General features: G+C 39.4%; 47 protein-coding genes, 1 tRNA gene, 1 other RNA gene and 1 pseudogene (1 of these 50 running past the window's edge). 23 read left to right on the top strand and 27 right to left on the bottom strand.

Features of this window, described 5'->3' with window-relative positions:
* Positions 1-1372: the 3' portion of a thiamine pyrophosphate-binding protein gene (locus JWQ54_RS05135; RefSeq protein ID WP_299581206.1), read on the top strand. 284 nt of this gene lie to the left of the window's left edge; only the last 1372 of its 1656 coding nucleotides appear in the window; its start codon lies off the left edge, out of view; it ends in the stop codon at positions 1370-1372.
* A 409-nt stretch (positions 1373-1781) separates the two neighbouring features.
* Here JWQ54_RS05135 and JWQ54_RS05140 read toward each other — a convergent pair whose 3' ends face one another.
* Positions 1782-3050, bottom strand: coding sequence for an Hsp70 family protein (locus JWQ54_RS05140; RefSeq protein ID WP_299581209.1), 1269 nt, complete (start codon positions 3048-3050; stop codon positions 1782-1784).
* A gap of 579 nt (positions 3051-3629) precedes the next feature.
* On the opposite strand from JWQ54_RS05140, the gene JWQ54_RS05145 reads away from it, so the two are divergent.
* From JWQ54_RS05145 to JWQ54_RS05155, 3 genes are all read left to right on the top strand, one after another.
* Complete coding sequence (locus JWQ54_RS05145; RefSeq protein ID WP_299581212.1) at positions 3630-3845, top strand: helix-turn-helix transcriptional regulator; 216 nt, start codon at positions 3630-3632, stop codon at positions 3843-3845.
* 317 nt (positions 3846-4162) lie between these two features.
* A complete protein-coding gene (locus JWQ54_RS05150) occupies positions 4163-5293 on the top strand; it encodes an alkene reductase (RefSeq protein ID WP_299581215.1) in 1131 nt (376 codons plus the stop codon).
* Positions 5294-5699: 406 nt separating this feature from the next.
* Positions 5700-5849, top strand: a complete 150-nt coding sequence (locus JWQ54_RS05155; RefSeq protein ID WP_299581218.1) for a nuclear transport factor 2 family protein — start codon at positions 5700-5702, stop codon at positions 5847-5849.
* Between the two features lie 343 nt (positions 5850-6192).
* Here the strand turns inward: JWQ54_RS05155 and JWQ54_RS05160 are convergent, their stop codons facing one another.
* The 4 genes from JWQ54_RS05160 to JWQ54_RS05175 all read right to left on the bottom strand — a co-directional run bounded on the left by JWQ54_RS05160 (position 6193) and on the right by JWQ54_RS05175 (position 10636).
* On the bottom strand, positions 6193-6978 hold the full coding sequence (locus JWQ54_RS05160) for an alpha/beta hydrolase (RefSeq protein ID WP_299581221.1): 786 nt from the start codon (positions 6976-6978) through the stop codon (positions 6193-6195).
* Positions 6979-7195: 217 nt separating this feature from the next.
* Positions 7196-8515, bottom strand: a complete 1320-nt coding sequence (locus tag JWQ54_RS05165) for a glycosyltransferase (protein ID WP_299581223.1) — start codon at positions 8513-8515, stop codon at positions 7196-7198.
* Between the two features lie 372 nt (positions 8516-8887).
* The gene (locus JWQ54_RS05170) at positions 8888-9421 is read right to left on the bottom strand and encodes a sigma-70 family RNA polymerase sigma factor (RefSeq protein ID WP_299581225.1); all 534 of its coding nucleotides are present in this window, start codon (positions 9419-9421) and stop codon (positions 8888-8890) included.
* A 765-nt stretch (positions 9422-10186) separates the two neighbouring features.
* A complete protein-coding gene (locus JWQ54_RS05175) occupies positions 10187-10636 on the bottom strand; it encodes a cupin domain-containing protein (RefSeq protein ID WP_299581227.1) in 450 nt (149 codons plus the stop codon).
* 618 nt (positions 10637-11254) lie between these two features.
* On the opposite strand from JWQ54_RS05175, the gene JWQ54_RS05180 reads away from it, so the two are divergent.
* The 3 genes from JWQ54_RS05180 (at position 11255) to JWQ54_RS05190 (ending at position 16184) form a co-directional block, all read left to right on the top strand.
* Complete coding sequence (locus JWQ54_RS05180) at positions 11255-12124, top strand: hypothetical protein (RefSeq protein ID WP_299581230.1); 870 nt, start codon at positions 11255-11257, stop codon at positions 12122-12124.
* 318 nt (positions 12125-12442) lie between these two features.
* A complete protein-coding gene (locus JWQ54_RS05185; RefSeq protein ID WP_299581232.1) occupies positions 12443-15475 on the top strand; it encodes a two-component regulator propeller domain-containing protein in 3033 nt (1010 codons plus the stop codon).
* A gap of 61 nt (positions 15476-15536) precedes the next feature.
* A complete protein-coding gene (locus tag JWQ54_RS05190) occupies positions 15537-16184 on the top strand; it encodes a response regulator transcription factor (protein ID WP_299581234.1) in 648 nt (215 codons plus the stop codon).
* A gap of 341 nt (positions 16185-16525) precedes the next feature.
* Here JWQ54_RS05190 and JWQ54_RS05195 read toward each other — a convergent pair whose 3' ends face one another.
* From JWQ54_RS05195 to JWQ54_RS05225, 7 genes are all read right to left on the bottom strand, one after another.
* Positions 16526-17047, bottom strand: a complete 522-nt coding sequence (locus JWQ54_RS05195; RefSeq protein WP_299581236.1) for a hypothetical protein — start codon at positions 17045-17047, stop codon at positions 16526-16528.
* Between the two features lie 18 nt (positions 17048-17065).
* Complete coding sequence (locus JWQ54_RS05200) at positions 17066-17344, bottom strand: Hint domain-containing protein (protein ID WP_299581238.1); 279 nt, start codon at positions 17342-17344, stop codon at positions 17066-17068.
* A 123-nt stretch (positions 17345-17467) separates the two neighbouring features.
* Positions 17468-17962 (bottom strand): type VI secretion system transmembrane protein TssO, encoded by a 495-nt coding sequence (locus JWQ54_RS05205; protein ID WP_299581240.1) that lies wholly within the window; start codon positions 17960-17962, stop codon positions 17468-17470.
* Positions 17963-18034: 72 nt separating this feature from the next.
* Positions 18035-18433, bottom strand: a complete 399-nt coding sequence (locus JWQ54_RS05210) for a hypothetical protein (RefSeq protein WP_299581242.1) — start codon at positions 18431-18433, stop codon at positions 18035-18037.
* A 1-nt stretch (position 18434) separates the two neighbouring features.
* Complete coding sequence (locus tag JWQ54_RS05215) at positions 18435-18953, bottom strand: hypothetical protein (protein ID WP_299581244.1); 519 nt, start codon at positions 18951-18953, stop codon at positions 18435-18437.
* Between the two features lie 898 nt (positions 18954-19851).
* Positions 19852-19938 (bottom strand) — tRNA-Ser (locus JWQ54_RS05220).
* Positions 19939-20036: 98 nt separating this feature from the next.
* Positions 20037-22103, bottom strand: a complete 2067-nt coding sequence (locus tag JWQ54_RS05225; RefSeq protein WP_299581246.1) for an HDIG domain-containing metalloprotein — start codon at positions 22101-22103, stop codon at positions 20037-20039.
* A gap of 113 nt (positions 22104-22216) precedes the next feature.
* Here JWQ54_RS05225 and JWQ54_RS05230 point away from each other — a divergent pair, with 113 nt between their 5' ends.
* The 5 genes from JWQ54_RS05230 (at position 22217) to JWQ54_RS05250 (ending at position 25978) form a co-directional block, all read left to right on the top strand.
* The gene (locus JWQ54_RS05230) at positions 22217-23074 is read left to right on the top strand and encodes an SPFH domain-containing protein (protein ID WP_299581249.1); all 858 of its coding nucleotides are present in this window, start codon (positions 22217-22219) and stop codon (positions 23072-23074) included.
* Positions 23075-23078: 4 nt separating this feature from the next.
* Positions 23079-23588, top strand: a complete 510-nt coding sequence (locus JWQ54_RS05235; protein ID WP_299581252.1) for a hypothetical protein — start codon at positions 23079-23081, stop codon at positions 23586-23588.
* 3 nt (positions 23589-23591) lie between these two features.
* A complete protein-coding gene (locus JWQ54_RS05240; RefSeq protein WP_299581255.1) occupies positions 23592-23762 on the top strand; it encodes an Arc family DNA binding domain-containing protein in 171 nt (56 codons plus the stop codon).
* A 113-nt stretch (positions 23763-23875) separates the two neighbouring features.
* Entirely contained in the window at positions 23876-25054 is a 1179-nt protein-coding gene (locus JWQ54_RS05245; RefSeq protein ID WP_299581258.1) for an acetyl-CoA C-acyltransferase, read from the top strand.
* 9 nt (positions 25055-25063) lie between these two features.
* On the top strand, positions 25064-25978 hold the full coding sequence (locus JWQ54_RS05250; protein ID WP_299581261.1) for a hypothetical protein: 915 nt from the start codon (positions 25064-25066) through the stop codon (positions 25976-25978).
* Between the two features lie 58 nt (positions 25979-26036).
* Here the strand turns inward: JWQ54_RS05250 and JWQ54_RS05255 are convergent, their stop codons facing one another.
* On the bottom strand, positions 26037-26510 hold the full coding sequence (locus JWQ54_RS05255; RefSeq protein ID WP_299581264.1) for a DUF1801 domain-containing protein: 474 nt from the start codon (positions 26508-26510) through the stop codon (positions 26037-26039).
* A gap of 363 nt (positions 26511-26873) precedes the next feature.
* Between JWQ54_RS05255 and JWQ54_RS05260 the strand changes: the two genes are divergently transcribed.
* Entirely contained in the window at positions 26874-27203 is a 330-nt protein-coding gene (locus tag JWQ54_RS05260) for a cupin domain-containing protein (protein ID WP_299581267.1), read from the top strand.
* Here JWQ54_RS05260 and JWQ54_RS05265 read toward each other — a convergent pair.
* The gene (locus JWQ54_RS05265) at positions 27193-27732 is read right to left on the bottom strand and encodes a DinB family protein (protein WP_299581269.1); all 540 of its coding nucleotides are present in this window, start codon (positions 27730-27732) and stop codon (positions 27193-27195) included. The genes JWQ54_RS05260 and JWQ54_RS05265 overlap by 11 nt on opposite strands.
* Before the next feature lie 4 nt (positions 27733-27736).
* Positions 27737-28750 (bottom strand): glycosyl hydrolase, encoded by a 1014-nt coding sequence (locus JWQ54_RS05270; protein ID WP_299581271.1) that lies wholly within the window; start codon positions 28748-28750, stop codon positions 27737-27739.
* Between the two features lie 123 nt (positions 28751-28873).
* On the opposite strand from JWQ54_RS05270, the gene JWQ54_RS05275 reads away from it, so the two are divergent.
* Positions 28874-30436 (top strand): L,D-transpeptidase family protein, encoded by a 1563-nt coding sequence (locus JWQ54_RS05275; protein ID WP_299581273.1) that lies wholly within the window; start codon positions 28874-28876, stop codon positions 30434-30436.
* A gap of 254 nt (positions 30437-30690) precedes the next feature.
* Here JWQ54_RS05275 and JWQ54_RS05280 read toward each other — a convergent pair whose 3' ends face one another.
* From JWQ54_RS05280 to JWQ54_RS05290, 3 genes are all read right to left on the bottom strand, one after another.
* Entirely contained in the window at positions 30691-31476 is a 786-nt protein-coding gene (locus tag JWQ54_RS05280; protein ID WP_299581275.1) for a murein L,D-transpeptidase catalytic domain family protein, read from the bottom strand.
* Between the two features lie 225 nt (positions 31477-31701).
* A complete protein-coding gene (locus JWQ54_RS05285) occupies positions 31702-32280 on the bottom strand; it encodes a nitroreductase (RefSeq protein WP_299581277.1) in 579 nt (192 codons plus the stop codon).
* Between the two features lie 147 nt (positions 32281-32427).
* Positions 32428-34860, bottom strand: coding sequence for a thiamine pyrophosphate-dependent enzyme (locus JWQ54_RS05290; protein ID WP_299581279.1), 2433 nt, complete (start codon positions 34858-34860; stop codon positions 32428-32430).
* A 136-nt stretch (positions 34861-34996) separates the two neighbouring features.
* Between JWQ54_RS05290 and JWQ54_RS05295 the strand changes: the two genes are divergently transcribed.
* The 3 genes from JWQ54_RS05295 (at position 34997) to ssrA (ending at position 37324) form a co-directional block, all read left to right on the top strand.
* The gene (locus tag JWQ54_RS05295; RefSeq protein ID WP_299581281.1) at positions 34997-35395 is read left to right on the top strand and encodes a DUF1573 domain-containing protein; all 399 of its coding nucleotides are present in this window, start codon (positions 34997-34999) and stop codon (positions 35393-35395) included.
* Between the two features lie 193 nt (positions 35396-35588).
* Positions 35589-36821, top strand: a complete 1233-nt coding sequence (locus JWQ54_RS05300; RefSeq protein WP_299581283.1) for a pyridoxal phosphate-dependent aminotransferase — start codon at positions 35589-35591, stop codon at positions 36819-36821.
* A gap of 134 nt (positions 36822-36955) precedes the next feature.
* Positions 36956-37324, top strand: a transfer-messenger RNA (tmRNA) gene (ssrA, locus tag JWQ54_RS05305).
* Between the two features lie 722 nt (positions 37325-38046).
* On the opposite strand, the pseudogene JWQ54_RS29145 reads toward ssrA, so the two are convergent.
* The 3 genes and pseudogenes from JWQ54_RS29145 to JWQ54_RS05315 all read right to left on the bottom strand — a co-directional run.
* A pseudogene (locus JWQ54_RS29145) lies at positions 38047-38835 on the bottom strand (recombinase family protein); the annotation flags it as partial.
* Complete coding sequence (locus JWQ54_RS05310) at positions 38819-38974, bottom strand: hypothetical protein (RefSeq protein ID WP_299581285.1); 156 nt, start codon at positions 38972-38974, stop codon at positions 38819-38821. The gene JWQ54_RS05310 and the pseudogene JWQ54_RS29145, both read right to left, overlap by 17 nt.
* Before the next feature lie 730 nt (positions 38975-39704).
* Entirely contained in the window at positions 39705-39875 is a 171-nt protein-coding gene (locus tag JWQ54_RS05315; RefSeq protein WP_299581287.1) for a hypothetical protein, read from the bottom strand.
* Positions 39876-39878: 3 nt separating this feature from the next.
* Here JWQ54_RS05315 and JWQ54_RS05320 point away from each other — a divergent pair, with 3 nt between their 5' ends.
* Complete coding sequence (locus JWQ54_RS05320; protein WP_299581289.1) at positions 39879-41576, top strand: hypothetical protein; 1698 nt, start codon at positions 39879-39881, stop codon at positions 41574-41576.
* Between the two features lie 240 nt (positions 41577-41816).
* Entirely contained in the window at positions 41817-41993 is a 177-nt protein-coding gene (locus JWQ54_RS05325; protein WP_299581291.1) for a hypothetical protein, read from the top strand.
* Positions 41994-42337: 344 nt separating this feature from the next.
* Here JWQ54_RS05325 and JWQ54_RS05330 read toward each other — a convergent pair whose 3' ends face one another.
* Positions 42338-42712, bottom strand: coding sequence for an RteC domain-containing protein (locus JWQ54_RS05330; protein WP_299581409.1), 375 nt, complete (start codon positions 42710-42712; stop codon positions 42338-42340).
* A gap of 176 nt (positions 42713-42888) precedes the next feature.
* Between JWQ54_RS05330 and JWQ54_RS05335 the strand changes: the two genes are divergently transcribed.
* Positions 42889-43308 carry an SLATT domain-containing protein gene (locus JWQ54_RS05335; protein WP_299581293.1) on the top strand — a complete coding sequence of 140 codons (420 nt, stop codon included), beginning with the start codon at positions 42889-42891 and terminating at the stop codon, positions 43306-43308.
* A 582-nt stretch (positions 43309-43890) separates the two neighbouring features.
* Here JWQ54_RS05335 and JWQ54_RS05340 read toward each other — a convergent pair.
* Together JWQ54_RS05340 and JWQ54_RS05345 are read right to left on the bottom strand one after the other, a co-directional pair.
* The gene (locus JWQ54_RS05340; protein ID WP_299581295.1) at positions 43891-44205 is read right to left on the bottom strand and encodes a transposase; all 315 of its coding nucleotides are present in this window, start codon (positions 44203-44205) and stop codon (positions 43891-43893) included.
* A 49-nt stretch (positions 44206-44254) separates the two neighbouring features.
* Positions 44255-44644, bottom strand: a complete 390-nt coding sequence (locus JWQ54_RS05345; protein ID WP_299581297.1) for a hypothetical protein — start codon at positions 44642-44644, stop codon at positions 44255-44257.
* Between the two features lie 783 nt (positions 44645-45427).
* Between JWQ54_RS05345 and JWQ54_RS05350 the strand changes: the two genes are divergently transcribed.
* Positions 45428-49153 (top strand): putative Ig domain-containing protein, encoded by a 3726-nt coding sequence (locus tag JWQ54_RS05350; RefSeq protein ID WP_299581299.1) that lies wholly within the window; start codon positions 45428-45430, stop codon positions 49151-49153.
* A 670-nt stretch (positions 49154-49823) separates the two neighbouring features.
* Here the strand turns inward: JWQ54_RS05350 and gmd are convergent.
* Complete coding sequence (gene gmd / locus JWQ54_RS05355; protein WP_299581301.1) at positions 49824-50936, bottom strand: GDP-mannose 4,6-dehydratase; 1113 nt, start codon at positions 50934-50936, stop codon at positions 49824-49826.
* Positions 50937-50957: 21 nt separating this feature from the next.
* Complete coding sequence (locus JWQ54_RS05360; protein ID WP_299581304.1) at positions 50958-51719, bottom strand: WecB/TagA/CpsF family glycosyltransferase; 762 nt, start codon at positions 51717-51719, stop codon at positions 50958-50960.
* Positions 51720-52188: 469 nt separating this feature from the next.
* Between JWQ54_RS05360 and JWQ54_RS05365 the strand changes: the two genes are divergently transcribed.
* Positions 52189-52419 (top strand): hypothetical protein, encoded by a 231-nt coding sequence (locus JWQ54_RS05365; RefSeq protein WP_299581306.1) that lies wholly within the window; start codon positions 52189-52191, stop codon positions 52417-52419.
* Between the two features lie 282 nt (positions 52420-52701).
* The gene (locus JWQ54_RS05370; RefSeq protein ID WP_299581308.1) at positions 52702-54087 is read left to right on the top strand and encodes an undecaprenyl-phosphate glucose phosphotransferase; all 1386 of its coding nucleotides are present in this window, start codon (positions 52702-52704) and stop codon (positions 54085-54087) included.
* A 776-nt stretch (positions 54088-54863) separates the two neighbouring features.
* Here the strand turns inward: JWQ54_RS05370 and JWQ54_RS05375 are convergent.
* Entirely contained in the window at positions 54864-57227 is a 2364-nt protein-coding gene (locus JWQ54_RS05375; protein WP_299581310.1) for a tyrosine-protein kinase, read from the bottom strand.
* Positions 57228-57671 lie beyond the last annotated feature (444 nt).

Here is a 57671-nt window from a genome sequence, read left to right on the forward strand (position 1 = left end):
AAACGGAGGACCCACAGCAAAGGAACAAAGGGACCAGGACAATTACGGCATCCTGTTTTCTCACTCAACCGGTAAAAGGCATGCCGACCTGGAAATTTATAAAAATGTAACTGTAGCCGCCGAGATACTGAGCGATATGTCCACGGCTCAATCGCTCATATCCGGCCTGTTTAAAAAAGCGGCCCAGACTCCCGGACCAGTTTACCTTGAAGTTGCTAACAACCTTTGGAACACCGAAATTACAGTTGAGGAGGAGGAAGATATCCATGAAGAAGTGCCAGTAAACCAAGCCCTTATTAACGAATTTTATAATAGGCTTTCAGCTGCCAAGGAACCGGTAATCCTGTTAGGATCAGAAATATGCAGAAGAGGTCTTGCTGACCTTGCGTTGTCTGTTGTTGAACAATTGAATATACCGTTTTGTACAACACTGCTGTCCAAATCGGTGATCGATGAGGCCCATGAACTGTTTATCGGCACTTACGACAGCGACCTGGTAGACAAACCCCCACGCAGATATGCGGAAGGTTCTGACTGTTTGATAGCTCTTGGTTGTATTTTTGGGATAGACCACGCTTCGTTGGTAAGTACCCAGTATAAAAACATGGTTGATGTATCTTATGGAAAAACCAGGATAGCGTCGGCTGAATTTGAAAATGTAGCGCTAAAAGAATTTTTAGAAGGGATATTATCGCACAAAAAAGTGGCGCTATTAAAAGCCAATAATTCCGCAGCCCTTGAAACCCAAAAACTACTGAGAAAGCCATCTGAAAGGCCGACCCATGACACTGTTTTTAAATCCATCAATAAATTTCTGAGCGATAAGGGAGACCAGATGCTGATGGTAGCCGATACCTGTTTAAGCAGTTATCCTGCCTCAGATTTGGAGATGCCCTCGACACATATGTTTTTGGCCAATCCTGTATGGCTCTCCATAGGCCAGGGAACACCGGCCAGCATCGGTGCGCACCTAGCGACCGGTAAAAGGCCGTTAATTGTAAGCGGTGATGGCGGCTTTCAAATGATAGCCCAAACGTTCTCTACTATGGTAAAATATAAAATACCATCCATCATAGCTGTTATCGACAACGGATTATATGGCATAGAGCAGTTTCTGCTGGATAAAAAGTTTTACACAGACCCTGCCGCACCATCTATCGGTTTTAATAGCTTGAACCGCTGGAAGTATGAGCTGTTTCCGGAAATTTTTGGAGGAGGAAAAGGTTTCAGGGTGGCAGATACCGAAAAGTTTTACCAAACACTTGAAGAAGCCTTCGCGTTTAAAGATGGCCCTGTGATCATTGCTATTGAGGTGAATCCAAAGGACATACCAATAGAATATGTAAAGAAGATAGAAAGCTTGAACCTGTAAGCAGCTGAACTTCCGCCCGGATTAACGAATGTTTAACAATAAAGCGCTATTACTGCTAAAAAAGGCAATAGGCAGGGCTGAAGAAATTCATTTTTAGCAAGCGCAGTGTTATAACTTTTGATTAAGGAATCAAAGAGAATTAATTAACCCGGCAAACGCTCCAAATCATCTATAAAATAAAAGAGTTCGGGATTCCCCCCCACTGGCTACGAAGCCGCTTTACGAAAGTAGAGCGGCTTTTTGCTTGATGGTAGGGGTACAGTCTTCCAACAAACTTCTCCCATGATTTCCAGAGACAGTTTGGTGTAAGTTCTTCAAGTTATTTAAATACCCTGCTGAAATGATTGAACCATTCAGCTATAAGTTTGATAGTTGAAATAGAAAAAGATTCTTGCTTGCTAAATTATTGTTAGTCCCCGAACAGGTAACCACTGTATGCTAAACCTTTGGCCACACTTTTGAAGTTATCTCCCGAATTTAGGTTAACATGAGGAAATCTGTTTTTAAAGAGTTTTTGAATACTACCCACCATCGAAGTACCGCCAGTTAAAAAAAGACTATCTATATTTTTTGGATCTATACCTTTTTGCAACATAAACTCATCCAGGTAATTTGCAATTCGATCCACGTCTTTTGCGATAATCTGTTCATAATCCGGCAAGCGTATTTCCTCATCAATATTGATATCCATTTTGTGATAGCTAAATATTGAAGTATCCGCATTTGTAAGCGTAATTTTTGTTTTTTCGATACATTGAAATACCGAATAGCCCAAATTATTTTCAATAAGCGTGATTAGATTTTTAAACTGCGGGTCTTTGCCCGAAAAATAATAGTAATCTTCTATGTCTTTTTGAATGCGCAGACCATTAAAGAAATTCATTTGCTCCCAGGAGCAAATGTTCGCAAAAAGCGATTTTGGCACGGTTAGTACCTTGCCTGGAGTAGCTTCATATTGGGTGTTCTTGCCAAAATAGGGCGTGCCTTTCTCCCACATAAAAGCGGAATCGAAGCTATCTCCACCTACATAAATCCCACCATTGGCCATCATGTCATTCTTCCGGTATTTACTCCCAACTCTTTCAGGATCAAGCACTAAATAAGTAAAATCTGTGGTGCCTCCGCCGAGGTCGGCCACCAATACATTTTCTTTTTTTACGAGAGTTTTTTCATAGGCGAAGGCCGCTCCGATAGGCTCAAATTGAAACCGGACGTCCATAAAGCCGGCGATTTCTGCCGCTTTATTCAGTCGGGTTTGGGCTAACGTATCTTTTTGCACATTGTCGTCATCGAAAAAAACAGGTCTGCCAATCACTGCTTTTCGGCACTCTTGCCCAATCAATTGATCTGCACGATCTTTCAGCTCCTTTAAAATGATAGCCACAAGATGGGAAGCATTATACTTCTTATTTTGGATGCGGGTTTCTGTGAAACTGCTCCTTGATAATATTTGTTTAACAGACTTGATAAAACGCCCTTTCATGTCATCATTAAGGTAGGCCGTGATCGCCTCTTCGCCCACAACATAATTTTGGGCACCTCCCGCACCCGGCTGATGATAGAAATATATGAGCGAAGGAATAATAATGGTGCTATGTATTTCTTTCGTTTCTTCGTCGTAAATAGCGAGGGCCGAGTTGGTCGTTCCAAAATCAATTCCGTATAAAAACTTCTTCATGCCAAGTGAAATAAAACAGTAAAAATTTAAAGGGCGGCGAAAGTATTAAAAAATCGCTTAGTAGCGAAATTGATATTAAATTTTTGATGGAGCGATTTTTTCCCGGGAATCGCCCCCCTTTTAGCCATTGAGACTTCCCGGGTAATAGTTACTGCACGGAAACCGTCCGGATGATTTTATCAATTACTGCTATTGATGATCCGGTTCACTCCTGTTAAATAATAAGATTTCTCAAACGCGCATACGGATTTGTGTGTGTTTTTGGCTTTGTATTTCGCTAGCTGTTTATTTATTTTTACTTACCGTTTTAAGCAGACAGATATGGGAAAGTTATTTTAGGTTTAACAATATCCCTGGACGGGTTTGCCGAGGATATTAATGGCAGCGTCGGCCGCTATACCCCGACCCGGATATATCGCTATGATATTGCCTTTTAACAAAAAATGAGATTAGACTTATATTCATATTCGAAATTTTGGCATAAAATCGATACTTTTGCATATATGAATACGAACTTAGATAGCAAAAAGGTAGAAAAAATATCCAAAACCCTGGGTGATCCTTACCGTATCAGGATCAATGCAGGCTGTTAAGGAGGAAAACGACTGGTTGCTATGTCAGGCGATCACGCAGATGTTCAATTTGGCCCAGTCAACCATTTCACACCATCTCAGTCAACTGGTTAATGCTGAACTGTTGCATGCGGAGAAGGATGGCCGCCATGCACGTTACAAAATTAGTCAGGAGGTCATCGGCAACTATGTTTCCTATTTAAGCGACTTTAAAGACAAATAATATCGCGCGGCCACACCGTGCGTTCAAATCTAACGCCAAGACGAATTTCTCCGCGCCTTTCTACGGCAGCTTTCGCCGTAGCCATGTGACCTTTCGGCTTCTAATGACTCAGTAGCCTGCCTGAAATACCCTATATGTTGTATTGTGGAATCAAGTGTGTTGATACACGATGTTATTTCGCCGCTGTTGTGTACAAAAAGTCACAGAAAAGTAAGTTATTGATTTACTTATCGAAATATTTAGTTATATAGATTTAATTATTTAAAATTGCTGGCGGTCATAAAAGCCAAATGCAACATATTATAAGAATTAAAAAAATGGAATCACAAATTGCAACAGATGAACAGATCAATGATCCGGGGTTATTTTCACCGATCTCTGTTGGCCCCTTAAACATATCGCACCGTGTTGTGCTCGCGCCGCTTACCCGCATGCGTACCGTATCCGGAAGTGTACCGAACGACCTGATGGTGAAATATTATGTCCAGCGGTCAACTCCCGGCGGCTTTTTGATTGCGGAGGCAACACAGGTCTCTTCTAGGGGAAATGGTTACTTCAACTCTCCCGGAATTTTTACTGACGAACAGGAAACCGGCTGGAAAACGCTCGTTGAAGCAGTACATGCCAAGGGAAGCCTGATATTTTTACAACTCTATCATGCGGGACGGGTTTCACATTCAAGCCTCCAGCCTGATGATGGTTTACCACTTGGGCCATCGGTGGTACCGCACCAAAACGTTGCCGGGACGCCTAACGGCTGGGAAGCGACCACGCTGAACCGCATGTTAGAGGTCGATGAGATCAAAGAGACCGTAAAAGAGTTCGGCAAGGCAACCGCAAGAGCAAGGGCGGCAGGATTTGACGGGGTGGAGTTACACGGTGCGAACGGCTATCTTGTTGACCAGTTTTTACAGAACGGATCGAATAAGCGTACTGATAGCTATGGCGGCAGTATTGAAAATCGTTCGCGGTTCCTTTTGGAGGTAGTTGAGGAAATGGTGAATAACTGGAGCGGGAACAGAGTAGCAGTAAGATTGAGCCCAAGCGGGAGGTTTAATGATATGAGTGATTCCGATCCGTTAGCGTTGTTCTCTTATGTGACTGAACAGCTTAATAAATTCGGATTAGCCTACCTGCATGTCATTGAACCGCGTGTTGTAGGTAGCTACATGGAAAAAGAAGGTATTGAACCTGTAGCGTCAATACATTTGCGGAAGATCTTTAAAGGCAGGATCATCGCAGCCGGTGGTTTTGACCGTGACGGTGCTGCTGCGATCATTAAGAAGGGTCATGCCGACCTGGTCGCTTTCGGCCGTCACTTTATCGCAAATCCCGATCTGCCTTATCGTTACAGGCACGGGCTTCCGCTTAACCCTTATGACCGTGAAACATTCTATGGCGGTAACGAAATTGGCTATCTCGACTATCCTTTTTTTCAGGAGGATTAACCGGTAACCGGGAAATACTATGAGACCTGCCCGCCTTTAAGGGGTTGGCAGGCTTTTTTGCAAGCAACGACGCATCGCTACCCTGGTATCTTAATACGTTTTATCACTTTAATGTCAAAGGAAGGCAAAGGCATAAATAAGATATCGATTAATTTCGATATATAGAAGCAGTAGCTAACTTTGTCATGGAAGTAAGAACGATTAAAAAAGACAAGCAAGGTCGACACACTCATGATAAAAATTTTCCAGGATTAGAAAAAGACTACTATCGCGGCCATTCGTATTGATCGTCTCTTTTTTTAATCAACATATCGAAATATCTAAATAATTAATATATGTCTATAACAAATAAACTTACATTCAAATCGAAAATGACAGCCTGTATTCAGTATCCTGAGGGTTAAATATGATGGAAAAGACTATTGAAGCGAAGAACAAAGCATTGGTGCTTGAAGCGTTCAACGCCGCATTCAATGCGCGCGATGACAGCGCCTACGAGCGTTACTGGTCACCGGATTACATTCATGAGTTCCGATCTTCATGCTATGGTCAGTAAATTAACTGAGGAAATGGCGAAGGCGGTTGCCGATAATAATGGCGTATATATTATTCCAGCATTTAGCAGCTTGGATACGTCACATTGGGCGGGCGTCAATACACGGATTATCTTTCATTAGCAGGTCAACCTCAAACATATGATCAAATTTACAAAAGCTTTTCCAATTAATTTCAGAGAGAGACGAACATCCTAATTAAAATTAAATTTTACTGTTGATCAAAAGATCAACGGTCCTATCCCAGCCGCAGAAATATAATAAAAAATATTCGAATCATTTTATTTGAGATGCAGTATGGGTAATGCCAATCTTTTCATTTTGTTAATATTTATGATTGAAGAACTATTTATTTCCTGCTTTGGCTGCAGCTTCGATGATCAACTGAGCGATTTCTTTGGGATGCGATTCGAAAACAGAATGGCTGGCGCCTTGAATCTCAACCGTACTGCTGTTAGCCCTTTTGGCATACATGCGCTGCAGGTCGGGACTGATGATTCGATCAGCGCTTGCCACCATGTACCAGCTAGGTTTTAGGCGCCAGGCTGGATTCAGAATAACGGCATGGAATACACCATCAGCGGTAGGCATTTGAGCATTAGCCATAAATTCAGCCTTTTCTTTGGGCAGATCCGCGGCAAAATCTTTATAAAACTGAGCCGGATCGATATAATCAAAGCCATTGGCCGGTTTTTGCAATGATTTATAAACGAGCGGGAAACGTTTACCATTGTCTGCCTCCGATTCTCCCTTATCCGGCGCATGCGCCGCAATGAATACCAGTCCGGCTACGTGAGGGTTATTGCCAGCCTCGGTGATCAGTCCCCCGCCGTAGCTGTGTCCAACTAAAATACAAGGGCCGGTTTGCATATCAAGCACGCGTTGCACTGCCGCAAGGTCGTTTTGAAAAGAGGTTAGCGGTTGCTGGACTACAGATACATGATAGCCCCTTTTTACAAGAATGTCATAAACAGGTTTCCACCCCGAACCGTCAACGAATGCTCCATGCACAAGCACAATATTTTTTACCGGGCCTGGCCCTTGTCTGATGGCGGCTGACAAAAGGAGGAAATTAAGCAATAAAGTGGCTATTATCGCCATACCGATGATGGTCTTATTTACAGTTTTCATGATATATTGGATTTAAGATTTAATTTTTAAGCTGCCAAACACACTAAATGTCATTATACTTAGTATTAGGTCAAATTTTGCCTTTTCTGGCTTAGAGCTAAAGACTTTTGACTCAGGATTAAATGTCAATTTATATGTGACACAACACTAGTATGATCGGCGTAATGATGATGTGTAGAGCTTACTTTTTTTAGATAATTCATCTACTGATTTTAATTTAAAATTGTTTTTTAGTTTCCTCAAACAACACCTGGCTGATATAATTTGCACACAATTCATTTGAGTCCATACTATTTATTTCTTCGGATAGCCTGATTACATTTTCTTTGTATATATTATTATTCAGCACTTCATCAACGGCATTGCGCACGGCTTCAGCTGTTGGGGTTTCTGTATTCATATTGATCCCATAGTTGAAAAAACCGATTCGTGCGCAGACTTCATTTTTGCCTTCATGCACACCGGCTGCTACCATCGGTAATTTATTTTTAATACTCAGCATGGTTCCGCCGTAACCGCCATTGGTGATATAGACGTCAGCATAAGGCATTACCTGATCGAAAGGGATGAAATCTTCTATAATGATATTATCAGCAGCATGTGTTATACCCAGCCTCGTTGTATCAAATCCGCCGGTAGTGGCAATAACCAGTGTGTCAGTATTTCTGAATGCTTCAAGAGTTGGTTCAAGTAACTTTTTAGTGTTCCGCTCAACGGTTCCCTGTGTTACCAGCAATACCTTTTTATATTTTTTTAAGCGCTCATTGTACCAGGGGCTGGCTTTTTTTGTTGATTTGTAAGGCATTAAACCGCCTATAAATCGAATGTTGTCCCCAAAGTCGCTGCGTTCATACTCAAATCCGGGCGTTCCTATTTGAAGGTAAAAGTCTGCTTGTACGATAAGCTGATCTAATAATACTGTTTTTTTATTATCAATACCAAAACTTGTCAGGACTTCGCTGAAGTAGTCAATTGATTTCTTAAACATCACATTGTTAACCCGGTCATGCAGGTCTGCGTATTTTGCCTTTTCTTCGGGATTTCCGGCCGGTGGGAGTGCCATTCCGTAAGGTGCCAGGTCAACTGAATTTGTTGCCAGCGGAATAACTCCGACAGCTATAACCGGAATTTTCATTTTACTCCTTACCAAAGGGATTCCGGTGAACAAACTATCAGCTATCATCAGATCAAATGGGAAAGACCGATATATTGCCTGGATGTCTTCCAGATATTCACTACCGCGTTTTGCGAAAATATTGAGCATATCATGGTCTAATTTCTCAACTGCATCTGCTATGAACGCCCTTTCCGGAAGCACTTTGGCAACGTTGCCGCTGTTAATATCCACCGCACGATTAAACGCATAGAATGGAATTTCAAGATCTTCCATCTTATCTGCATATATCTCAGAGGTATACCAGCGCACATCGCATCCAATGCTTTGAAGGTATTTGGCCAAGCCTGTTAACGGATTTACATGGCCGTCGGCAGGTACAGAAGCAAATAATATCCTTTTGCCTTTCAGTTGTTGTTCCATAGAAGTATTTCATTGGTTTTTAAATAGTAGTGGATTAATGATACAAAGGTCATTCAAAGGGCATGAAGCTGAAATCACCAATGTCGAGAGTTTCTATCCCCATATCGGGGGATAATCGAACGACACAGGTTACCTATCGCGTTAACCGGGCAGATTCATTAAATGTAAAAAGCAGAACCCACCGGCTCCGCTTTTCACATTAACTTTTTAACTAAAATCTAACTAACTAACTAACTAACTAACTTATGAATTTCTACATCAATTCAGCCTCCAACTGATTCATTTTGTTTTTTAAACGTTCATTTAGATATACAAAAAAATAAAACGGTTAACCAAAAACTATCCCTTAAAGCGGGGGCTGTTTTCACTAAATTATTCCACACTCATTAAACTGCTTAATTTCTTCCTGGCGCTTGTTAAAACCGCCTGAGAAGTGTAAGCTGAAATATTCAGCAAACTGGCAATTTTTTCATGCTCATAACCCTCAATAACAAAAAGGTTAAAAACTATCCTGCAAAGGTTTGGTAATTGATGCAGCATTTTAATACCATTACTGCCGGAAAAGCCGTCTTCTATATTATAGGGATTGGAATCCATATCGTCTGTTTTTGATTCAGGTACCAAGGCAGGAAGTTGCCTTTTATCCAAATAATGTTTGATAGATGCCTGAACCATAAAACAGCGCAACCATTCTTTAAAAGCCGTAGTTTCTTTATAATCACTTAAACAAGTGAAAGCCGAATAAAAGCCCTTGTTCATAATAATGGATGCCTCTTCCCTGTCGCTTGCGTAACGTAATGCGATGCTGCATGCGAAGCTATAAAAGGCTTTATATAATTTTTTCTGATGTTTTTTTTTGTCCCTTAAACATCCTTTTATCAAGTCCCGTAACACTGATTTTTCCATTCACTTACATCTTTTTCAGACGATTAACTGTTAGCAACCCCTGTAACCGGTGCTTAGGGCTTATCACCCGAGATCATTAACCGCGTTAAAAATATCCCTGTTTATTGTATTGTCCCTCAACATGTGAGGTGTGATTCGTTTTTTGCTTGTTTACCATTCCAAATAAATATTGATGATTGAAATTTATTTTTAGCTGCATGATATTTAACGTAAAAATATACTCACACTGATTTTCATCTCGTATATGGATAAAACTTCGACATTTCTGTTGAGGTTGCATTTATTTCAAATGCCCGCATCATATGCTTAGGTATTTGATTACAGATGCAAACATAAGGCGATATCGCACCGGAACAAATCCCCAAAAACGGGGATGACTATCCCCCATTATAGATAACCGGCGATCTCAGATCCTGCAAACGAACCAGATCACCTTTTTCAATCAGAATATCGGAATTAAGGTAATTATCGTTTCGTATGACCGATGCTGGTATGGAAGGGACATTGGTGACTAGCCCATCTCCTGGTTTCTGCCAATCGTCAAAATATTTACCATAAAATCAAAATTATTACAAAATAAAAGTATCTCAAATTTCCGAAAGGGGTGATTTCATCACAGGATAAAATGGTTCCGAATTCAGCCTTATCTATGGCTACATCTGCCATCATTCGCATTCCAACTCACGACCTTTTTCCGCTATGTTTAAAAGGCTGACTGGTCAACAGTCCAACCTTTATTAGTATCCAACAGCTTTATAACAATAATTAGAGGCTGCCGCCTGGAGGGCCTAAAGTAATATCGCCGATTTCGCCGGAAAGCTTTTCAAACAGTTCCATGTCAATAGATTCTACAGGTGGTATATTCTCAGGACTGTCGGTTCCAAACTGGGTCAATAATAACCCAAAGCCGGCTGGGGCAAATGTTTGAAGTGTTCTGGTAATACCTTGTTTTTGCGTTGCTTCCAGCGAATGCGGCATTCCTTTTGGGATAAAAAAATACTGACCATTGTATAAAGTAATTGATCCTTTTTTAGTGTGAACGGTCATTTGTCCTTCAATCACATATACCAGTTCAGTATAACCACCATGTATATGCGGCGGTGTTTTTACACCAGGTTTTGATCTTTTTTCAACCTGGTCATACTCCAAATCAGTGTTGTGAGGATCGGTAATAACATAATGATGCGACCCGAAAAGCCAAAAAGAGTTTTTCATAGTTTTGATATTTATAAATGTTCGCAAACATTTGTTTTTTTATCGTATTAGTGCAATCCCCAAATTCGGGGATTGTTTTTTTGTCTTGTAATCGGTTAAAGCTATTCTTTAACCGGTCCGGTTCAGATATAAATCAATACAAGGGTTCTCCGGTGGATATTCCGGAAGGCTTGACCAGGTAATTTTGTGCACTTTCTTCTCCGGATTTTCAGTTAACGGCATGCTCAATTATCCCTTCCTGGACACGACTCGCGGACCAACTGAGCTGTATTAGCTGAGGCGCCGCCGGGAAATGCCCCTTTATTACTTGAACACTTCCTGTTCAATCATTGATAAGGAATATCTTGTTGATATATACTTGCGGGTATTAAAAAAGCCTCCATATTCCCAATTGTGGTGATGAGCTCCCATATTGTGGTGATATCATCCTCCCTATATTGGTAGCTGTTAACTAGCCGGATGTGAAGCACATTTGCAGTGTAAAATTATTTACCGGTTTACGGCATATTAAAACAAACGACATTGCAGTAAACCAGCATTAAACATAAAAATTACAAGCTGGCCAGCGCGTATTTTTTTTAAAACATAAAAACAAAAACAATTCAAAAAAAATCGACTATGAAAATTAGCTTTCTAAAATCAAGTACTATACTTGGCCTGGCATTGGTGATTGGCCTGGCATCTTGTTCAAAAGACAATAACAATAATTCTCCTTACAATTCGCCGCAGGCGCCTGCAGCAACCGCAACGATACAGTTGGCCAATAATGCAAAATTTGGAAACATTTTGACGGACAAAGCGGGGCGTACCTTATACAGCTTTGCGGTTGATGCAGCTGCCCAGTCAAATTGCAACGGTAACTGCGCAATAACATGGCCTGTTTTTTACGCTCCTAACCCATCATTAGGAACAGGGCTAAAAAGTTCGGACTTTGGGGTGATAACCCGTGCCGATAACAGCAAACAAACCACCTATAAAGGTTGGCCGCTGTATTACTACTCTGGTGATAACAAAGCAGGCGACACTAATGGAGATGGCGTTGGCAAAACCTGGTTTGTTTCAAAACCTGATTATACGGTAATGCTTGCTAATGAGCAGTTGCTTGGTGGCGATGGTATAGCCTACAACAGTCAATATAAACCAGGTTCTGAGGTTGTACAATATATTACGGATGATTACGGCAGAACGCTGTATAGCTTTATAAAAGATAAAGCCAATAACAACACTTATACCAAATCTGACTTTAGCAATAACAGCGTTTGGCCTATCAATCAAATTTCAAAGGTGTTATATGTGCCTTCAATTCTTGATAAATCAAAGTTTGGAACAATCACCGTATTCGGAAAACCGCAGTTAACTTTTAATGGCTGGCCACTGTACTTTTTTGGCGCAGATGCAGGTGTAAAAGGTAGCAATAAAGGTGTAAGTGTAGGTCCTGGCGCATGGCCGGTTGAAAATACTACTACCCCCGCAGCTCCTGCAAACTAACATATTAACTTTTATATCTTTTATATAATACAGGCGATCTTGTTTATCGCCTGTATTGTATTTAAATCAAGATAATGTAATAATAAAAAATTTCGTAATAATTAAAAACACAGGCAACTATACATTTGCCAATTACGTGATAGGATAAAATAATGTTGTAACATCTATGAAATTAAGCAACCGATGTATGACATATCCTATTACTAACTTTATAAAATCCACCTGTGTTAAATGAAATATCTTGCCACTCCCCCTCTGAACAAGTTGATTGCCATAAGTGTCTTTTTTTCTTTTCTAACAATTATTTTAAGTGCTGGTATGGCTGAAGCACAGGTTGAAAAGTCCCTTTTTAGAAACATCGGGACCGAAAACGGCCTGTCACATGATAAAGTAAATTGCATTATGCAGGATCGGCGCGGTTTTTTATGGTTTGGTACCGAGGATGGTTTAAACCGTTATGATGGCCGGTTCTTTACCATATTTAAAAATCAGCCCAATGATACTACATGTATTTCAGGTAATATCATAACAGATCTCCATGAAGACAAAAAGGGCATCATCTGGATAGCTACGGCCGATGGCGGACTTACACGGTACAATTATCATTTGCCAGTATTAAAGCAATTCAAACAATTTAAATATGATGCACATATTGCTAACGGTATTCCGGAAAATAACATCAGTAAAATTGCAGAGGACGAAAACGGCAATTTGTGGCTGGCTACCAGCAATAATTTTGTTGTAAGATTTAATAAGCACAGTGGAAAATTTGATATGCCTGTAAAAAACGGCACCAGGAGCATTTTGTCGTTGGCTATGGCTGGTCGGGATACCTTATGGGTAGGTCGGGCAGGTGGTGGTTTGTTAAAGATAAATACCAGCACACTTCAGTATAAAGTTGATGCCCGTTATAATAATTTGTATACAAAGCTGCCTCATACCGCTATAACTTCTATTTTTAAAAGCGGTGATAATACCATGTGGTACGGGGCATGGGACAAAAAATTATATAGTTATGAGCCTTTAACGCAGACAGAAAAACCATACAAGCCTACTATAGCTGAACCAGAAGTGCCTAATGACGAGATCGTATCATTTACAGAGGACAGGCGGAAAAACATATGGATGGCATGCCAAAGCACAGGAGTGGCCGTTTATGACCGGATCGCGCATAGCTTTACAAATTACAGGCATGATGGTAAGGACGGATCATTGATTGATAACAACGTAAATACTGTATATACCGACAGGAGTGGCATTGTATGGATAGGTACAGATAATGGGATAAGTATATATGACCCGGTTTATTCGCCTTTTCAGCAATTCTTTTTGCCTAAAAACAAAAATGGGGACGACATCTCCATTTATGATTTTTACAGGGATGATCAATACAACCTTTGGATAGCAACCAGCGACGGCATTTATATAAAACGGCACAGTAAAAATAAAAATGGGTTTGAGCACAGAAAGATCATCTATAACGGGCAATCCCTGGCTGCTACCAAATTTTTTATAGATAAAGATAAAACGTTTTACTTAGGCACCGACTATACTTTGTTTAAATATAATTCGCAAACCAACCATGTTTCACTTTTGCCCAATACCTCGTCAGACATGGTGATGAAAAAGCTGATCAGTTCAAGGATAGTGTCTGTAGTACGCGATACTATTGCCAATCATCCGGTGCTGGTGGTTTCGCCTTATGGCCATTATATGACCTATTATGACCTGACTGAGAAAAAATGGGTATCGCGGGTTGACTCGGTAAAAAAGATCGTAAGGAACTTAAATATTAAAGATAACCTGATCAAGAAATTTTATAAAGATAAAAAAGGCGGCCTGTGGCTTGCAACAGAACGCTTTGGCCTGGGCGACTGGCGGCGGTGCACTACGCCTATAAAATACTTTACCAATGATGTAGGCAATAACTCATCTATCAGCAGCAATGATGTTTATGATATAGAGGAAGATAAAAAAGGTAATCTATGGATAAGCACCTATGGTGGCGGGCTTAATTATTTCAATCCCACAGCAGGCAAGTTTGTACACATCAAGGAGTCAAGTAATTTAACCGAGGGCCTGCAAACAGATCTGCGTGGAAATGTTTGGATGGTATGTGACGGTCACATGCATGAGTATAACCCCTTAACAAAAATATACAGTTGTTATGACCTGCCCAACCTTAAAAAAAACGGCGGGGTTAAAGGGTATGTTTACAAGGATAATTATGATAACCTGTATGCTGGAGGTGTGAATTTCTATATCTCATTTAGTCCGGTGGGTATCAGTAAAATAAAAAATGATCCGGATGTTTACTTTACCGATTTTAAGATATTCAATACCTCGTATAGCCAACTACTTGAAAACAAAACCATCAGCTTAAATCATGCCCAAAACTATTTCTCCCTGGAGTTTTCTGCGCCTGAATATAGCAGCAATCATATTCATTACGATTATATGCTTGCAGGAGTTGATAAGGATTGGGTTGATGCCGACAGGCGCAACTTTGCAAGCTATTCAAACCTGCCGGGCGGCAAATATGTGTTTAAGGTAAGGGCTTGTAACTGGAAAGGCAGTTTTATCAATAAGTACACGTCTATCGTTATTGTCATTAACCCCCCGTTTTGGCTGCAATGGTGGTTTTATACCCTTCTGGTTCTTATTATAGCATCGGTTTGTTACTTACTTTACCGGTACAGGATTAACGAGTTCCTTAAACGCCAGTCAATCAGGAACGGGATAGCGCAGGACCTGCATGACCATATCGGCTCCACCTTAAGCAGTATATCTATTTACAGTAAAGTGGCCAAAATTTACCAGCAACAACAAAAAGACGATAAACTGAAAGAAGTATTGCATACTATCGGCGAAACAGCCAATGAAACCATTACTGAAATGTCTGACATTGTATGGACCATAAATCCTAAAAATGATCATATGGATAGTATTGTTCAGAAAATACAATCATATGCCCAGCCACTTTGTGTAGCCCAAAATATTCACTTTGAATTTAATTGTGATAGCAAAGTTAAAAACCTCACACTTGAAATGGCTGCCAGAAAAAACTTTTTTCTGATACTTAAAGAGTTGTTGAACAATGCAATAAAACATTCAGGATGTAAAAATTTAACGGTTAATATCAGCCTTAGTAATTACAATCTTGAATTTCATATACAGGATGATGGAATTGGGTTTGATCCCAGCCTTAAATATGCCGAAGTATCCACCTCGCGGGGAGGGAACGGGTTAGTTAATATCAAATCAAGGGCCGAAGATTTGAATGCCAAACTTAAAATTGAAAGCGGAATTAATAAAGGAACTCAAGTGGCTCTGGCATTTAGTATCCATTGAGACCCTCCCCGTTATACTATAAATTTATCACGATTTAATCATTTATAAAAAACCAACGAAAATGAGTATCCGAATAGCCATATTTGACGATAATAAAAACATACGCAACAGCATTATCCTGTTATTAAACACCGATCCGGTATTTGAAGTAGTTGGTACATTTAGCGATGCCCAGCACTGTGTTGAAAATGTATTGACCTCAAGGCCTGATGTAATTTTGATGGACATTGAAATGCCCGGAGTTAATGGCATTGAGGCTGTTAGGCTTTTAACCAGGGAGTTTCCGCACATCCAAATCCTGATACAAACCGTGTTTGAAGACGACGAGCGTGTTTTTGATTCCATATGTGCCGGTGCATCTGGTTATATTTTAAAAAATCAGCTCAACAGCTCGTTAACTGATGCCATTAAAGAACTGCAAACAGGCGGCTCTCCCATGAGTCCTTCCATTGCCCGCAGGGTACTAAACTTACTGCAACAGGGTTATCAGAACAAGCGCCAGCCGGCAACAGAAGAGTATAACCTTACTGCCCGCGAAAAAGAAGTATTGACTGCTATTGTAAATGGCCTGAGCTATAAAATGATAGGTTACGAGTTAAATATTAGTTATGAAACTGTACGGAGCCATATCAAAAAGATTTACGAAAAACTGCATGTAGCTTCTCTTACGGAGGTTGTTGCAAAAGCTATTAATCAAAATATAGTTTAAACATTATAATGCGTTCTTAATTAATAAAATGAATAAGCAAAGAATTATTGCATTGCCTTTATTGTTTGCATATGTTAATAGGAAGAGCATTTGGACTATGACAGGCTTTACAGGCTAATTTAATCTCCCGGATTAATAAAGGTAATTCTGCCGGAAACTGACTTCATTATTAGTAGCAACTTACACTATTCCTCTTTTATCAATATAAACATGATTAACCTGATCGTTAACGAAGGCACCCATAGACAGCTTATAGCAGACATTGACGGAGGAGTGATATATTTAATATGCTCTCCTTATATCATTGGCGACATTATGCCCCTACCCTTTTGATATTATTATTACCTCCTGAATACCCCTAAGCTTAATTTTTTTTCGGCGGAATGATTGACCCTTAAACAAGACCCTAACTGTGTTTTGATGCTTTCTAACTGAAACCTGGTATTGAACAACGAATCTTGTATACCAGCCATTTGTGTAACATCGTCGGTCATTTTTTTATACAGAAGAAAACTGCTTGTGCCTGTTTGCTCCTGCTTAATAAGATCTTTGATCTTAAAGTTGGCGTTCTGAATATCTTCAAGCATGGATGCCTGGTTATCCATTTCTTCGGAATTGATGGTTGTAAATTTAGAAAGCTCATTAAATGCTGACAGGATAAGGTCAAACTGGGTATTCACGTCCTTTCTTTTGGAAAGCAGTTGTTCGGCCTGGTTTGCCTCATTCCGGAGAAGGTTATATTCATAGCTCTGCGCAGCAAAAAACAGATACAGGCAAAATATAGAAAATGCGGCAAGCGCGGTAAAATTAATTGCGAACAGCACGTACGATCTGTTTAATTCTTTAGCATTTATAGGTTTCATGATGTTTATGTTAGAAGGTTATAAAAAAATAGCTGGTTCGTTATAGGATGCATTGTGTACCAGCACACCCTCTTCGGTAACAAAGTAATTCTCGTTATCCCAAACAGAAAAATTATACACTACAGCGCTCCTGGTTATTGAGCCTGTATTTTTTATGGCTACCGGTTCGCCCACAATGTTTTCCAACTCATCGCCGGGATAAAGCTCTTGTATCTCGCGCCATTCACCTTTGGTCAGGAAACGGTGATCAGGCGTAACTTCAAATATTGTCCCATTTTGCAATTCAACAACCATCATGGTAAGGGTTCCAGGATTGCAATAAAAATGTATAGAAAGAAGTATCCCATGGAATTACTGCTTACTGCTTTTTCATTGTTGTTTATTGTGTCAGACATATAGGTGTTTTTATTTTTTTTTTAATTAGCGGCCAGCCTGGTAGCCGATGGTTTCTTTCAGTTGACGGATAGAAAGCTTACAGTCATCTAATGATTTCTTTAAATTTTCAATGTCATTGTTATTGCCCTTAAGCTCACGCCTGTTAAAAAAGAGTGCGTTATAGAGCAGGGAAAGTTGCAGAAAGGTCTTATACCGTGGATCAAACGCGTTTCTGTCGTAATTGGATTTGATGGAACCTAAGGAATATTTGATATCGTTTTCCAGAAAAGCGGCCTTAACAGCCGGGTTAAAGCGTATGATCTGTTTATAAGCGGTATCAACAGTAGCGCGCTGCACCCTAACGGTATTTTCAAATTCTGCATCCTGTGCCAGCTTAGCTGTCAGGTCTTGTTTTGAAATAATCTTGTCATCCCCAAAATCATGAAACAGGCCAAAACCTATCAGACTTACGGTAAACAGAAATACAGTTATTAATAATAAAAATTGATCTCTTCGTTCTTTTATACTCAGTTTTATCATCGCAAAAGGATATACATTTTCGTGATTAATTAATGGTTCAAACCTCAGGATAAAATCACGGAGGCCATATCCCTAATACCGGGGATGTGATCGCCGCTTTTGGTAGTGCCTGACATAAAAGGGGGAAAGACCAGTAAGAAATGTCTTTAGCTGCGCTATTGTGTCTTTCTTGAACGGGGTTCGGTCATGATTTTCAAACGACGCTGCAAGTAGCGGTAGTTGCTCCAATTCTGCCGTTAAATCGGCGCGTACGCATTCATTTCGTTGAGCGGATGAGTTTTTGATATCCATCTGGCCATAGAGCGCAAAAACATCCCGGAACACAATTTCGTTCAGATGGTATGCTATGCCGGCATTTCTGGATCGTAAAAAATTGAATGCCTCTTTTTTGAATTTCCACACCACGCTGGCGTCAAGCCGGGTATAGGTATCCTGGATAAATGCCTGAATTTCATTTTGCAGCTCATACAACTTACGGTCTATGGTATCCGATATAGGGCATCACCATATCCAATTTACCCACATTGAAACCATTCAGTTGATGAAGCTTAAATGAAACAACTTCAAGCACGCCAAGAATAACATCGTTTTTTACAATCGGCGTCATGATAAAACTTTTAACTTGTTGCGAAGCCAGCTTGACAGAGATGACACTTTCCGGGTAATCCTTCATAAATTTCCCGATATCAGGCACAATCAGATGTTGCCGGGTATTAATCAATGTCTTATATAAATGGGTGCAAAGCATGCCGATGTGATGACTTTGCTGTATCCCATTTAATAGAAAATTTTGAATTTGCTGTTCAAACGGCGATATGCTGAGTATTCCTTCCTCTTGCTCAAAAAGTGAAAAGCCGACATTCTGATCAGGAATATTAAATACAGAACTGAATATCCTGTTCAGGTTTTGTTGAAGATCCGGAAAACTCCGCTGGCCGAGAAAGTTGTTTTTTAATGTGGCAATAGCAGCTTCTTCCGTTACGTCAATCATGGGTCATCAGGGCAAAACCTTTTAGTATCCAGCTTGCAGGCGGGAATTTGGCTGTCCAGGCGGCCGGTTGATCATAGTTTTTAACGGCATCTGCCTCTTTAGCGTTGAATTATGATTCAAACTTTTAACTGTCCTGAACCAGTTATGTAATTTTTTTACAAATTCAAGATAAGGGATAGAATACTTATATCGTCCGTTTTGTATTCAGTTTTAAGAAAGTTGGAAACATGGCGGTATGAGGTATTAAAATTAGTTAAGGACCTTTGGCGACACTTTTCCCGATCATTTTTTTTAAGTCCTCGTTGTGAGTTTTGAAAAGTGAAAGCAACATCTATTTCCTTTGACCGTCGCCGCATAGAATATCCAATATTGCAATTGATGTCACTACCCTACCCCTTTCAATCAGCTGCATCATAGACTTTATTTTCCAATATATCCAGGTATTCATTAAACGACCTTGATTCTGCCTTGTTGCCGGTAGCCCCTGTTGACTTTGGCATTCCATTTCTCCGGCTCCCATGATCTTTTTGTCGAAATTTCTTTAGGATACCATCGACTGTAATTCGCAGATAAATCGGCAAGGAATCATCCGTGTAATCCTTTGGCTTTCTTAAAATAAAATAATAAGCCCAAACTTTTTTCTAACATAACGATAGTTTTTTAAGTGAATAAATATCGAAATGCAGTAGTAAAAAGTCAAGATGTTCGCTCGTCGAACATGTTGTAAACCAAATAGTTCCACCATTTTGGGTGAGTAAATTTTTTCTAAAAAAATTTACTCACCCAATCACTCACCCATTTATTGAGTTTTTTTGCATTTTTTTGAAGAACCCATAAATGAGAAAAGCCTGTAATCATAGATTTACAGGCTTTTGAGTATTTTTGATGTTGTCATCAGCGGTGAGGGAGGGATTCGAACCCTCGGTACAGTTTCCCGTACGTCAGTTTAGCAAACTGATCCTTTCGGCCTCTCAGGCACCTCACCATATTTGATTCTTTCGAACCTTATTCCAATAATTCCCTTTTTTTCGGGATTGCAAATATAGCAATTAGGCTTATCCCTCAAAAAAAAAGTTCGTTTTCTTAATAATCAACCCGTACGTGATAAATGCTCATCAGCATTTTTTTAAATATTGTTTTTATTGTTTCAATATCCTTCAAGGTTATATCACTGTCTTTCAATTGGTTTTGATCAAGTTTATATTTTACGATCCTGTCAACAAGGTTGCTTATTGATTGCTCATCCGGCTCTTTTAATGCCCGCGAAGCAGCCTCCACTGAGTCGGCAAGCATCAAAACACCTCCTTCTTTTGAGAAAGGAATAGGTCCCGGGTACCTAAAAGTGTTCTCATCTATGAATTTTTCAGGAAAATTTTTCAAAAATGACTGGTAAAAATAATCCACCCTGGTATCGCCATGGTGTGTGCGGATAAAGTTGATCACAATTTCGGGCAGGTTTGCTTTTCGGGCCATTTCAATCCCCTTGCTTACGTGCCTTATAATTATCTGTGCGCTTTCCTGGTAAGGAAGTTTATCATGCGGGTTAAATCCGGATGTCTGGTTCTCAATAAAAAACAATGGGTTCTCCATTTTGCCAATATCATGGTACAATGCTCCTGCCCTAACCAGCAAAGCATTGCCTCCGATACTGTAGATAGCATTTTCGGCAAGATTAGCTACCTGTAATGAATGCTGAAAGGTACCGGGTGCAGTAAAAGCCATTTCGCGGAGCAGGGGCGCATTAGTATTGGTAAGCTCTATCAGGGTAATATCAGATGTTATTGCAAAGATCTTTTCAAAGATGTAAATGAGCGGGTAAGCCAGCAACGTTAATAAAACACTTACCACAAAAGGTAAAAAATCCATCCAGTCAATACTCCTGATGCTGCCTTCGCGAATAAACGAGATCCCAAGGAAAGAAACAAAATAAGTAAACGTAATGATGAGTGCCGAAATAAGGAACTGTTCGCGGCGGATCAGGTTTTTGATGCTATAAATAGAAACCATCCCGGCAGTAATTTCAAAATAGGCAAATTCAAAGCTGTTCGGCACAAAAAATCCGGCTATCAGCACAACCAATAAATGGATGTTCAAAGCAAGTCGGGTATCAAATAGGATTCGGATGATTATTGGAACAATGCAATAAGGTATATAATATAAATTGGGCAGTTGCAGTTTTATAGCTATCGACAAAGTGAACAGCATTGCCGTAATTACAAGCAGTATTAAGCTTACAAGGCGGTTGTCAGCGTAAATATCCTTGCGAAAAAGATATAAAAATACTATAAGCAGGGTAATAGCAATGCCAACCAATAAAACCTGGCCAAGCAAAACCAACCTTCTGTCGCCGTTTATCCTGGCATTATCTTCGAATGCTTTTTTGTATGATTGCAGTTTTTGATAGGCCTCATCGCTCACAACTGAACCTTTGGCTATAATTACCTCACCTTTTTGAACCATCCCCCTTGTAGTTGACAGATTTTCGACCACTTCTTTTTCAAGCCTTGACGTTAGCTTGTTATCGTAAGTCAAATTTGGCTGCAGCCTGTTACTGACCAAATCAAGCAAAAAAGCTTTATCCAGATCCTTATGGGCGCTTAAAAACTGATCGCAATAGTTTAAAGCTTTTTGCTTGGTAAAAATATCAGCTGTGTTTTTATCAGTTGCCAAATTATAGGTTAAAATAGTTACCTGGTAATTTTCTGCATTCTGCTGATATTTAGGGTTCAGCGTTAAAACACCTTTATCATAAATTGATTTTAATAAATTATAACCCGTAGATGCATATTTTGCCTTTTTATTATCAGGGATACCGGCGCCGTGCCATTTTATTTCAAAGTCATTCTTAAATCCTTCAAGCTGATGTTCAGGCATGTCTGGATCTGCCTGGTATATTGGAGTTATGCTTGCCAGCGCAATCTTTTGATCGCTTTCAATTTCCTGTTGTGTTTTTAATATGGCAAAATTGTAAGGGGATATAAGGTCCTTCTGGTTCCAGATGCGCCCTTTTTCAATATCGTAACTAAATTTTGCCTGTTTGGGAAGAGTAAAAACAATTACGCAAATGCTCGCCAGCATCATTAAAAACTTAACATTACGGGAGTATTTGCGAAATAATGCCTTTTGGCGCGATGAAGATAATTTAGCCATTTATATGTTTGTGTACCAAAATTAATATAAGTTTCCATTATATGCAGTTTTTCTTGCTTTTGTGAAATAAATAATGATATCTTTATGATATCATTTTAAAATCACTTTAAATCATGAATACTGAAAAAACCATCAACCCTCCTTCCGGTTACATTGCTTTCATTTTATTCCTGATACTGCTTGCCGCAGTGATCATTTCATTTGTGTTTCAGGCTATTGTAGCTGGTATTATTATTGTTGTTGCAGATTTTATTTTTGTTTTACCGGGACTTGTTATTGTTAACCCCAATGAATCAAAAGTTCTCACACTTTTTGGCAAGTATGTGGGCACCGTTAAAAAGGACGGCTTTTTTTGGGTAAACCCATTTACAATAAAAAAGAAGGTTTCATTAAAAGCATTCAACCTGAACGGGCAGCAGCTTAAAGTAAATGACAGCATTGGTAACCCGATTGAAATTGCGGCAGTAATTGTTTGGCAAATAAAAGATACGGCAAACGCCATTTTCGCAGTTGAAAATTACCTGCAATATGTAAATATACAAAGTGAGGCGGCTGTAAGGCACCTGGCTAATTCTTTCCCTTATGATAATTTTGAAGACGAGTCGGCACACATTAGTTTAAGAGGTGGTGCTGAGCAGGTAAGCCTTTTATTGGAAAAAGAGTTAAATGAACGTCTTGATCGTGCTGGTATTGAAGTATTAGAGGCACGGATCTCCCATTTGGCTTATGCTCCTGAAATTGCGCACACCATGTTGCAGCGTCAGCAGGCCTCCGCCATTATCTCGGCCCGCAGGCTGATAGTTGAGGGTGCTGTAGGTATGGTTGAAATGGCATTAAGTAAGTTATCTGAAAAAAATATTGTTGAATTGGATGAAGAGCGTAAGGCTGCAATGGTGAGTAATCTGCTGGTTGTTTTATGCGGCGACAGGAGTGTGAACCCGGTTGTTAATACAGGCACTTTATACCATTAATAGCATGTTTAAAGCACTCGACACAAAAAAGGTAAGTGAGTTCTTCATGATAAGGAAAGGCTGGTTTAGCCCCGAATATGAATTAACAGACAATGTTTACACCTATGGTAAAATTACCTATCACCGGCTTTCAATGCATAAGGCAACCGTAGTTACAGCTACTGATACCTGGATGTTTAAACGTGAAGGTGTTTTTAGCAGGACATTGTTAATCACCGACCAAGATAGTGTGACGGTGGGACGGGCAACACAGGAATTGTTTAGTCGACGAATAGTTTTCACATTGCAAACCGGGTTTAGTGCTGAGTTTTACAGGCCATCAATTTGGTCGCGTGAATACATTTGGGAATCGGGCGATTATGGAAAAATAATGCATATTCACAGCAGTTTCTTTAGCTTAAAGGATACCATTTATATTGATCAAAGTATGGTACCGGTAACATTAATTCCCTTATTGACCTTTTTGGGATCGTATTTAATTATTTTGAGAAGAAGAAGAAAAGCGGCACATTAATTTATGGCTGAGAAGAAAGCATTTATATTACGCATTAATCCGGAAGTGCTTAAAGAGATTGAGCATTGGGCGGCAGATGAGTTCAGGAGCACTAATGGCCAGATAGAATACCTGTTGCAGCAAGCTTTGAATGAACGTAAAAAAAGCAGCAAAAAGAGGAAAATAGATCAATAATAAGTCCTGAGTCTGTAGTCCTGAGTCAAAAATAACGCAGACTTTTGACTCAAATACTATGCGTGCATACTAAAAATCACTAGATTTGCAGCACCAATTTTAAAGATCATTTCATGAAAGAAGTAGTAATAGTTTCAGCAACCCGTACTCCTATTGGCAGTTTTGGCGGCAGTTTGGCAAGCCTTTCGGCCACACAACTGGGTAGTATTGTTATTAAATCAGCTGTTGAAAAGGCAGGTTTAAAGTCTGAACAGATCCAGGAAGTTTATATGGGCAACGTATTATCTGCAAATCTTGGCCAGGCACCGGCAACGCAGGCTGCTATATTTGCAGGTCTGCCCTCTTTGCCTGCTACAACCATAAATAAAGTATGTGCTTCGGGTATGAAAGCTATTATGCTGGCTGCCCAAAGTATAGCATTGGGCCAAAATGAAATTGTTGTGGCCGGTGGTATGGAATGCATGAGCAATGTGCCTTACTATTTAGATAAGGCCAGGAATGGTTACAGGTTGGGCAACGGACAAATTACTGACGGCCTTATAAAAGACGGCCTGTGGGATGTATATAATGATTACCATATGGGTGCTGCTGCTGAGCTATGTGCTGTTGAATGTAATATAAGCCGTGAAGAGCAGGATGCTTTTGCAATAGAATCATACAAAAGGTCACAAAAGTCACAAAGTGAAGGCAAGTTTGAACAAGAAATAACTCCCGTTGAACTAAAAGATAAAAAAGGCAGCGTTACTTTATTTGCTGAAGATGAAGAACCAAAGGCTGTAAAGTTTGATAAGATCCCTTCATTAAACCCTGTGTTTAAAAAAGAGGGAACAGTAACAGCTGCTAATGCATCTACCCTTAATGATGGCGCCGCTGCGGTTGTTTTAATGAGTAAGGATAAAGCTGATGAGCTGGGAATTAAACCATTGGCAAGAATAATTGCTTATGCGGATGCACAGCAGGCACCAGAGTGGTTTACAACATCTCCGTCAAAAGCTATCCCCCTGGCTTTACATCGCGCCGGACTTGTAGCTGATGAAATTGATTTTTTTGAAATAAATGAAGCGTTCTCTGTTGTATCAATAGCCAATAATCAGCTTTTAAAACTCAATCCGGAAAAGGTAAATGTTAACGGCGGTGCTGTTTCTCTTGGCCATCCGTTAGGCGCGTCTGGCGCCAGGATAATTGTAACCCTGGTGCACGTGTTGCAGCAAAATAATGGAAAATATGGTGCTGCGGGAATTTGTAACGGAGGTGGAGGGGCCAGTGCAATGGTTTTAGAAAATTTTCGTTAATTAGGGGTGATGAAATCTCTGTTAATTACCTGCTTCATACTGGCATTAACGCCACAATTTATTTTCGCCCAGCACTCAGACGAAAGCAAGCGCATTAAGCAACTGCATTTATATGAAGATACCCTGATTAATTTGGGCAAAAAGTTTGTTAATGACGAGAACGATCTTGAGCGAAAAAATGCAAACTATGCATTTATCAAAACGCTTGTTAACGCGTTGAAAATCCAGAATTCTTTCCTTTTTCCGTTTGACTCAGTAAAAAGTGTAAGCATAATAAACTCACCTGACAACCGCTTCCGGATCTTTAGCTGGCACGTAATCAATTCAGATGGCAGTTACCGGTTTTATGGTACTATACAGCTAAATACCGGTGGTAACTTAAAGATGTACCCATTAGAGGATTACTCGCCGCTTTTAAAAAACCCGGAAGACTCTGTTACTGACAACCGTAAATGGTATGGTGCGCAATATTATAAGATCGTACCTGTTTATAGTCCCAAACTTTATTATGTGTTAATAGGCTGGAAGGGTAATACTGTGGAATCAACAAAAAAGGTAATAGATGTGTTATCTTTTAACGAAGGTAAACCTGAATTGGGAATGCATATTTTTGATGGCAATGGGAAAACCAAAGACCGGATAGTATTTGAATATACCCGCCAGGCATCAATGTTATTAAAATATATACCCGAGCAAAATCTGATCGTGTTTGACCACCTTGCCCCTCCCGACCCAAAGTTAAAGAACAAATATTCTACTTATGGCCCCGATTTGACCTATGATGGGTATAAATTAAAAAATGGCAGATGGATATACATTGAAAACCTGGACATGAGAAATATACCCGAGAACCGTGACGAGGAATATGTTGACCCTAAAAAACAAGCCGCAATTGATAAAGCTGCTGCTAAAGGAAATCATTGATGTTAGAGATTAGAGACTGGAGATCAGAGATTAGTGTCTTTATTCAAAAAACTAACCTCTAATCTCTGATCACTCCTCCTGGTCTTTTTCTGATCGGGGATACCGACTTAACTATAGTTTCGCCTTTTGTTATTTTTTTAACGGGCTTTTGCCTCGATATTGAATTCTCATAGGCAGATTCAAGCAGCTGCTTTATATACTCTTCCGGAAAATCTTCCTTGTCCCGCACCCTCAAATAACGGTATTGAGTTCCATTACCAATTAGTATTTTCTGTGGATCAGAAAAGTCTACACCCCGGTTAAACCCAAAGTTAACATGATCACTACATATGGCTATGCTGCAAAACACGTCACCAGCCTTATCCGTAGGCGACCAACCAAAAGCTACGGCGTTGTAATTATCATAAATAAGCTCGTTAGTTTCTGGGTATAGGTCCCATACAAATTCCCTTAACCATAATGCGGCAGCCTTAACACTATCCGGGTAAGGAAGCATGAATTTAATGAGATCGCTTACGGTTTCTTTTCCCATTTTACTAAGTTGAAAAAGCTAAATTAATAACACATCTTATTTATAAAGGTAAACGTATAAGTTATTGTGATTTTAGTTATTGCACCTATATCCCTCACCCGTACTGCTTTATTATAATATAAAAATACTATTTAATGGATAAAAATTACTTTTTAACAAACAACTTAAAATAAATTTATGGTTCTATTACTGTTAACGTACCTGCTCAAAAAATTCGGGCACAAACTGAAGCTAAAAGCGCTATTACAAAAGCCACAATATTTAATGGCTTTGCAACCGGTAAAAGTTCAAAGTGGATCTGTGGCGACATTGTTGCTAAAATAACGCGTAGCAGGTAAATTGTTAAATAATTACTTTTGATCTATGAGATCAACGGTTACTGATGCTTTACAGAAATTGGCCGGCAGTGATGGCGCTTTGTTCATTAAATTGATGGAGCACGGAAGTATGTCGGTTGAAATTTACCGTCCGGCAAAAACAGACAGGCAAACCCCGCATTTGCAGGATGAGCTCTATGTTATCATCAGCGGAAAGGGTGAGTTTTTAAACGATGGCGAGCGATCTGCTTTTGGGCCTGGTGATGTATTATTTGTACCAGCCAGTGTTGAGCACCGCTTTGAAAATTTCACTGAAGATTTTGCAACATGGGTTATTTTTTATGGCCCAGATGGTGGAGAAAACACTAAGTTATAAGCCTTGAATCCACATCATCGGCGTACTTATCAACCAATACTTTTACCGTAACCAACAGCTGTCCGGTATGCCGCATGGTATGTTCGGCTCCATGCACATATAAACCGATAACAGTTGATGGCAATTTTGACCAGCCTACTCCCCTGCTTTCTGTTAAGGTTAATTCGTCAGCATTTTTTAGCTGGCCGATGCAATTATCAACTTGTTTATCAAACATTTCAACTAAAGTACTTACACTATATTCTCCGCTTGGTGGCTTTCCCTCTGCTGCTAATACATCCAATTGCTGCTTATCAAGCTGCTCGCCATTGGCGTAAGTAAAAAGCCTGTTGAGCACACCAGTAAGGTGCTGCAGGTGAAATCCCGGCGATGCAAGACTTGCAGGCTTTTCCCAGAGTAATGCTTCAGGAAAGTCCGTCATTAATTCAATGATCTCTTCACGCGCCTGTAATAAAGCATGGGCAACAGGCTGTAACAAGCCTGGCATATTATCCAATGGCCCCCGCAGCCACACTTCGGGTTTATTCATATTTTTATTTCATTGAATCAAGTTTCGATTTTACCTCGTCGTGGCTTAGCGTTTGGGGCAGATTGTATATTTCTTTAACACGATCGTGCGTATTATCTGTCCAAAGCCAGCTTGTCCAAACCATAAACCAGGTCCATTGTGACTGAGCTTTTAGTATTTCTGCTTTTGGCAATTCGCCGGTTTCTGTTAGCGCAATTGGTTTTCCATTAGCTAATTTAAGCAAATCATTATAATCCTTTTGCTCATAATCAAAGTGGTATACATCGGCCCCTAAAATATCAACAAAGCTTGCACCCGGATAGTAATCTTTATAGTCATAAGCTTCATCATTAGGTATATCCCGCAGTCCATTTGCTCCCCATACCCATAATAAGTTATTTAAATGGAAATAATTTGTATACCTGTCATACATCATTTTCCATAATTTACTGATGCCGTTTTCACCCTTCCTGTTTCCCCACCAAAACCAAACGCCATTCATTTCGTGGTATGGCCGCCATAATACGGTTACACCTGCGTCCCTAAGCTGTTTCAAATAGCCTGCAATAACGTCTATTTGGGCAAGCCACTTTTTGTTAAGATCGGTACCAGGCGTAACCAGTTCATTCCATTCGGCATCACTCATTTTGGCAATTACATTTTTAGAGAACTCATATGGAGGACTATCCGTTGGTTTACCTTCATGCCACATAAGGGTGATTATATACCCTTCTTTTGACTTTTTTATAGCTTCCTCAACTATCTGCGGACCCAGATCCTTATCACCCCAATTAATAAAATCGCAGCCCCAAACAGCAGGATATTTCCCGGTGATATTTTTGGCGCTGTCTGAAAATACATTCCTGTCACTGTTATAGTTCTGCTGTCCGGATAAAATATTTTTGCCCTGTATATCATACAAAAACCTGAGGGTTTTCTTCACTCCTGCCGAGGCATTTTCATTTACAGGATTGTTTTTTTGAGCTTTTAGCTGGCAGATAGCAAATACGATTAAAATAATCAGGAAATATTTTTTCATTGGCATGCTATTGGTTATAAAGGTAAGGACCGACTTTTGTGTTTTTCAAAATTAATAAAAATCTAATATCAAGTTGTTCCCGCGAATTGCTAACAAAGCCTTATCTTTGAAACATTAATAGCTATGATTAAATTTGCCCCGGTAAAAAAAATTGCCGTCCCCCTTTTAATACTTTCTGCCTTCATTATCACTTTTCAAAGCTGTAAAAAGAAGCGGAACGAAACTGCCACCTTTTTTTTTAAAAAGACCCACAACAAAATTTACCAGGATTATACGCCCGAAGATTTTTCGAAGGTTTTTAAAAGTGAATTTACAAGGGAGCGTTCAAATTTAAAGCACGCTGATTTTATAGCAGATTATTACAGAAAAAACCATTACACACCGCAATTGGTGCTGGCTCACTTATTTAGTGGTGATTTGCAAACCATATCAGGTTACTGTTCCAGAGCCGATGAGCATGGGCTTAATCCACAAATTTTCCATGCTGATAGATTAAGGACGCTGATATATGATTTTGCTATTAAAAAAAATACAAAGAGTTTAGATTCCGCCTATCGCCAAATTGCCAAAATTGAACTTGCTGCCGCCAATTCATTAATAAATTACTCCAATGCAATGCAGTATGGGGTAATAAACCCCAAAAGTATTTATCAGCGCTATTTTTTGGCAACCAAAAGGCCTGATAGCATGGGCATGGTGCGTATTTTTCACATCGGTAATATGCAGGCGTATCTGGATAGTATTCAACCTAAAAGCCCGCAATACCTGGCCTTACAAAAGGCACTGAGAGAAAAATATGAAGATCCGGGCCGATCAGGCGAGGAAACCAAACGAATTTTATTGGTTAATCTGGAACGTTTAAGATGGCGGAATAAGCCTTCTGAAAACAAATATGTTATAGTAAATATCCCCGATTTTTTTCTGAATGTTATAGATAGCGGAAAATCGGTATTAAAAATGAAGGTTTGTGTTGGCCAGGGCCGCAATATGGACAACTCCAATACGCTTTTGGCCTACAATGATTCATGTAAAATTGATAAGCCTAATGAGCATGAAACACCTTTGCTTAACAGTTTGATACATAGTGTTGATGTTAACCCTATTTGGAATATCCCCCGCAGTATTGCTAACAAAGAGATTTTAGTTGAAGCGGCTAAGGATCGTTTTTATTTATCTAATAAAGACATTGATGTTTATGAAAACGATAAACTGGTTGAGGATCCGGAAGATATAGACTGGACAAAAATAACCAAAGAAAATTCGCCGTATGAGTTTAAACAAAACCCCGGTGCTGATAATTCTTTAGGTAAAATAAAATTTCTTTTCAAAAACAAAAGCAGCGTTTATTTGCATGATACACCCGCAAAATTGGCATTTTACAAAAAAATGAGGGCTGTGAGCCATGGCTGTGTGCGTTTGGGTGATCCGCAGGGGCTTGCCTTAAACTTGTTTGGCCCGGGAGATAAGTACGAGGAAATTGCCAAAGATATGGCGGAGGATAATCCTGGCCCTACCAGTATTTATCTGCCTAAAAAAGTTCCTGTATATATTACTTATGTTACTTGCTGGGCTGATGAAGATGGCAAATTACAGTTCAGAAATGATGTGTATGGGCACGATATTGTTTTATTTGATCATTTGCAGAAGTTCATACGGCCGATTAATCAATTAGTAGCAAAAAATTAAATCAACACGAATTGGACGAATTTATTCGAATTGCACAAATTTTCAACCTTGATAAATCGATCAATTGGAGAAATGAAATAATTCGGGGAACTAGTGTTAAGTCAACAGTAATTAGTCGTAAGTCATAAGTAAATTTTATTCTTTTTTTGGCTTAGAACTAAAGACTTTTGGCTCAAGACTAAATGTCAATTCATATATGACACGACACTAGTATTCTATATCAAATTTGAAATAATTTGAGAGAACTAGTGTTTCTATAGACTTGCTATAACACTACTATTTGTACCAGGGAAAACATAGCTTGCGGCCAAACCCTGATCCAGGAATTTTGAGTTGTAGCGATGATCGTTACCATTAATAAACATAACTGTTTTATTTTTGATGATATCTATAACCTTGTCTGATACTTCTGGTGAAACTGCCGGGCAACCATAACTACGGCCAAGACGGCCAATCTGCCCAATTGCATTTTCTCCAACATAATCAGCGCCGTGTACCACAATGGCACGCTCGCGGGCGTTTGAATTAAAACCTGCATCCATGCCATCTAAACGCAATGAACGGCCATTTTTTCCATAATAAACATCATCGGTAATATAAAAGCCTAAACTACTTTGATGCGAATCAATTTTATTTGAAAAGCTGGTAGCCATATCATCGCCACTGCCGTGTCCATGCGACACCCAAGTGTTAATAAGCAATTCATCATTGATCATATCAATAATCCACATCCGCTTTTCATGGCTTGATTTGGTTAGATCAACTACAGTAAGAATTGAGCTGGTTTGAGGTAATTTATTTGTTGCTTTTAAATTCATAAAACCCGTTACGGCTTTATTAAATACATCAAGCTCCAAACCTGATCCCTGCAAATGTGCAGACTCATAGACATTGCTGACATATTTTTCAAGCAATTCTCTGGCAGAGAAAGCTTTTTTAAAATCGATGTTATGTTTGTTAATTTCTGCCGGTTTCCAGCTGATAGTAGCAATTGCGAGGATCAATAAAATGCATATAAGTCCGCCAAGAGGTTTTCTCATTCTTTACCTGGGTTAAATCAATAATTAATTAGTGGCCTGTTTTACGTAAAGAACAGTCTTAGGGTTCTGTTTTTTTGCCACTATTTACAATCTTTTGCAAAAGTAAATATATTTTAATAATTAAAAAAATATCTTTTAATATAAGAAAAATGTATCAATATTAAATTCTATATAAATAATTTAATAAAATTGATATTTACTATAAACTACGGAAATAATTAATTATTATTTAACCCATGTGATTTTTTCTTCTATTTCAGTATTTCTTTTACCTTCCGGATATTCGTCAGCATAACCAAAATAAAGTATTCCCATTACATTATCTTCCCCGCCAAACCCTAAAAACTCTTTTAATGCAGGTTTAAGCGCCATCCCCCCCGTGCTCCAAAACGAAGCAATATTTAATGCGGTTGCACCCAGCAGCATGTTTTGTATAGCACATGATGATGATGCAATTTCTTCAAATGGCAAAATTTTTGGCAAATCGCCCCGCTTCATTACGGCTATAATTATGTGTGAGACTTTATCGCCCTGGTGCAATAAATTATCATAGATGGCAGGGATAAAGTTATCGCCAAGGCTATTTTGTTTGTATAGTTCGGCATGTTGCAGGCAAAACGCCGTGGGGTTTTCATAAATTACAAAACGCCAGGGTTCGGTATAGCCATGGGTGGGTGCCCAATTAGCCAGCTCCAATATAGCGGCAATATGCCCGTTGGGGATCTTATTACCATTCATTGCCTGCGCCTTAACGCTGCGGCGTTTTTTTATAATATTGGTTATTGCTGAAAATATAGTATCCATAGGTGTAAAAATAAAAGCGTCCTGATCAAAATGAACAGGACGCAAAAGTAAGATTATTATAAAAAATGGGATTATAAATGAGATTTAATGACAAACAGCTAACTTACTAATTAAATATTCCACCATCACTAACTCACACATCACCAATTAATAAATAGCCGGAAATTTATGCGGATCAGTTTCGTTCATTAAACTATAAACTGCTTCAATTATATCATCTAATGATGGCTTACTAAAGTATCCACCGTCTGATCCGTAAGGCGGCCTGTGTTCTTTTGCTGTAAGTGTTTTAGGCTGCACATCAAGCGAGTAATAGCCTTTCTGATCCTCAATTACCCGTTGTAAAATATAGGCAGATGCTGCGCCGGGAAGATCTTCGTCCACTATCAATAGCTTACTGGTTTTCTTCAACGAGCTGCCGCAAACATTATCTGTATCAAAAGGATACAGCGTTTGAGGATCAATAACTTCAACGCTTATACCCAATTTTTCCAGTTCTTTAACGGCTTCCATAACAATGCGGAGGGTTGAGCCATAAGATATAACTGTAATATCAGTACCCTGGTTCAGGATCTCTGCTTTTCCTAAGGGTACTGTAAATTCGCCCACATTAGCCGGTAGCCGTTCTTTTAAACGATAACCATTTAAGCATTCAATTACAAGTGCCGGCTCATCGCCTCTTAGCAATACATTATACATGCCTGCCGCCTGCGTCATATCGCGTGGCACACAAATATGCAGGCCGCGCATTGAGTTTAAGATCAACCCTAACGGAGAGCCTGAATGCCAGATCCCTTCAAGCCTATGCCCCCGTGTGCGCACTATCAAAGGCGCTTTTTGGCCGCCGCGCGTGCGGTAGCTTAAGCTTGCAAGATCATCGCTTAAAACATTTATAGAATATAAAAGATAATCAAGGTACTGAATTTCAGCTATTGGTTTTAATCCCCGCATTGCCAAACCCATCCCCTGCCCTATAATAGTAGCTTCGCGAATGCCGGTATCCGTTAAACGCAAATCGCCATATTTACTTTGTAAACCGGCAAATCCCTGGTTTACGTCGCCAATTGCACCAACATCCTCACCAAAAGCGACGATACTTTTATCACGATCAAAGTTGGCATCAAAACAAGCATTTAGCACCTCGCGGCCATCTATAAACTTCGAATCTTCAAAATATCTAACGGGTACGTTTGAAACATTTAACGGCGAATACTGCGTTCCGGTAAATAATTTAGAACTATAGCGTTTTTTGTTTTTTATATTTTCTTCAGCAAGCCAGCTCATTAGCACCTGTTTTTGCGGGGTGTTGTGCTTTGCGGTAAGGCGCAGAGATTTGCGTATAGCAGCAACCACATCCTTACGACCTGGATCAACACAACCCTGCAACTCAGCAACTACTTGCAACAATTCGTCATTTTCAGACACATCCTCAGCAAGCCTTTCAATTAATTGCGAAGCATCATTTAATTCGGTAAGGATCTCGTCGCTTAGTTCGTTCCATACTTGCTTCTGTACATCTCGTACATACTTTTTGGCTATTGCTTCCAGTTCGTCCATCTCTGCCTCCGTAGCAACGGCTGATGCTATCATCCATTTGCGCATTTGTAACAGGCAGTCATGCTCTTCTTCCCAGCCCAGGCGGTCCTTTGATTTATAGCGCTCATGTGACCCCGAAGTAGAGTGCCCCTGCGGTTGGGTCATTTCAATAACGTGGATCAAAACCGGCACATGTTCAGCACGGCAAAGCGTAATAGCGCGTTCATAGGTTTCACAAAGCGCTACATAATCCCAGCCTTTAACTTTATATATTTCGTAGCCGTTGCTACCTTTTTCGCGCTGAAAGCCTTTTAATATTTCAGATATATCTTCTTTGGTAGTTTGCAATTTAGCCGGAACCGATATGGCATAGGCATCATCCCAAACAGAAATAGCCATTGGCACCTGTAACACACCTGCAGCATTAAAAGTTTCAAAAAACAAGCCCTCGGATGTTGAGCCGTTACCTATTGTTCCAAAAGCTACTTCATTGCCTTTTACAGAAAATTTATTTAAATATTCAAGCTCTTTATTTTGCCTGTACAACTTTGAGGCATAAGCCAACCCTAACAAACGCGGCATATGGCCACCGGTTGTTGAAATATCAGCCGAGCAGTTCATGGTTTCGGCCTGGTTTACCCAGCTGCCATCTTCATTTACAAAACGGGTAGCATAATGACAGTTCATTTGCCTGCCAGCTGATGCCGGGTCCTTCTCAATTTCAGGATAAGCATATAGCTGTGCAAAAAATTCTTGCAGGTTGCTCATACCTGTCGCAAACATAAATGTTTGGTCGCGGTAGTACCCTGCACGCCAGTCGCCTTTTTTAAAGGCTTTGGCCATGGCAAGTTGAGCAACTTCTTTACCGTCGCCAAAAATTCCAAACTTAGCCTTACCCGTGAGCACCTCCCTGCGACCAATCAAACTCGCCTGCCTGCTTTCGTAGCCAATACGGTAATCATTGATCACAATCTTCTTAAAATCATCAAAACTGAGCTCTGCGGTATTCAATTGGCCGGTAGCGTTAATTGCAGTTTCGGGCATATAATATTTTGTTTAGGGGGTAAAATTATAAAATTCTATTCTGTAATTGGCATTATTCCATATAAAACGTACAGTTTGCAGAATAGTTTTGTTATTACATTAAACCTTTTATATTTGTAATAATCAAATACACAATATGAAAAAGATTTTATTAATATGCGCAGTTATTTTAGGGTTTGCCTTCACCGCATCGGCACAAGATAGTGAAAAACCTGTATTTAAATTCAACGAAGAAAAACACGACTTTGGTAAAATACCACAAGGCACACCTGTTACTACCGTATTTGAATTTACCAATGTTGGTAAGCAGCCACTTATTTTAACTGATGTAAGGCCTACATGCGGCTGTACTATTGCTGATTATACTAAAACACCCGTTAAAAGCGGTGAAAAAGGTAACATTAAGATAACCTATAATGCAGCTGTTGCAGCTCCATTTAATAAAGTGATTGTTGTTACCTCGAATGCAGAAACACCACAGAAAAACTTGAATATCGTTGGCGAAGTAGTTGCGAAGCCGGCGAGCAGTAATTAAAGGATAAAAGCATTCTCCTGAAGCCCTCTCTAAATCTCCCCCCCGGTTGGGAAAACTTGAAAAAAAATATTTAAAGACACGAGCAATCGTGCCTTTTTTATTTGTTATGAGCTGCAAACTGCATACTCAAAACTGCCTACTCCTTTCATAAGGACTTTCCCGACTTTCGGACTAAATTTACTAATTTTGCATCATGCCAAAAATATCGCACAAAGGGCAGCAAATGCCCGCTTCCCCTATTCGTAAATTAACGCCTTTTGCTGATAAGGCTAAGCTTGATGGTAAAAAAGTTTATCATTTAAACATCGGTCAGCCGGATATTGAGACTCCTGAAGGGATGCTTAACGCTATTAAAAATATTGATTTTAAAGTTTGGGCTTATACACCTTCGGAAGGAACTCTATCCTACCGAAAAAAGCTTACAGAATATTATAACAAACTAGGTTATAACATTGCGCCTGAGAATATAATTGTTACAACGGGTGGATCAGAAGCCATTACCATATCAATGATGGCTTGCCTTGACCCGGGTGATGAGGTAATTATCCCGGAGCCTTTTTATGCCAACTACAACGGCTTTGCCTGCCAGTGCGATATAGTGGTTAAACCCATTCTATCTTACATTGAAAACGGGTTTGCACTGCCTCCGATCAGCGAATTTGAAAAGCTGATAACTAATAAAACCAAGGCTATTATTATTTGTAATCCTAATAATCCGACAGGGTATTTATACTCAAGGGAAGAAATGGACGAATTAAAATCGCTGGCTTTAAAACACGATCTGTATTTATTTTCAGATGAGGCTTACCGCGAGTTTTGCTATGACGGGCAATCATTTATATCGCCAATGCACCTGGATGGCCTGGAAGAAAATGTAATAGTGATGGATACTGTGAGCAAGCGTTACAGCGCATGCGGTGCACGCCTGGGTTGCCTGATCACCAAAAACAAGGCTGTACTGGCTGCGGGTTTAAAGTTTGCGCAAGCACGACTTAGTGCAGGTATGGTTGAACAAATTGCCGGCGAAGCTGCAGTTAACACACCTGATGAATATTTTGAAAAAGTAAATAAAGAATACACCACCCGCCGTAACACCATAGTAAATGCCTTAAATAAAATGGAAGGCGTTTATTGTCCTAATCCTGGTGGTGCATTTTATGTGGTAGCAAAACTACCGATAGATAATGCCGATAAGTTTTGCCAATGGATGCTGGAAAGTTTCAGCTATGAAAACCAAACGGTAATGATGGCGCCTGCAACAGGTTTTTACAGCACACCTGGCGCTGGCTTTAATGAAGTAAGAATGGCATACGTTTTGAACAATAATGATATTGAAAAGGCGATGATCTGCCTGAATGAAGCGTTGAAGGTTTATCCGGGGCGTTCAGTTGGCAGTGAGCAGTTGGCAGTGGGCAGCGGAAAATAGTTGGCAGTTTTCTGTATGCTGTCGGCAGATAAAAAACTACAAACCGGCAACTGCCTACTGCAAACTTTTATTTATCTTTGTACCCTTATCAAAATACTGCAAACTGGCAACCGATAACTGCCAACTCAAAAAATGGGGTCGACCGGAATTGACAGGATGGAGATAAGTAAGTAAGCATGCAGCGCGTTGGGTGAATTAGCGCTTAAATCAGAACACTCAAAATCACAAATGGCGAAAATAACTACGCCTTAGCTGCTTAATTTAGAATTTAGCTAGCTTTTGTCCCGCCGGTTTTCCGTTTCATCGGATCGGCATCAGGGGCATCGAAAGATGGGACTGGCCTGCTTAAGGTGTGCATAGCGGGCGAGATAAAGCACCTAAGGAAGACGGTACAGGCAAGCAACTGGCCTTCCCCTTCCCTACAATTAAACAGAAGCTAAGCATGTAGAAAGCTTACCTTATACCATGTTTGGACGAGGGTTCGAATCCCTCCGGCTCCACCCGAAGGGATAATCATCTGATTATCCCTTTTTTTATCATAAATTAACAGATTTTTCTCTCTCATTATCAGCGAATTATGTGCAAACACTTCCATCATCGTTGGAGTTCGATAGACACCGTTTTGATAGTATAAATTGCTGTCGAACACCAGGTTTACAAACTCACGTTTTTGAATTGTATCTGCTTTACCGTATATATATTTAATATCCGTAAGGAAATTTAAATGCTTAGCTAAAATCTTAAATCCTTGTGAATGGTCTTTTCCTAATCTTTCTACTGCACCCTTGATAGAAAAAATCTCACCATTGTAATTCGAAGACCAACGATCATATGTTTCACGAGATATTTGACTACTGATCCATTTCTCTTCTACAGCAAATAATTTTTCCTGCACCTTTTCAAGTTCTTCTTTTTTTTCAACAAGTGCTTTCTTATTACTATTCATAGCTGTCTCAAGCGATTGTTCGGCTGTTTCCTTAATGTATTTAATATTTGTTTGCGATAAACTCATTAATTCGCATACTTCTAAAAATTGGTTGTGGGATTTGATTGCACTAACATTATTGTGTTGCGGAAACTTACATTTATAGTAGTAAAACCATTTTCCAGTCTTGCCTCGGGACGGAGCGCCTGAAAGTGGCTGTCCACAATGACACCTCAGTATTCCTCTAAGAGGAATATTATCATCTAATACGGATTTTGTTTTTTGGGGCTTTGCGATTTTGTTTTGTACAATTTGCCATGTAATTTTGTCAATTATCGGCTCATGAATACCTGGAAACAATCCTCCGGGATATTCTTTAAAGGCTTTTGCTTTAACCATTCCAGCATAAACGGGATTTGTCAATATACGTTCTATCGCCATGTTGCCTCCGCGATTAAATCCCAATGTCTTAGCTTGATTTTTCAATTCATAAAGGGGGACGTTACGCAAATAGGACTCATAAATAAATTGTATGATTTTCGCGTCTTTCTCCTCGATAACAATTGTGCGATTTTTACCCTCACCTACCTTTTTGTACCCAAAAGGCGCTAGGTTGCTCAGAAATCTTCCTTCTTTGGCCCTGGCGGTATAATTCCCTCCTCTTATTTTAATGCTTCTATTAATGTTATCTTCTTCAGCGAGTAACAACTGAAGACCTGTTCTGAAATAACTGCCGGGAGTATCATAATCAAAAGTAATTCCCTCCGTAACGCTTACGATTTGAATGCTATATTGTTTTTGCAGTCGTTTAACTAACGTCATTGCCTCTCCCGCATCACGGCTAAATCTATCTAACTGATCAACAACAAGATAATCTACGTTCTTTTGGTGTTTCGTAATAAAGGCAGTTAGCTTTAAAAAATCAGGCCTATCGAAAGTTTTTGCGCTGTGTCCACGATCGATAAAAGTGTCAATCAAATGAACTTGGTTAAATTGAAGCCATTGGTCAGTATAAAGTTCTTGGCGTTCAATAGACCCGTTACTTTGACCTAAATTGCTGAAGCGCAAATATCTAATCGCTCGTTTCATATAGTTCTTTTAATGTAATTTGAACAAGAATTTCCGCTAATAAATTTAGTAATTTCTTTTCTTTTTCTTGTTCAAGCTCCTTAGCTTTTTGTGAAATATTTTTCTCGATTGCGTCTTGAGTGTCCTTGCTAATTTCCATATCAAATTAATCAACCTGTCAATAAAATCTTTAAACAGCAAATCTTATCTTGCCATTAATGCGACGACAAATTTCATAAGCTTATAAAGCTGTTTATGACAAGTTTTTCGGTAGTACCGATAAATAAGGTAGGACTTGATTAACCGAAGGGAAATTAAGGAGAATATTAAGCGATTCAAAAGGCACGAAAAGTCGCAAGATTTAGGAACATTTTGAAGACACAATCATAGTGGAGAATGCAAAAGTCTCCACTATATTGTCTGTTAAGGCTGTTATTCAATCATTTAATAAATATCAATAGGCATATTCCTCTTATTCAGCCACAAAACATCAATTGGAGATAACATTTCATCACACTCTGCGTGTTGTTCGTTCCCAAGCCTCCTGAAATGTCCACTAACCGTCCTAAAAATTATCAGGGCTGACAAAAATGCCCTTGCCCCCTGGCCGCTCGTTTCCAAAATAAATGAAATAGTCCGGCGAGGGCAAGTATTTTACTTTATACCGTTGGTATACAGCGTCAGGTTGGATGAGGCCATTAATGATCAACCGGCTACCGTCCAGTCGGAATGTTTTGACACTGCCATCAGGCGCTATCTGTTCGATGATGATTTGGTGAATGATCGTGCGAATCAGAGCTTTGTTTTTCCCGGCAACAGTCGAAGTATCCTGCTTTGATAATAATATTTAAGTAGCTCCGGCCATTTTTGGGGATTCTTTAATATCGCCCTTACCAAACCGGGATAGTTGTTGATATCCAGATCGGTTTGTGCCAGTTTTTCCCGGGTGTAGCCAACAACTGTTCGCCGGCTTGCAGCCGGATGCTTTGATTTTCGCCGCTTATACCCATAATACCCGTACGTACCCTGATCTCTGTTTGATCCCCAATGAGCAACTGCAAGCATTGGATGAGCAAAAAAACAGGGAACAAATAGTTGCGGTTTTGATTAACAAGCCTGAGTCCGAATTTTATTCAATAAAATGGTATTACAAACAATTATTTGATCGTTCCTTAGGTGATAAAGAATGGGGACAGTTTTCGGGAAACAAAGGAAGCTCATCTCACGGTCGATTAAACATAGAGTTACTTACTCCCGCAATAATTTCCTGGCGGCTATGGCAGAGCTGGTTGGTCGCACATCCAATACTGGAAACCGATTTCAATAATCCATCTCCACCGATCGATGAAAGCAATCCGAATTGGGGTAGTATATTAGTGGGTGGTAAAATATTTCTTGCGAACGATGAGCCTAAATACGAATGGGTACCAATCCTTCCTTCGTTGTCAAGTTTTGAGCAATTTGAAAGTTCTTCCACTACAGCTGGTTTTGCAGTAGGTCTTTCCGGTTTTGCGGTAACCCCTGAACGATCTCAAGCTGATCTTCCATTTACCCATCCGTTTGCAAATGATGATGATTTCGGACTACCACCGCAAGAAGGAGGACCACCAGATGGGATAAGGCACCCGTGGGGTAACGTGGGCAATGATTTTACATTTGGCGTTGCGCCCGATAAGCAATATTGGCCATTGCTGGCAACAAGCAATCTTGATCTCAGCGCAATTGCACCATGGATTAAGCCGAGCAACGAAGTTTCTGATGGATTAGCAGAAACTCCTATAGGTTTTGACGTTCCAGGGATTCTTCACGTAGAGGAAGACATGGGATTGTTGCCAGTGGGATACCGACCCGGGGAATTTGACAGAGTGGCGATATACGGACGCTGGATAATTGATGCCGGGCATGACGATTTCGGATCAGAAATTCACCCGCCAACCTTGTTGGCCGTGGCTCGGCCAAATGGCGATAACAGGGATGAAACAATATCGACTCTTATTGGGCTGCCATACTTTGTTAGTCAAATCTTTGGACATGATGATAATGAGAATCCTTTAGGTCTGCGAACATATCTTTTTAGTGAATTGTCAAAAAAAGATGCTGATTTATTTGGACCTCATTTTGGGATGGCCCAAGCCACCCTGCCATATGGGCCTCTCCTTAATACTATGCCTAATATCTATCCTGGTTTTGGGCCTGATGGAAGCTTTATTTATTTTTTTTACACGTTACGGCTCCCTTCGGGCAGAAAGTCTTCGTCAGACAAATTAATAGTAAGGGCAAATTTCAAGACAAGAACGGGTGTAATACCGCTAATAGTAGCAGGCAATGATGAATTGTATGTATATATTATTACAACACCGGATTATGTTGCAGCACAAACGCCACTGCAAGCTGGATGGTTGGACATTTCTAAGGACGATTTACTCAATGAAGCGAGTCAATCGGAAATAGATGCTGTCAATCAGTATTTATCTGAAGCAATAAATGGTATTAGACAAGGTCGGAAACCCGATGGCTCACAAATCCCCAGTGTTGCGGATTGGGATGCCCTGGCGAATGGACTGCAGGATTTAATTAACAGAGGGGTATCAATGCCTTGGTACAAGGCTCCGGCGGCTCCAAGTCCAGAAGAACTCGATCAGAACGCTTTTGAAATACTAATGGAAGATTGGTCAGGCCCGAAAGAGGCACCGAGAGATATTGATGACCATCAACCTTTTCCGATATGTGGTTCAATTAAATTACGGTGGTCGCGTGCATAGCGCCAAACAAGTTTAGAACTATAACAGGAAATAAACAGAACAGCCAGAACAGGCTATTCAATATCTGTATTAATAGCTGGTTTTTAAATTAACTAACCATTGGCAAATAACTAACCATTGGCAAACCAGAGATTGTGATGGAAGATTTATCTATTTATTGTTTAGTATTTTAACCGTCTTATTTGCTGCTGGAACAACTTTCTAAAATATGGAGAGTTGTCTTCAAAACACAGTGTTGCAATGGCTTCTTACGGCCAGCTCAGAAGAAAATTAGAGTTATCAAATTGTTGGGGAGATATTTTAACAAGAGATTTTTTTAAACAAATACTGGTTCAATGGGGTGAACTTGAAAAAAAATCACCCGCTATTTGGAAAAAGATCTACACTAAAGTTTTGGAACCGATTAGTGAAACTTAACTCGGAATCCCGTTAGTATGTCAACTTTCTCGTCAGTAATGATGTGGTTTTACCGGCGGCTTTGCTGTCTTTGGAGTTTAGCGTGCGGAAAAATTTCAAAAAGAAACCGGCACGTTTAAAACCGGATAATAATAAAAGGCTACCCTGATCAGGAGTTGCCTTTCGTTGGTTTCTATGCAGCTTTATTTACTGCAATCGCCCTTCGTAATGAATTAGGGTTTTTATTTAACGGATTTGGTGCAAATCAAATTACAATAATTTAGTTGGAGAAATACTTAGGAGCAAGCATGCGCTTTGACAGTCGTTGCATACGTAGATGGCCGGGGTGTTACCTCCCATTCTCGTCATCGATTCTTTTTAATATCGCGTCCCTTACCGCTACTATAAATTTTACCTGGCACCCTTTTTCTGGACATAATGGACTGCCAGCGGCGGTGGGCCTTACCGATCTTTACATTGAAATGCGCTTCCAGCCACTGGATGATTTCGGTAATCGATGCGTTGCCATATTTAATTTGCCCGGTCAGCCAGATGCCGTAGCCAAATTCAACGAGGTTAATGGTCTCCCCTGTCCAGGATAAAGTTTTAGGATTATCCTTTACCAGTTCGCGGGATTCTTTGTGATAGGTGTTTTCAAGACTTTTCAATTCGTCGATTAAATAGGTTTGCAGCCTTTCCAATGCCATAAACCTGCCAAAAAGCTGCTCACCAGGGGCGATACGAGTACTTCTGCGGGTTTATGCCGTAGTTCCTCCGTACGGGGCTTTGGGGATGGGCCGGGCGAGCCGGGTACCTTTGGTGGTTTTTTCTGTTTGTTAGAATAGCATTAAACGCTATATTTAACTAATTGAAAATCAATGCTATTAAAAAAAAAACATCTTTAACGGACTTAGCCATGTTTACATCATCACAACAAGAAACGTACTTAGCAGGCTTAATTGAGGAGGGCGTTGCTAAATTTAAAAGCAAAACCAAGTGGTCAAAGATTGCGAACTACGTAGTGTCGGTGGCAATTATTGTGCTGTCTTCCCTTTTAACCGTTACGCTCGGGCTAAACTTCGACTCAAACGGGACAGCAGCTGTATCGAATGTATTGCAGGTAAAAAATTATGCCTTAATCATCGGTGCGAGCATAACCCTGCTTTCGGCGCTTAAAGCCTTTTGGAAATTGGATACCTACTGGATCAGGCGTAAAATAATGTTTGGGAAATATGAGGATCTTCAATATGAATTTAAGTATAAACAAGCATCTAACTCACTAAAGATCTGGCCGCATTGTTTGAACAATACCGAGCCATTCAAGCCAATCAAATGAACTATTGGGAAGATGCCTACAAGCGCTTAAAAACAGAAACGGACAAAAAGAAAGATCCCAAACCTCACCAGAGTGAATAAATTCATGGATAATTTATAAATACATAAAAGCCCCCGTGCACTCGCTGCTTTGGAGCTTTAATCTACACCTTGTCACAATGCGCACATGAGCGTGCGTTTTGAGGCCGCAAGATAGCATCCAATTTTTTTTATAACAAGAGCCATCCCTAAAAGTGCTATATTTTAAGTCTAAACCATTCACAATGAAAAGAATGCTTCTTATTGTCACGATGCTTATCGGTATATCCGTGAGCTATGCAACACCCATCAAGCCGCATATCAAAGCCACTGTTGATTCAGTCTATATATGCCAAAGCAGAGCAGCTTATGCCTATCACTCCTATGAGTGCAGAGGGCTATCACAGTGCACCCATGTCATTGTGAAGATTCCCAAAGCCCAGGCAATCAAACAAGGGTAACTTACGGTAAACATAATAACAGCTGCGGCTTACCGAAAGAACATTACACATAACAATAACAGGAAAGATCAGTTCCTGGGAAAGAATAAAGGCATACACCTTCTTTAAATCCCCCGGCTGAAAATGCCCAACGCTTTTTTTAAAATATCCCTTTCCTGCTCAACTTCCCGTAAACGGGCCTTGATCCGCTCATGTTCGGCTCCTGATACAGGCGGAATAACAATAACATCCCCCGGGGACGGTAATGCTCCTAAAGATTGATTATACTCCGACTTCCACCGATGAACCATGTTCGAGTTAATACCCAGTGAGTGGGAGATCTCCTGAACAGGACGGCCGCTGATTGTCATTTTTATTACATCGTTCTTAAACTTCGCATCGTATTTCCTACGCGGCTTGTCTAACTTTTTTCCTAACATCGCTTTGCTAATTTAAGCAAATCCTACTGTCCGGTTTTACCGATGCATCTCACATAACTTCCTGTTCTATATAATTATCGAAATGTTTAATCTCATCTATAACTTTTGCAAGGACCCTTTCGTGCTCACGAACAGTAGATGTAATGTCGTTAATCGTCTGCTTCAGATCAATGGTCTTTTCCTGAATCTTTGTAAATCCACTGGAGATGGCCTCTGTCAACATTTCTGACTGTACTTCATTATTACGGATACATTTATAGTGCTGCTCCTCAATCTCCGTCCCACATACCGGACAGGCTGCATAGTTCAGTAAGCTAAATAAATTGCTGCCTTCATCGATAAACTCAAGCCGACTAAGATCACTGTCATAATGTTCCAATAAAAGTTCAAAACGCGCCAGTAATTGTTTTTTATAGTTGATCTCTGAAGTCACTTCCACTTGCTCATCAACCAGTTTCTTTCGAGCTATCTTGGCTCTATTTAAGTTAGCCCAAAAACCATCAAATCGGCTTAGTGCCGATTTATATTCGTATTACTGTAAATGGCCAACGTTTCGAAACTACATCAGGCCGGAAATGCGAATCTGCTGCATAGAATAGCATTGCGGGGACGGCTAAAAGGGACTAAGAAGGAAACTAAATCCTTTAATGCCTATTTAGAAAATCTGCAAGCACAAGTTTGTGAGGCACACCACCAGTTAAGCGAAACAAGTAGCATTATTACTGCCGAGAGTTTTAGAAGCAAATTTTAGGCAAAAGCGAAAAAGTAAGAAATATTACACGAAGGTTCAAAAAGTAATTTACAGGACAGACGAATCCATTTTTAGATAGCGCTCCGCGTAAATGAATACCAACGGGATCTTTTCTAATAACAACTTTGCCTTTTTTAGGGGCAAGGAAAATGATAAGTCTTAGAAAAACTTAGGCAGGGATTTAATTACTCAAACTATTGTAATTCACCCCAATTTGAGGAAAAAATTAATGAATATTTGAAAAAACATAATTGCCGGATAAATCGAAGACCAATACCGGTATTAATTGTCAGGCAATATTAAATAACTCGCTATTAAATACTTATAACCATAAAATAAAATAAAAATTATTTCTCTTAAATTATTTTATTCCCTGTCATTTTTATCGGTTAATAATCCAAAACCCTTTAATGGGTGTAGTTTTTGTTAATTGGGTATACATTATTTTCATTGATTTGATATACGTATTATATGAAAACACATTTACTGTTTTTTTTTATCTTTTTTACGTTTGGTTTAACGCAGTTGAATAATAATCTTTTTGCACAGGCGCCAACTATTTCATACACCCCATCAACTAACGTTTATACTGCAGGCACACCTATTCCTATCTTGTCTCCTGTTAATTCCGGTGGAGCGGTTACATCGCTTGCTTACGGTGCCGCGGTTCCTCTTACCGGTGCAGTTTTAAGCAATCCTTATGGAATGGGAATTGACCCCGCAGGCAATATTTATGCTGTTAATTTTGGCAATAACACGGTAAGTAAATATAATTCAACCGGTATATACCAGGGAACTTTTGCTACAACCGGCTTATCAAATCCGGTCGGTATTATTTTTGACAAAGCCGGAAATGGGTATGTTTTGAACTACAACAGAACAAATAATGGTAATGGTAATTTTCATGGTAATGCTTATGTGTCTAAATATAGTTCAGCCGGTGTATACGTGTCAACCATAATCCAGGGATTGGGCACCAGTAACGGAATTACAATAGACCCCTCTGATAACCTTTATATAGCCGAAGGCAGCTACAACAATGGTACAAACACGGTAGACCAATATAATACAAGCGGGGCTCTTGCGTTTTCCCTGAATAATGCAAATACGGCTAATCCCGTAAATGTGGCAGTAGATGGTTCTGGTTATATATATGTATTAGATAACACAAACCTGAATGTAACTAAATATAATTCAGCCGGGGTTTATTTATCAACTGTTGTTACAGGTTTAAGTAATCCTAATGCATTTTATGTTGACGGCGCGGGCGATATATATATCGGCGATTCGGGAGCGCACACTGTAACAGTTTACAATCCATCCGGCGTTATTTTAACAGCGATAACCGGCCTTACTGATCCCGAAGGCATTGTTACAGATAGTAAGGGCAATATGTATGTGTCTGATTATACCAACGGTACTGTAACTAAATACCCGGTTGCAGGCGGCTATTATTTAAGCGGCGTTTTACCGGCGGGCTTAAGTTTTAACAGCACCACAGGTGTTTTTAGCGGAACACCTACAACTTCATTTGCTGCTGCAACCTATACCGTTACCGCTTATAATGCCAGCGGGAGCGGCAGTGCTACTGTAACGCTATCATGCCCCGCCAATACATCGGCGCCCGTTATCAGTTACAATCCCACAATAAATGTTTTTACAACAAATTCACTTATAACACCTTTAATTCCTGTTGTTACCGGAGGGATTCCCACGAGTTACAACATCAGCACCGCGTTGCCTGCCGGTCTGATTTTCAACACCACAACAGGTATTATCTCAGGCACACCTACAGCAACTTCGGCCGCAAAAATTTATACCATAACCGGCACCAATGGCTCCGGCAACAGCAGTACTGTTGTAAGTATAGCCTGCGTTAGGGATAATTACTGGACAGGGCAGCATGACAAGTTTTGGAGTACAAAGCAAAACTGGAGCACCAACACCGTTCCCGTGTCAACTGATCTTGCCAGTATTGGTGTTATCAATTATACCGGCCCTGACCCAGTAGTAGATGCCTCCGTATCTATTAATTATATAACATTTGGCGCTAACGCAGGTTCTTTAACGGTTCAAAGCGGGGTAACATTTACTGTTAATAACATCCTTACAATTAATAATAATGCAACTCCAACTTTTACAGGAACCGTAATCGCATCTGTGACAGGGGCAATAAACATTGCTCCATTGGCTGTTGTAAATATTGCGGGCACCGGGGCATTAACCATCACCTCCCCTTTAAGGGTTACTTTAAAATCGGATGCTACAGGCTCTGCAACAATTGGCGAGATAACCGGAGGTTCAATTACCGGGAATGTTAATGTAGAGCGGTATTTTCAAGGCAGTACCTCTAAAGTTGGCAGCCGGTATGTAGAGCGGGGTTACCGGATCATATCCTCGCCGGTTTATAATGCTACAGTTGGCAGTAACAAAGTATATGGCTTAAATTATATAGTTGGAAACACCGCGGGCCAAACCACTGGAGCAAACAGCACCACAAATGCATTTATTACCGGCTGCACAGGCGGCAGCACCAGTGCCGGTAACCCGTCTATTTATTTATATCGTGAAGACCGGACTCCGAGCAACGCCTCCTTTACCAGCGGGAATTATATTGGCATTACCAATATAACCAATTCAACTTCTGCCGGCACTATAGGCGCAAGTGATGGCGGCACCTACAACATTCCTGTTGGTAACGGCGTACTTTTCTTTTTCAGGGGCGCCGCCATCAATTGGGCAACAAGAACTGCATTCCCGTTTATCGCACCTGAAAACGTAACGTTAACTTCAACCGGCAGCTTAAATCAAGGCACCATAACTATAAATGACTGGTTTACGCCGACAACGGGCTTATCAAACACTATTACAGGATTTAATATGGTGGGTAACCCTTATGCAAGTTCAATAGACTGGGAAACCTCTACCTATGGAAATAAAGCCGGGGGTATTATTTCCAGTAATCTTGATGCAGCAATATATGTATTTAACCCGGTAAACCAGCAGTTCGAAACATACTCGGCGTCCCTGCATGCAGGAACAGGCAGCGCTACCAGGATTATTGCCAGCGGACAGGGTTTTTTTGTACATTCAAGCAATGCCGGCCCTGCCACCTTACAATTTAAAGAAAGCGCCAAATCTGAACTCTCGCAAAACACGGGCAGCTATTTATTAATGGGTAAACCTGCCGCACAGGTTGCGGTTCAGCAAATAATGCGGTTAAAGCTTGTTACAGATTCTGTTAATTATAGTGACATAGTAATTGGCTTTAATTCTACTGCATCACCGCGATACAACGGGAAGGAAGATGCTAAATATGTATCGGGGCCAGGAGCTGCTGAAGGCTTGGCAAGTATTTCTGATGATAATATCCGTTTATCTATTAATGCATTGCCATTGCCCAAACAAGCCCCGCAGATAATTAAATTAAGTATAACGGCAGCAAAAACCGGCCAGTATACTTTACAAAGAACCGCACTGGTAGCCATTCCACAGATTTACGATATATGGCTAATGGATCGTTACAAAAAAGATTCATTGGATATCCGCCATAATTCAACTTATGTTTTTACAATAGATCTGTCTGATACGGCATCATATGGCCGTAATCGTTTTACAATAGTGATGCGCCAAAACCCGGCATTAGGCACACATTTACTGAACTTTGCAGCAACGAAAACTACCGATGGCGCTGAGATTATATGGAAAGCGGAAAATGAACAGAACTACACTAATTTCACCGTTGAAAGAAGCAGTGACAACGGCAAAACTTTCGTGGTTCTTGGCGGCTTTCTATCCGACGCCGGTAAAAATTACAGCCTTTTGGACAAAAATCCTCCAGCTGCGGCAGATCAATATCGGTTGAAGATCGAGGATCTAAATGGGGAAATCAGCTACTCGAAAATAATTACACTGATGTATGCTAACTCTACTAACCACACTATTATCAGCAATATTTCGGTATATCCTAACCCTACAACAGAAAGGGTTAATTTAGCAATCAATCAAACAAGTAACAATACTGCCTATAATATACAGATGACAAATAATATGGGGAGCATTGTAAGAACGGCTACACTAACCCAGCCTTCCTGGCAAAGTGATATAAGCAAGCTGCTCCCGGGAATCTATTTTATAACTGTGCGAAACAAAAATGATAATAGTATTGCAGGCAGAACAAGTTTCGTAAAATTATGATCAAATTGAAAAGCTAATTTTCATTTGCTGCCCTGGTTTAGTATTAAGCCATGCCCTATGGCAGATAACGGTGCCGCTATAAATTAAACCGGCGTTAAAAGTTATCTTGAACCGCCATTACCGGTTATGTATAAGGTTTTACCATCGTATTATATAACCAGTCTTTATTGCTGATATTTTGGGCAATTAATGACACCTGGCCGTTCTCAGCTTTATGATATCCCATGTATTTAATATGGCCCTGTTTGGATCAGGATCCTGATCATTCTTCTGCGCCAAAATTACCCGTTTTAAGTATCGTGTTTTTACCACCTTTGTTTATTTCAAATGAGGCAAAAAGCGAGCTAAATTTAACGCTATCAATGGGCTGGCAGTTGGGTAAGGCATATGGCCTTGGAGTCAAGCATTGGTAATGCTTTATCTGAGGAATCCTACAGGATCGTTAATAAAATTGTAACTTTAAATGATAGTTATCGTAAAAAAGGAATATGACAATTCAAAACAATATTACCCTTCAAATTAACAATTCGGCATCACGCCTCTTGGTTTCCATAATCAGCACTAATTTTGCTGTTATGCTTTTATTATTCCTGGTATATTGGTTTGCCTGAACGGCCTTGCAGGCGTTATTTATATAAATTCACAAAGTGAGATATCATCAGAAAGCTGATTATTCAAACTGATTTTTAATTGAATAACCAAATGTTTTTAAAAGCTTCTCCTTTTCGAACAACTGCAAGTCTGCAGTTATCATCTCCCTTACCAGTCCTTTAAGATCATACTTTGGTTTCCAGCCTAATTTCTCCTTACATTTAGTTGGATCCCCGATCAAAAGGTCAACTTCTGTCGGCCTGAAATATTTTGAATCTACATTTACAATTTCTTTTCCGGTTGCTAATTGATATTCGAAATTTTTACAATTAACCACATAGCCTTTTTCGTCTATTCCGGATCCTTTAAATTCAATTTCTATACCCACTTCATCAAAAGATAAACGAACAAATTCTCTGACCGGAGTAGTTATTCCCGTGGCGATGACAAAATCTTCAGGTTCTTCCTGCTGTAATATCAGGTACATAGCTTCAACATAGTCCTTTGCATGCCCCCAATCGCGCTGCGCGTCCAGGTTACCCAAATAAAGTTTATCCTGCAGCCCCATAGCTATTTTTGCAACCCCACGTGTTATTTTTCTCGTCACAAAGGTTTCGCCACGCAATGGGCTTTCATGGTTAAATAGTATCCCGTTACAGGCAAACATCCCATACGCTTCCCTATAATTTACGGTTATCCAATAAGCATATAACTTCGCAACGGCATAAGGTGAACGCGGATAAAATGGCGTTGTTTCTGATTGCGGTACGGCCTGAACCAAGCCATATAACTCAGATGTTGAAGCCTGGTAAATTTTTGTTTTTTTTGATAAGCCTAAAATCCTTATAGCCTCTAAAATCCGAAGCGTCCCTATGCCATCTGCATTGGCGGTGTATTCCGGCGTATCAAAGCTTACTTTGACGTGGGACATAGCACCCAAATTATATATTTCATCTGGTTGTACCTGCTGTATTATTCTTATCAGGTTGGTACTATCACTGAGATCGCCATAATGCAGGATCAAGTTCTTATTTTCATCATGCGGATCCTGGTAAAGGTGGTCAATTCTATCAGTATTGAATAGGGAACTCCTGCGCTTTATTCCATGGACGATATATCCCTTAGAAAGTAATAGTTCTGTTAAATATGCGCCATCCTGACCTGTAATCCCTGTAATTAAAGCTATTTTCATTAATAAGATATATGCTGGTTGTTATTTAGCGAGAACAGGTAATCTTCCGGCCCACAGTTTTTCTGTTTTTTGCTTAAGTATAACCAGGACAAATACAGGACCATAATAAATATATCTTTTAAACATTCTGCGTGGCTCCTTTAAAAACCGGGCAAACCACTCCAAACCTAAGTTTTGCCAGAATTTGGACGGGCGGTTAACTGTCCCGGCATAGAAATCAAAAACAGCCCCGATAGAGCAAATTGTACTCACATCCAATAATGATTTATATTTATAAGTCCACTTTTCCTGCTTTGGTGCAGTCATGCCAACGAATAACACGTCAGGTTTAAATGCATTTACAGCATGTATAATTGCATCATTATCCTCACTGGAAAATGATTTCTTAAACGGAGGAGAGTAAAATCCTGTTTTAATATTTGGAAACTCTACATTTATCCTTTTTTTGATGAGCGCTAGTGTTTCATCAGATGAACCTAAATAAAAACAACGGCCACCGCTAAGATTTAACTTGTTTAAAAGAAAATAATGCAGGTCTTCTCCGGCAATTTTTTTTATAAAATTCCCTGTTAAAAGTTTAACCGCAGCTACTATTCCAATACCATCGGGCAATAAAACATCGGAATTACTTAAAGCCGATTTAAACTCTTCATCATTTTCAGCTATTATATAGGAATATTGATTAACTGTGTTTATGATGCATTTTGAATTTAATTCAATCTTATCTAAATTAGAGGTTAAAATAGAATAATCCGATAACAAAATCGTCGAATAGTCGCTCATTTAGTTGAAATTATATAAACTGATATGAAATATTATTGTAAAGCATTTTACATTAGACAATTCTAATGCCCTCTTTTATGGAATTTTTAGAATCCATTAAAAAACCCATCAAACCGGCATGAATTTATAATTTTAATTACTGTTCGTTGAAAAACAATAAGAAATTAGTAATAAAATCCGTTAAATTAAAATTAACTCAATTTTGCAATTTGGGGAATGGGGAATTTGCTACACAAATAAAATGTAAATTCCCCTGATTAATCGCTGAACTAAAACTGACATCAATTATGTTTTTCAGGTTTAATTAGTGAATTCAATTTAAATCATAAAAATATAGCTTAAATAAGGTATTTGATTAAAAAAAAATACGAACCATTCTTCCCTTATTTACGTAAAAACGTGGATAAGGGAAATTTAATTCCATAATTTATTACTAGAATCCTTCATCCTGCTTTGTAAATTATTGACAATGAATAAAGTTAAAAACATTAAAATCGATGGCAAAAAAATGCGGGACTTAGCTGATAGTTTGAAAGAACAAATCCCGGGTCTTGGTTTTGCTTTAATAGTTTTTGAATTTGAAAATGGCTCGAAGGTTGGAAATTATATTTCAAACCTACAGGAGGATTTTATGATAAAAGCTTTAGAAAATCAATTGGAATCATTAAAAAAAGGGCAAACTTTTTCTACTCCGGAATAATAATTAAAATAAATTCGAATAATATCTAATTCTCTGAAACAGTCTCCTCGTTAGCTTAAAGCATAACAGTACACCAGCAAATATTTTTTTAATTTACAGGTAAAATAACGGCAATAATTTCCCCATATATGCCCGTCATTTTTTAACAAATGTTTTTATTTATTCACCAATTCATTGTTGCATGATAATTGCAAACGGGTGGCTGTCTTATTCATTTGATAATATTTAACTAAGACTTTTGCCTTATTTAGGATATAATTTATTCAGCATAAATGTGCTTATATGGAAACACGCTATCTTTACCTTTTACGCTTCACACTTGCCTGTACTGACCTTTTATTAGTGAATATCTGTTTTTTTCTGGGTTATTATTTATCTAACAAGTATGGGATTAGAATTGATAAAGCCATATATCAGCACAATGTCGTGTTTTGCAACCTTATATGGATTATCTGCACCGGCATTTTCAGGCTATACACCGAACAAATTATACTCAAACAGGAATTAATATATAAGTCCACATGGAAGAGCGCAGCATTACATGTGGCTTTGTTTATTGCATATTTATTTTTCACTAATACTTCAGATTTTTCAAAATCATTTTTCATTTCCTTTTATGCCTTAATGGTGTTTAGCTTCTTGTTGAGCCGTTTTATTGGTACAGCCCTGCAAGCCACACTAAATAAAAACTTTGATGTGCGTACAGCAGTGGCGGTGATGGGTATGAACCAGGGAGGGCTGAAACTGGCAAAATACCTTGAGCAGCAAAGTAGTTTACATTTTGTAGGCTTTTTAGGTGAAGGCTCATCCAGTATAAATGAGAAGGGCGAACTTATTATGGCCTCTACCGCCGATCAATTAAAGGTGGCGGCCACCTCAGGAGTTGATGAAGTATTTGTTTGCATTGATACCAACAAAATGAGCGATCTCCCAGATCTTATCCGGGAAGGAGAAAAGCAATGCATTCGACTGAATTTTGTTCCAGATCTGGCAGTTTTTGACGCAAATTTCAGAGTTGACAAGAGAGGGGATTTTATGGTGCTTTGCGCTCGCAGCGAACCCCTGGAAAAAATTGGTTGTCGTTTCAGAAAAAGGCTGTTTGACATCATTGTAAGCTCGTTTGTTATTTTATTTATATTCAGCTGGCTTTATCCGTTACTTGCCATTATTATTAAGATCCAAAGCCCGGGTCCGGTTTTGTTTAAGCAATTACGGTCAGGGAGGGATAATAAGTCCTTTTGGTGCTACAAGTTCAGAAGTATGCGCCTTAATAATGAAAGCAACAATTTGCAGGCGACTCTTAATGATAGCCGGATCACCCCAATTGGCCGCTTTATGCGAAAAACCAGCCTGGACGAGTTTCCGCAATTTTTTAATGTGCTCTTAGGATATATGAGTATACTTGGGCCAAGGCCGCATATGCTTTCACATACAGAACAATATCGCCAAATCATAGATAAATACATGATCCGTCATTTTCTTAAGCCTGGCATAAGCGGGTGGGCGCAAATCAATGGCTACAGAGGTGAAACGAAAAACACTGCATTAATGGAAAAAAGAGTTGAGCACGACATTTGGTATATGGAGAACTGGTCGCTCATGCTGGATGTTAAAATCATGTTCCTTACCATAATTAATATTTTCAGGGGCGAGAAAAATGCGTACTAACAATACATTAATGTTCTATTAATAAATTGGCACGCATAAATCATTCAGCGACTGTTAATGGCCTGAACTTAAATTGAATTAGCCTGACCTCTCTCCTCTTATAGACACTTCGTATGTCAAATCAGCGAACGGATTTTGCTCTTTCTTAGTCATCTGAAAAATAGTCTGATATGTCAATAAATTGTGACCCTAAATAGAAAAGAATCTCCCCGCTGGTAAAGTTGCATCTTAAAAAAACAAGGCGCTTATTCCTTTTTCTATCCATAGGGCGCCTAAACATATAAAATCAGAAAACAAGTAAAGGATTGTTTCTATTACAGACATCTCACAAAACCGTACGTGCCGTTCGGCCTGTCGCGACTTGTCAGAATATTGGTAGCTGTTTCTCAACAGGATGGTCTCGGTTACCGGTTAATTGTCACATTACTTAACTCAGCCTCGCTTGCCATTTACTCCTGGCTTCCGGCCTACCCTGGCAAATAGCTCTCTTATGAGCTCGGTTGTTGGCGTTTCGCAATAAATACACAATGCCTTGGTTTTATTCCAATATTCAGTCCTTCAATGTTCGTAAGATCTCTCCATTTTCTTTTGGAGCTTGTTGCCCATTTACTAAGGTGTATCTGGACTTACGCCTTATAGCGCATATCCATGCCTTGCACACAACAAAAAAGCCGGATGTTTATCCAGCTCATTTCAACTTTCGAGGCATTATTGCGAATAATTCGCACTCCTGCAACGCTGGTTTTCTCTCAGATCAGTTTTTTCAATTTTCTAATTTAGAACCTGCTTTTAAAATTGCTAAAGACCGGGGCAAGAACGCTTTTTCTGGTTGTGGTATAATACCGTTGATCGTATTTATATCCATAGCCATGTTTTATTCTTTCTATACCATTAAAAATAATATTAATATTATGAAGCTGCTTTTGTTCATCTAACTGATTTATAAATTCCAATTCAGCTTTATCTGTTGTCCCCTGCCTTATCACATACAAAGTGACGTCAGCAATCCTTGAGAGAATTATTGCATCAGGCACGAGGTGAACGGGCGGGCTATCCAATATAATATCATCATAATCCTTCCTTAAAACAGCTATTAATTCTTCCAGTTCCTTCTTTTCTAATAGTTCGGATGGATTGTTAACAATGGAGCCACAGGCGATGATATCCAGATTGAGTATTGATCCCGCTGGCCGAATAATGTCTGACAATTCGGCCCTTCCATTAAGATATTCACTTATGCCACTTTCTTCAGATGACAAGCCTAATGCCTGCGCCACCCGGGGTTTCCGCATATCAAGTTCAAGAATAATTGTTTTTTTAAAAGCGAATGCCAGGGCGATTCCTAAATTTACGCTTACAAAACTTTTACCTTCACCAGGGATGCTTGATGTTAACAATGTTACCCTGCCTGTTTTTCTTTCGTTGTGTAAAAAAAACAGCTTGATACGTAAAGCCCTTATTTGTTCACTAACAGCGCTCACATTATTTTCATTAATCGCAACCAAGTTTTGATTTTTTTCAAACGGCAGTTCCCCTACGACCGGCAGTTTTAACACGTCTGTAATATCTGTGATTTTTGAGATCCTGGTATTCAAACTATTTCTCAAACTAATTAGCCCTATGGGAAAGCCAATGCCAAAAAGCATTGTGACAAAAGAAACAATAGGTGTAAGGTCCCTTGGAGATTCTGCATAAGCTTCATCTATGACACGGTTATTTGATAAAGTAGAGGCATATTTCACAGAAACCTCTTCTTTTTTTTGAAGTAAATAAGTATATAAACTTTCTTTACTTGACTGCTGCCTTTTAATACTTATATATTGCCGTTCCTCTGATGGCATATTTTTTATCGAAGCTTCAAAACCTTTATTATAGGTGTCTAATTTTTCTTTTGTTCTTTGAAGTGATATTTTTATATTTTTAACATTTTCCTTTATAGCCGCTTTCGTTGTTTTGATCTGATTGTTAATCGGGTCAAAATCCGGATTCGTTTCGGGCATCGTTGCAGCTAATTTATCATGCTGTAGTTGCAACTGTGATAGTTTTTCAATAGAGTTGCTCAATGCAGGATCTGTAATTCCAACTGTTGCAGGTGCCTTTTCCGAAGTTTGATTTGAATTGATGTATTTTTCAATGCCGTCAACTACACTTAATTTGATATTAACTTCGTTTAAGTTGGCATCATTAACCTGCTGGTTTTCTAAACGGATTTGTGCTTCAGAATTTAAATCCGTTAATCCCCGGCTGCTTTTAAATCCTTCAATCCCCTTTTCGGATGCCTTTAATTCTCCTGTTAAAGAAGCTAATCGTTGATCCACAAAATCAAGTGTGCGTTTGGTTTCAAGGCTTTTTTCAATAGCAGAATACAAAGTATAGTTGGAAATAAGGCTGTTAAGAACGTCGCGACCTCTTTCCGGCACTTTATCTGTAACTGATAAATCAACAGACGTTGCCAATTTCGTGGCGAGGCTGATATCAATTATATCCTGATAAGACAAAGTTATTTTCTCAGGATCAGATAAAACTATCTTTATAACATCGCCTTTATGCCCAATTATTCTTTTACCTGGTGCTAACTTCCAAATACCAAAGCGGGACATATAAGAGTTATTAAACGCAAATTCAGATAGCTTCCCGTCCGGGTTTTTAAACCAAAATGTCTTATTGTCTTTAATAACAATATCGATTTCGTCGTTATTAAGCTTTCCGGTTGGTTTAAATGAAAGTAGTTTAACAGGACTTTTCTTATATAAATCATCTGCAAATAAACCATCTGTTTTTTTATAAGTAATCCATAATTGCAAATTCCGGACTACCTGGTTTATAAGTTTTTTGGATTTTAATATTTCCATTTCATTTTCAACGCCATCAGTTGAATTCGTTATCCCGATTTCCTTAAGCATTTCAGCTTTTGAATCAGGTGTCTTTTTATCGTCTTTTATAAGTAAGGTTGCTTTGACGACATATAAAGGTCTGGCATTGTTTAAATAAAATACTGCAACTGCAGCGCTGATTCCTATACATAAAAGAAAAAGAGGCCAATAGAATAAATATCGTTTTAAAATATTTTTCAGGGTACTGCTGCCGCTTTTGTTTGGGTTTATTATTACTGTTGTTGTTTTACCTGGTTGTATACTCATTATAAAATTAATGTGGAAGTTGTTTTTTTGAAGGTGTTAAAACGAAAAATACAATCTGCTGTTTAGCAAAATAAAATACTGATTTCAGCATGTTTAAAACGAGCTAAAAGAATTGATTTATAAAAAAATATTTCACGAGAGAATTAAAACTTTTAAAAGAAAAAACATAACTAAGGAACGGCTTTATAAAGGTAAAACATTTTACCTTTATACTAATTTAAAAAACTATATGACATCAAATTCCTATCATTTAAAAAACCTATTGCGAAAGGAAAATAATATTCATATCAGTTTATAAAATACAAAAATAGTGCCGCTTAAAAATTTGGCAATCGGTAGGAAAAGCAATGAAAAAAAAGCGCATTTAAGCCAAAAAGGGCCTCATTCTGATTTGCAATTGTAAAATTAAATTTGACAGGACATTAATTGTAGAAAATTATCCCC

It is taken from the genome of Mucilaginibacter sp., assembly GCF_028288225.1.
Lineage (GTDB): Bacteria > Bacteroidota > Bacteroidia > Sphingobacteriales > Sphingobacteriaceae > Mucilaginibacter.

What these genes read in the sequence shown, in the direction of transcription:
- JWQ54_RS05190 (WP_299581234.1), top strand. Translation starts at nt 15,537, where the DNA reads ATGAGTATCCGAATAGCCATATTTGACGATAATAAAAACATACGCAAC.
- JWQ54_RS05285 (WP_299581277.1), bottom strand. Translation starts at nt 32,280, where the DNA reads ATGGATACTATATTTTCAGCAATAACCAATATTATAAAAAAACGCCGC.
- JWQ54_RS05295 (WP_299581281.1), top strand. Translation starts at nt 34,997, where the DNA reads ATGAAAAAGATTTTATTAATATGCGCAGTTATTTTAGGGTTTGCCTTC.
- JWQ54_RS05250 (WP_299581261.1), top strand. Translation starts at nt 25,064, where the DNA reads ATGAAATCTCTGTTAATTACCTGCTTCATACTGGCATTAACGCCACAA.
- JWQ54_RS05245 (WP_299581258.1), top strand. Translation starts at nt 23,876, where the DNA reads ATGAAAGAAGTAGTAATAGTTTCAGCAACCCGTACTCCTATTGGCAGT.
- JWQ54_RS05175 (WP_299581227.1), bottom strand. Translation starts at nt 10,636, where the DNA reads ATGAAAAACTCTTTTTGGCTTTTCGGGTCGCATCATTATGTTATTACC.
- JWQ54_RS05365 (WP_299581306.1), top strand. Translation starts at nt 52,189, where the DNA reads ATGAATAAAGTTAAAAACATTAAAATCGATGGCAAAAAAATGCGGGAC.
- JWQ54_RS05165 (WP_299581223.1), bottom strand. Translation starts at nt 8,515, where the DNA reads ATGGAACAACAACTGAAAGGCAAAAGGATATTATTTGCTTCTGTACCT.
- JWQ54_RS05160 (WP_299581221.1), bottom strand. Translation starts at nt 6,978, where the DNA reads ATGAAAACTGTAAATAAGACCATCATCGGTATGGCGATAATAGCCACT.
- JWQ54_RS05185 (WP_299581232.1), top strand. Translation starts at nt 12,443, where the DNA reads ATGGCTGAAGCACAGGTTGAAAAGTCCCTTTTTAGAAACATCGGGACC.
- JWQ54_RS05240 (WP_299581255.1), top strand. Translation starts at nt 23,592, where the DNA reads ATGGCTGAGAAGAAAGCATTTATATTACGCATTAATCCGGAAGTGCTT.
- JWQ54_RS05375 (WP_299581310.1), bottom strand. Translation starts at nt 57,227, where the DNA reads ATGAGTATACAACCAGGTAAAACAACAACAGTAATAATAAACCCAAAC.
- JWQ54_RS05370 (WP_299581308.1), top strand. Translation starts at nt 52,702, where the DNA reads ATGGAAACACGCTATCTTTACCTTTTACGCTTCACACTTGCCTGTACT.
- JWQ54_RS05265 (WP_299581269.1), bottom strand. Translation starts at nt 27,732, where the DNA reads ATGAATAAACCCGAAGTGTGGCTGCGGGGGCCATTGGATAATATGCCA.
- JWQ54_RS05325 (WP_299581291.1), top strand. Translation starts at nt 41,817, where the DNA reads ATGGCTTCTTACGGCCAGCTCAGAAGAAAATTAGAGTTATCAAATTGT.
- JWQ54_RS05340 (WP_299581295.1), bottom strand. Translation starts at nt 44,205, where the DNA reads ATGTTAGGAAAAAAGTTAGACAAGCCGCGTAGGAAATACGATGCGAAG.
- JWQ54_RS05310 (WP_299581285.1), bottom strand. Translation starts at nt 38,974, where the DNA reads ATGGAAATTAGCAAGGACACTCAAGACGCAATCGAGAAAAATATTTCA.
- JWQ54_RS05260 (WP_299581267.1), top strand. Translation starts at nt 26,874, where the DNA reads ATGAGATCAACGGTTACTGATGCTTTACAGAAATTGGCCGGCAGTGAT.
- JWQ54_RS05275 (WP_299581273.1), top strand. Translation starts at nt 28,874, where the DNA reads ATGATTAAATTTGCCCCGGTAAAAAAAATTGCCGTCCCCCTTTTAATA.
- JWQ54_RS05360 (WP_299581304.1), bottom strand. Translation starts at nt 51,719, where the DNA reads ATGAGCGACTATTCGACGATTTTGTTATCGGATTATTCTATTTTAACC.
- JWQ54_RS05255 (WP_299581264.1), bottom strand. Translation starts at nt 26,510, where the DNA reads ATGGGAAAAGAAACCGTAAGCGATCTCATTAAATTCATGCTTCCTTAC.
- JWQ54_RS05145 (WP_299581212.1), top strand. Translation starts at nt 3,630, where the DNA reads ATGCAGGCTGTTAAGGAGGAAAACGACTGGTTGCTATGTCAGGCGATC.
- JWQ54_RS05335 (WP_299581293.1), top strand. Translation starts at nt 42,889, where the DNA reads ATGTTTACATCATCACAACAAGAAACGTACTTAGCAGGCTTAATTGAG.
- JWQ54_RS05280 (WP_299581275.1), bottom strand. Translation starts at nt 31,476, where the DNA reads ATGAGAAAACCTCTTGGCGGACTTATATGCATTTTATTGATCCTCGCA.
- gmd (WP_299581301.1), bottom strand. Translation starts at nt 50,936, where the DNA reads ATGAAAATAGCTTTAATTACAGGGATTACAGGTCAGGATGGCGCATAT.
- JWQ54_RS05225 (WP_299581246.1), bottom strand. Translation starts at nt 22,103, where the DNA reads ATGGCTAAATTATCTTCATCGCGCCAAAAGGCATTATTTCGCAAATAC.
- JWQ54_RS05150 (WP_299581215.1), top strand. Translation starts at nt 4,163, where the DNA reads ATGGAATCACAAATTGCAACAGATGAACAGATCAATGATCCGGGGTTA.
- JWQ54_RS05290 (WP_299581279.1), bottom strand. Translation starts at nt 34,860, where the DNA reads ATGCCCGAAACTGCAATTAACGCTACCGGCCAATTGAATACCGCAGAG.
- JWQ54_RS05140 (WP_299581209.1), bottom strand. Translation starts at nt 3,050, where the DNA reads ATGAAGAAGTTTTTATACGGAATTGATTTTGGAACGACCAACTCGGCC.
- JWQ54_RS05195 (WP_299581236.1), bottom strand. Translation starts at nt 17,047, where the DNA reads ATGAAACCTATAAATGCTAAAGAATTAAACAGATCGTACGTGCTGTTC.
- JWQ54_RS05200 (WP_299581238.1), bottom strand. Translation starts at nt 17,344, where the DNA reads ATGATGGTTGTTGAATTGCAAAATGGGACAATATTTGAAGTTACGCCT.
- JWQ54_RS05350 (WP_299581299.1), top strand. Translation starts at nt 45,428, where the DNA reads ATGAAAACACATTTACTGTTTTTTTTTATCTTTTTTACGTTTGGTTTA.
- JWQ54_RS05170 (WP_299581225.1), bottom strand. Translation starts at nt 9,421, where the DNA reads ATGGAAAAATCAGTGTTACGGGACTTGATAAAAGGATGTTTAAGGGAC.
- JWQ54_RS05215 (WP_299581244.1), bottom strand. Translation starts at nt 18,953, where the DNA reads ATGATTGACGTAACGGAAGAAGCTGCTATTGCCACATTAAAAAACAAC.
- JWQ54_RS05300 (WP_299581283.1), top strand. Translation starts at nt 35,589, where the DNA reads ATGCCAAAAATATCGCACAAAGGGCAGCAAATGCCCGCTTCCCCTATT.
- JWQ54_RS05155 (WP_299581218.1), top strand. Translation starts at nt 5,700, where the DNA reads ATGATGGAAAAGACTATTGAAGCGAAGAACAAAGCATTGGTGCTTGAA.
- JWQ54_RS05235 (WP_299581252.1), top strand. Translation starts at nt 23,079, where the DNA reads ATGTTTAAAGCACTCGACACAAAAAAGGTAAGTGAGTTCTTCATGATA.
- JWQ54_RS05180 (WP_299581230.1), top strand. Translation starts at nt 11,255, where the DNA reads ATGAAAATTAGCTTTCTAAAATCAAGTACTATACTTGGCCTGGCATTG.
- JWQ54_RS05270 (WP_299581271.1), bottom strand. Translation starts at nt 28,750, where the DNA reads ATGAAAAAATATTTCCTGATTATTTTAATCGTATTTGCTATCTGCCAG.
- JWQ54_RS05205 (WP_299581240.1), bottom strand. Translation starts at nt 17,962, where the DNA reads ATGATAAAACTGAGTATAAAAGAACGAAGAGATCAATTTTTATTATTA.
- JWQ54_RS05230 (WP_299581249.1), top strand. Translation starts at nt 22,217, where the DNA reads ATGAATACTGAAAAAACCATCAACCCTCCTTCCGGTTACATTGCTTTC.